General features: G+C 66.0%; 46 protein-coding genes and 1 pseudogene (1 of these 47 cut by a window edge). 13 read left to right on the top strand and 34 right to left on the bottom strand.

The features are described from left to right. Positions 1 to 761: the 3' portion of a homocysteine S-methyltransferase gene (gene mmuM, locus XarjCFBP7645_RS14785; protein ID WP_104538135.1), read on the top strand. 202 nt of this gene lie to the left of the window's left edge; only the last 761 of its 963 coding nucleotides appear in the window; its start codon lies beyond the left edge, outside the window; its stop codon occupies positions 759 to 761. Between the two features lie 6 nt (positions 762 to 767). Here the strand turns inward: mmuM and XarjCFBP7645_RS14780 are convergent, their stop codons facing one another. After that, the gene (locus XarjCFBP7645_RS14780) at positions 768 to 2,708 is read right to left on the bottom strand and encodes a DUF885 domain-containing protein (protein ID WP_104538134.1); all 1,941 of its coding nucleotides are present in this window, start codon (positions 2,706 to 2,708) and stop codon (positions 768 to 770) included. Between the two features lie 190 nt (positions 2,709 to 2,898). Between XarjCFBP7645_RS14780 and XarjCFBP7645_RS14775 the strand changes: the two genes are divergently transcribed. After that, the gene (locus tag XarjCFBP7645_RS14775; protein ID WP_166775554.1) at positions 2,899 to 3,732 is read left to right on the top strand and encodes an AraC family transcriptional regulator; all 834 of its coding nucleotides are present in this window, start codon (positions 2,899 to 2,901) and stop codon (positions 3,730 to 3,732) included. Here XarjCFBP7645_RS14775 and XarjCFBP7645_RS14770 read toward each other — a convergent pair. The 3 genes from XarjCFBP7645_RS14770 to XarjCFBP7645_RS14760 form a co-directional block, all read right to left on the bottom strand. Continuing rightward, positions 3,696 to 4,298, bottom strand: coding sequence for a LysE family translocator (locus XarjCFBP7645_RS14770; protein WP_104538132.1), 603 nt, complete (start codon positions 4,296 to 4,298; stop codon positions 3,696 to 3,698). The genes XarjCFBP7645_RS14775 and XarjCFBP7645_RS14770 overlap by 37 nt on opposite strands. Before the next feature lie 214 nt (positions 4,299 to 4,512). After that, complete coding sequence (locus XarjCFBP7645_RS14765) at positions 4,513 to 5,289, bottom strand: queuosine precursor transporter (protein WP_047125687.1); 777 nt, start codon at positions 5,287 to 5,289, stop codon at positions 4,513 to 4,515. Positions 5,290 to 5,293: 4 nt separating this feature from the next. Continuing rightward, positions 5,294 to 5,968, bottom strand: a complete 675-nt coding sequence (locus XarjCFBP7645_RS14760; RefSeq protein ID WP_104538809.1) for a DUF502 domain-containing protein — start codon at positions 5,966 to 5,968, stop codon at positions 5,294 to 5,296. A 154-nt stretch (positions 5,969 to 6,122) separates the two neighbouring features. On the opposite strand from XarjCFBP7645_RS14760, the pseudogene XarjCFBP7645_RS14755 reads away from it, so the two are divergent. Beyond that, positions 6,123 to 7,481, top strand: a pseudogene (locus XarjCFBP7645_RS14755) (hypothetical protein). A gap of 128 nt (positions 7,482 to 7,609) precedes the next feature. Here XarjCFBP7645_RS14755 and XarjCFBP7645_RS14750 read toward each other — a convergent pair. The 3 genes from XarjCFBP7645_RS14750 to XarjCFBP7645_RS14740 form a co-directional block, all read right to left on the bottom strand. Beyond that, entirely contained in the window at positions 7,610 to 9,169 is a 1,560-nt protein-coding gene (locus XarjCFBP7645_RS14750) for an alginate export family protein (protein WP_104538808.1), read from the bottom strand. Between the two features lie 476 nt (positions 9,170 to 9,645). Continuing rightward, entirely contained in the window at positions 9,646 to 10,953 is a 1,308-nt protein-coding gene (locus tag XarjCFBP7645_RS14745) for a polyhydroxyalkanoate depolymerase (protein WP_166775558.1), read from the bottom strand. A gap of 488 nt (positions 10,954 to 11,441) precedes the next feature. Next, positions 11,442 to 12,044: a class I SAM-dependent methyltransferase gene (locus tag XarjCFBP7645_RS14740; protein WP_104538130.1), complete on the bottom strand. Its 603-nt coding sequence runs from the start codon at positions 12,042 to 12,044 to the stop codon at positions 11,442 to 11,444. A gap of 74 nt (positions 12,045 to 12,118) precedes the next feature. On the opposite strand from XarjCFBP7645_RS14740, the gene XarjCFBP7645_RS14735 reads away from it, so the two are divergent. After that, positions 12,119 to 12,565 carry a CopD family protein gene (locus XarjCFBP7645_RS14735; protein ID WP_104538129.1) on the top strand — a complete coding sequence of 149 codons (447 nt, stop codon included), beginning with the start codon at positions 12,119 to 12,121 and terminating at the stop codon, positions 12,563 to 12,565. Positions 12,566 to 12,713: 148 nt separating this feature from the next. On the opposite strand, the gene XarjCFBP7645_RS14730 is transcribed toward XarjCFBP7645_RS14735, so the two are convergent. From XarjCFBP7645_RS14730 to lpxD, 8 genes are all read right to left on the bottom strand, one after another. Beyond that, a complete protein-coding gene (locus XarjCFBP7645_RS14730; protein ID WP_104538128.1) occupies positions 12,714 to 13,673 on the bottom strand; it encodes an acetyl-CoA carboxylase carboxyltransferase subunit alpha in 960 nt (319 codons plus the stop codon). Between the two features lie 81 nt (positions 13,674 to 13,754). Next, positions 13,755 to 14,618, bottom strand: a complete 864-nt coding sequence (locus XarjCFBP7645_RS14725) for a hypothetical protein (RefSeq protein WP_104538127.1) — start codon at positions 14,616 to 14,618, stop codon at positions 13,755 to 13,757. 56 nt (positions 14,619 to 14,674) lie between these two features. After that, positions 14,675 to 18,262 carry a DNA polymerase III subunit alpha gene (gene dnaE / locus XarjCFBP7645_RS14720; protein ID WP_104538126.1) on the bottom strand — a complete coding sequence of 1,196 codons (3,588 nt, stop codon included), beginning with the start codon at positions 18,260 to 18,262 and terminating at the stop codon, positions 14,675 to 14,677. Between the two features lie 282 nt (positions 18,263 to 18,544). Then, entirely contained in the window at positions 18,545 to 19,240 is a 696-nt protein-coding gene (locus tag XarjCFBP7645_RS14715; RefSeq protein WP_104538125.1) for a ribonuclease HII, read from the bottom strand. A gap of 26 nt (positions 19,241 to 19,266) precedes the next feature. Beyond that, complete coding sequence (gene lpxB / locus XarjCFBP7645_RS14710) at positions 19,267 to 20,586, bottom strand: lipid-A-disaccharide synthase (protein ID WP_104538124.1); 1,320 nt, start codon at positions 20,584 to 20,586, stop codon at positions 19,267 to 19,269. Beyond that, a complete protein-coding gene (gene lpxA, locus XarjCFBP7645_RS14705; protein ID WP_104538123.1) occupies positions 20,583 to 21,374 on the bottom strand; it encodes an acyl-ACP--UDP-N-acetylglucosamine O-acyltransferase in 792 nt (263 codons plus the stop codon). Before lpxA ends, lpxB begins: the two co-directional genes overlap by 4 nt. Positions 21,375 to 21,397: 23 nt before the next feature. Next, entirely contained in the window at positions 21,398 to 21,859 is a 462-nt protein-coding gene (fabZ, locus tag XarjCFBP7645_RS14700) for a 3-hydroxyacyl-ACP dehydratase FabZ (protein ID WP_104538122.1), read from the bottom strand. Beyond that, positions 21,856 to 22,869: a UDP-3-O-(3-hydroxymyristoyl)glucosamine N-acyltransferase gene (gene lpxD / locus XarjCFBP7645_RS14695; RefSeq protein WP_104538121.1), complete on the bottom strand. Its 1,014-nt coding sequence runs from the start codon at positions 22,867 to 22,869 to the stop codon at positions 21,856 to 21,858. The genes fabZ and lpxD overlap by 4 nt, the downstream gene beginning before the upstream one ends. A gap of 128 nt (positions 22,870 to 22,997) precedes the next feature. On the opposite strand from lpxD, the gene XarjCFBP7645_RS14690 reads away from it, so the two are divergent. After that, positions 22,998 to 23,192, top strand: coding sequence for a hypothetical protein (locus tag XarjCFBP7645_RS14690; protein WP_104538120.1), 195 nt, complete (start codon positions 22,998 to 23,000; stop codon positions 23,190 to 23,192). A 72-nt stretch (positions 23,193 to 23,264) separates the two neighbouring features. Here the strand turns inward: XarjCFBP7645_RS14690 and bamA are convergent, their stop codons facing one another. From bamA to XarjCFBP7645_RS14610, 16 genes are all read right to left on the bottom strand, one after another. Next, positions 23,265 to 25,670, bottom strand: a complete 2,406-nt coding sequence (bamA, locus tag XarjCFBP7645_RS14685; RefSeq protein ID WP_166775563.1) for an outer membrane protein assembly factor BamA — start codon at positions 25,668 to 25,670, stop codon at positions 23,265 to 23,267. An 83-nt stretch (positions 25,671 to 25,753) separates the two neighbouring features. Continuing rightward, positions 25,754 to 27,100, bottom strand: a complete 1,347-nt coding sequence (gene rseP / locus XarjCFBP7645_RS14680) for an RIP metalloprotease RseP (RefSeq protein WP_104538118.1) — start codon at positions 27,098 to 27,100, stop codon at positions 25,754 to 25,756. 26 nt (positions 27,101 to 27,126) lie between these two features. Next, positions 27,127 to 28,317: a 1-deoxy-D-xylulose-5-phosphate reductoisomerase gene (locus XarjCFBP7645_RS14675; protein WP_104538117.1), complete on the bottom strand. Its 1,191-nt coding sequence runs from the start codon at positions 28,315 to 28,317 to the stop codon at positions 27,127 to 27,129. Positions 28,318 to 28,319: 2 nt separating this feature from the next. Next, entirely contained in the window at positions 28,320 to 29,147 is an 828-nt protein-coding gene (locus tag XarjCFBP7645_RS14670; RefSeq protein ID WP_104538116.1) for a phosphatidate cytidylyltransferase, read from the bottom strand. After that, the gene (gene uppS, locus XarjCFBP7645_RS14665) at positions 29,144 to 29,905 is read right to left on the bottom strand and encodes a polyprenyl diphosphate synthase (RefSeq protein ID WP_166775567.1); all 762 of its coding nucleotides are present in this window, start codon (positions 29,903 to 29,905) and stop codon (positions 29,144 to 29,146) included. The genes XarjCFBP7645_RS14670 and uppS overlap by 4 nt, the downstream gene beginning before the upstream one ends. Positions 29,906 to 29,922: 17 nt before the next feature. Beyond that, a complete protein-coding gene (frr, locus tag XarjCFBP7645_RS14660) occupies positions 29,923 to 30,480 on the bottom strand; it encodes a ribosome recycling factor (protein ID WP_104538114.1) in 558 nt (185 codons plus the stop codon). 210 nt (positions 30,481 to 30,690) lie between these two features. Then, entirely contained in the window at positions 30,691 to 31,413 is a 723-nt protein-coding gene (gene pyrH / locus XarjCFBP7645_RS14655; protein WP_024940374.1) for a UMP kinase, read from the bottom strand. A 105-nt stretch (positions 31,414 to 31,518) separates the two neighbouring features. Next, positions 31,519 to 33,042, bottom strand: coding sequence for a sensor domain-containing diguanylate cyclase (locus tag XarjCFBP7645_RS14650; protein ID WP_104538113.1), 1,524 nt, complete (start codon positions 33,040 to 33,042; stop codon positions 31,519 to 31,521). 273 nt (positions 33,043 to 33,315) lie between these two features. After that, entirely contained in the window at positions 33,316 to 34,194 is an 879-nt protein-coding gene (tsf, locus tag XarjCFBP7645_RS14645) for a translation elongation factor Ts (protein ID WP_104538112.1), read from the bottom strand. 169 nt (positions 34,195 to 34,363) lie between these two features. After that, a complete protein-coding gene (gene rpsB, locus XarjCFBP7645_RS14640; protein ID WP_104538111.1) occupies positions 34,364 to 35,185 on the bottom strand; it encodes a 30S ribosomal protein S2 in 822 nt (273 codons plus the stop codon). Between the two features lie 382 nt (positions 35,186 to 35,567). Further along, positions 35,568 to 36,275, bottom strand: a complete 708-nt coding sequence (locus XarjCFBP7645_RS14635; RefSeq protein ID WP_104538110.1) for a fimbrial biogenesis chaperone — start codon at positions 36,273 to 36,275, stop codon at positions 35,568 to 35,570. Between the two features lie 2 nt (positions 36,276 to 36,277). Continuing rightward, positions 36,278 to 36,610, bottom strand: coding sequence for a hypothetical protein (locus XarjCFBP7645_RS14630; protein WP_104538109.1), 333 nt, complete (start codon positions 36,608 to 36,610; stop codon positions 36,278 to 36,280). Between the two features lie 48 nt (positions 36,611 to 36,658). Then, on the bottom strand, positions 36,659 to 37,693 hold the full coding sequence (locus XarjCFBP7645_RS14625) for a Csu type fimbrial protein (protein WP_104538108.1): 1,035 nt from the start codon (positions 37,691 to 37,693) through the stop codon (positions 36,659 to 36,661). After that, positions 37,690 to 40,041, bottom strand: coding sequence for a fimbria/pilus outer membrane usher protein (locus tag XarjCFBP7645_RS14620; RefSeq protein ID WP_104538107.1), 2,352 nt, complete (start codon positions 40,039 to 40,041; stop codon positions 37,690 to 37,692). The genes XarjCFBP7645_RS14625 and XarjCFBP7645_RS14620 overlap by 4 nt, the downstream gene beginning before the upstream one ends. A 16-nt stretch (positions 40,042 to 40,057) precedes the next feature. Beyond that, the gene (locus XarjCFBP7645_RS14615) at positions 40,058 to 40,828 is read right to left on the bottom strand and encodes a fimbrial biogenesis chaperone (RefSeq protein ID WP_047130792.1); all 771 of its coding nucleotides are present in this window, start codon (positions 40,826 to 40,828) and stop codon (positions 40,058 to 40,060) included. Between the two features lie 8 nt (positions 40,829 to 40,836). Beyond that, positions 40,837 to 41,361, bottom strand: coding sequence for a Csu type fimbrial protein (locus XarjCFBP7645_RS14610; protein ID WP_104538807.1), 525 nt, complete (start codon positions 41,359 to 41,361; stop codon positions 40,837 to 40,839). 318 nt (positions 41,362 to 41,679) lie between these two features. Between XarjCFBP7645_RS14610 and map the strand changes: the two genes are divergently transcribed. The 7 genes from map to asnB all read left to right on the top strand — a co-directional run bounded on the left by map (position 41,680) and on the right by asnB (position 50,296). Next, positions 41,680 to 42,456 (top strand): type I methionyl aminopeptidase, encoded by a 777-nt coding sequence (gene map, locus XarjCFBP7645_RS14605; protein WP_016902381.1) that lies wholly within the window; start codon positions 41,680 to 41,682, stop codon positions 42,454 to 42,456. After that, positions 42,453 to 45,062, top strand: a complete 2,610-nt coding sequence (locus tag XarjCFBP7645_RS14600) for a [protein-PII] uridylyltransferase (protein WP_047130772.1) — start codon at positions 42,453 to 42,455, stop codon at positions 45,060 to 45,062. Before map ends, XarjCFBP7645_RS14600 begins: the two co-directional genes overlap by 4 nt. Before the next feature lie 21 nt (positions 45,063 to 45,083). Then, the gene (dapD, locus tag XarjCFBP7645_RS14595; protein ID WP_104538106.1) at positions 45,084 to 46,238 is read left to right on the top strand and encodes a 2,3,4,5-tetrahydropyridine-2,6-dicarboxylate N-succinyltransferase; all 1,155 of its coding nucleotides are present in this window, start codon (positions 45,084 to 45,086) and stop codon (positions 46,236 to 46,238) included. Continuing rightward, positions 46,235 to 46,708 (top strand): hypothetical protein, encoded by a 474-nt coding sequence (locus tag XarjCFBP7645_RS14590; RefSeq protein WP_104538105.1) that lies wholly within the window; start codon positions 46,235 to 46,237, stop codon positions 46,706 to 46,708. The genes dapD and XarjCFBP7645_RS14590 overlap by 4 nt, the downstream gene beginning before the upstream one ends. Continuing rightward, positions 46,705 to 47,061, top strand: coding sequence for an arsenate reductase (locus tag XarjCFBP7645_RS14585; protein WP_104538104.1), 357 nt, complete (start codon positions 46,705 to 46,707; stop codon positions 47,059 to 47,061). Before XarjCFBP7645_RS14590 ends, XarjCFBP7645_RS14585 begins: the two co-directional genes overlap by 4 nt. Before the next feature lie 111 nt (positions 47,062 to 47,172). Beyond that, on the top strand, positions 47,173 to 48,306 hold the full coding sequence (dapE, locus tag XarjCFBP7645_RS14580; protein WP_104538103.1) for a succinyl-diaminopimelate desuccinylase: 1,134 nt from the start codon (positions 47,173 to 47,175) through the stop codon (positions 48,304 to 48,306). Positions 48,307 to 48,601: 295 nt separating this feature from the next. Next, positions 48,602 to 50,296 (top strand): asparagine synthase B, encoded by a 1,695-nt coding sequence (gene asnB, locus XarjCFBP7645_RS14575; RefSeq protein ID WP_104538102.1) that lies wholly within the window; start codon positions 48,602 to 48,604, stop codon positions 50,294 to 50,296. Between the two features lie 68 nt (positions 50,297 to 50,364). Here the strand turns inward: asnB and hpaM are convergent, their stop codons facing one another. From hpaM to XarjCFBP7645_RS14560, 3 genes are all read right to left on the bottom strand, one after another. After that, the gene (gene hpaM, locus XarjCFBP7645_RS14570; protein ID WP_104538101.1) at positions 50,365 to 51,414 is read right to left on the bottom strand and encodes a type III secretion-associated outer membrane-bound protein HpaM; all 1,050 of its coding nucleotides are present in this window, start codon (positions 51,412 to 51,414) and stop codon (positions 50,365 to 50,367) included. A gap of 240 nt (positions 51,415 to 51,654) precedes the next feature. Further along, positions 51,655 to 53,799, bottom strand: coding sequence for a TonB-dependent siderophore receptor (locus tag XarjCFBP7645_RS14565; protein ID WP_104538100.1), 2,145 nt, complete (start codon positions 53,797 to 53,799; stop codon positions 51,655 to 51,657). A 172-nt stretch (positions 53,800 to 53,971) separates the two neighbouring features. Then, positions 53,972 to 56,374, bottom strand: a complete 2,403-nt coding sequence (locus XarjCFBP7645_RS14560) for a penicillin acylase family protein (protein ID WP_181126402.1) — start codon at positions 56,372 to 56,374, stop codon at positions 53,972 to 53,974. A 146-nt stretch (positions 56,375 to 56,520) separates the two neighbouring features. On the opposite strand from XarjCFBP7645_RS14560, the gene bfr reads away from it, so the two are divergent. After that, entirely contained in the window at positions 56,521 to 57,006 is a 486-nt protein-coding gene (gene bfr / locus XarjCFBP7645_RS14555) for a bacterioferritin (RefSeq protein ID WP_146096346.1), read from the top strand. The last annotated feature ends 224 nt before the right edge of the window (positions 57,007 to 57,230 follow it).

Here is a 57,230-nt window from a genome sequence, read left to right as displayed (position 1 = left end):
CCGGCGCGCAGTGCGCCATCACCGCCAGCTACCAGGCCACGCCGCTGGGCTTTGCCGCGCGCGGGCTGGACCTGGCGCAATCGCAGGCGCTGATCGCACGCAGCGTGGCCCTGGCCGCGCAGGCGCGTGCCGATCATTTGCAGACGCGACCGCAGGACGCGCCGTTATGGGTGGCCGGGTCGGTCGGGCCGTATGGCGCGTACCTGGCCGATGGCTCGGAATACCGCGGCGATTACGCCCTGCCGCTGGCGCAACTGTTGGACTTCCATCGCCCGCGCATCGCCGCGTTGGCCGAGGCGGGGGTGGATGTGCTGGCCTGCGAGACGCTGCCGTCGGCCAACGAGATCGCCGCGCTGCGCCTGCTGCTGGAGGAATTTCCGCACCTGCATGCGTGGTTTTCGTTCACCTTGTGCGATGCGGCGCACTTGAGCGATGGCACCGCGCTGACGCAAGTCGTGCCTGCGCTGGATGCCTGCGCGCAGGTGATCGCGGTGGGTGTCAACTGCATCGCGCTGGATCAGGTCACCGCCGCGTTGCAGACGCTGTCAGCGCTGACGGCACTGCCGCTGGTGGTGTATCCCAATTCTGGCGAGCACTACGATGCCGACGCGAAACAGTGGCACGCCGGCAGCACGGTCGCATGCACCCTGGCCGATCAGCATGCGCAGTGGCTGGCGGCCGGCGCGCGGCTGATCGGCGGTTGCTGCCGCACCACACCGCGCGATATCGCCGCGCTGGCGCGCGCGCGGGAGGCAGGCTGAGCGGGGTCAGCCCTTCTGCGTGGCGATCCAGCGCTGGATCTTGTCCTGCAGGATATCCAACGGCACCGAGCCGTCCTTGAGCACTTCGGTGTGGAAGGCGCGCACATCGAAGCGCGGGCCCAGTTCGCGTTGCGCCTGCTCGCGCAACTGCGCGATCTTCATCTCGCCGACCTTGTAAGACAGCGCCTGGCCGGGGATGGCCATGTAGCGGTCCACCTCGGCCTCGGCATCGGTCCGGGTCATGGCCGAGTTGTCGAGCATGTAGTCGATCGCCTGCGTGCGGGTCCAGCCCTTGCTGTGCAGGCCGGTGTCGGTGACCAGGCGAATCGAGCGCCACAACGCATTCTGCAGATAGCCGTAGTAGTTGTACGGGTCCTGATACAGGCCCAGGTCGCGGCCCAGCGATTCGGCATACAGCCCCCAGCCCTCGATATACGCGGTCTCCCCGCCCAGGCGGCGGAACTTGGGCAGGTCGGTCAGCCGCTGCTGCAGCCCGAGCTGGAAGTGATGGCCGGGGATGGCCTCGTGCAGATACAGGCTCTCGGTCTCCCAGGTCTTGCGCGCGTCCAGGTCGGAGGTGTTGACGTAGAACACGCCCGGTGTGCTGCCGTCGCCGCTGGGGCGCATGTACGAGCCGCTGGCGGCCGACTGCGCACGCTGCGGTTCCACCACGCGTACTTCCAGGGCCGGCATGCCCTGGACATCGAACAGGCGCGGCACCGCAGTTTGCACGCGTCCCTGCAGGCCACGGTAATAGCCCAGCAATTCGGTCTCGCTGCGGAACGCGAAGCGCCTGTCGGTCTGCATGAACTTGTAGAACTTGGGCAGGTTGCCGCGGAACCTGACCTGCTTGGCCAGCGCGGTGATCTCTGCCTGCAGGCGCGCGACCTCGCTCAGACCGATCTGATGGATCTGCTCCGGAGTCAGGTCGGAGGTAGTACTCTGGCGCACGTCGTAGGCGTACCAGGCCGCGCCATTGGGCAGCGCGGTCAGGCCGTCGGTGTCACGGCAGGCCGGCAGGTACTCGGTGGCGATGAAGCCGCGCAAGGCCCGGTACGCCGGCATGATCCGCACTTCGATCAGCCGCTTGTACTCGGCGGTGATGCGCTGCTTGTCGGCCTCGGGCATGTCTGCCGGCAGATTGCGTACCGGGCCCCAGAACAGGCTGTCTTCGGCATTGCGCGCGATGATCGCGTCCAGCTGCGGCAGCACCTTATGCATCAGCACCTTCGGCTGCACCACGCCGGCCTGCATGCCGGCCCGCATGTTGGTGATGGCCTGGTCGAACAGGTCCGGGATGCCCACAGCGCGCCGCGACCAGTTGTCGTAGTCCTTGACCGTCTTGAACGGCTGCGCGCCGGTGCCCGAGCCCAGCACCACCGCGATGCTGGCGATGTTGTAGAACTGGTTGATCGGCAGCATCCAGCTGGGGAACTGCTCGGCCGCCAGTGCGCTGCGCGCATCGCGCACGAAGATCTGGTAGCTCAGCAGGTCCTGCCCGCTCAGGCCGTCCGGCCCCAGCGCTTCGGCCTTGCCCAGCCACAGCACGGTGAAGTCGTGCGACTGCTGCCGGAACGCCGGCGACAGGAAGTTGGGCAACTGGTCGTTGTAACGGGTCTCGCCCTGGAAGGTGGCCTGCAGCGGGTTGAGCTTGAGCGAGGCATCCCAGTACTGGTCGTAGAGCAGGTTGAGCTGCTGCGCCTTGGTCAGCACCACCGGTGCGGCCACTGCACGCGGCCTGGGCTTGGCGGCCTTGCCACCCTTGGCGGCCTTGGTGGTCTTGGCCGCCGGCTTGGCGGTCTTCTTGCCCTTGCTCGCCTTGGCGCGCGTTTGCGTGGTCTGTGCCTTGCCGGTTTTCTTCTTGGCCGCATCGGCGGGCGCTGCCACTGACAGGCTCAGCACGGCGGCCAGGGCCAGGGACAGCAGGCGGGAAAAGCTGAGGGGCATTACCGGCTCCGGGAACAAGCGAGCGGGGAGCTTGCCCGATCCGCACCGTTCCGGCCACCCATCCGGCGCACGGGGGGCGCCTGGAATTCATGAAGTCCGCTGCGCACGCCTGCAGCACGCAGGCATGTTGCAGTGCGATAGGCTTGCGCATATGCCAAGGGATGAATCGACATGCGGGACGCAGCTGCCCGTGCAGGGTGGGCAGGGTTTCTGGCGCGATCCGGCGTTGCCCTTCGTCGAACTGCGCCAGGTGGTCAACAGCCGCAGCCTGTGTTACGCCGCGCATACGCACGAGCAATGGTCGGTGGGCGCGGTCGACCGCGGGCTTGCGCGTTATCGCAATGGACGCATGAAGGCGCAGGTGGGGGCGCGGTCGCTGACCCTGATCAACCCGGGCGATGTGCATGCCTGCAATCCGGATCAGCAGCAGGACTGGTCGTTCCGCATGCTGTATCTGGACGTGGCGTGGCTGCGCGAACAACAGCGCGCACTCGGCCTGGCCGCCAATGCGGATGTGCACATGCTGGCAGCGCCGTTGTGCCAGACCCCGGCGGCCTATGCCGCTTTCGAGCGCATGCATGCCGTGTTGACCGATGGCCATGCCGATGCGCTTGCGCGCGAGAGCGCGTTGATCGCGTTCGTGGCGCGGCTGCATCTGCATGTGGAGCCGCTCAGTCGTGCGCTTGCGGTCGATATCGGGCCGATGCAGCGGGTGGCCGAGTATCTGCAGACCCATCATGCACGTGCGGTATCGCTGCGCGAGCTGTGCACGCTGGCGGGGATGCCTGCGCCGCGATTGATTCGCGGCTTTCGTCAGGCGCACGGACTGACCCCGCATGCGTATCTGCTGGATTGCCGTTTCCAGCGTGCACGCGAGGCCTTGCGGCGCGGCGGTGACATTGCCGAGGTCGCCTATGCGCATGGCTACGCCGACCAGGCGCACCTGCAGCGCAGCTTCAAACGTGCCTGGGCGGTGACGCCAGGGCGTTACCGCAATGCCGTACCCCATTCCAGCAACAGATAGGCCGCGCTCAGCACCAGCAGCGCGGCCAGCACCCGGTTCAACCGCCGCAGCTGCCTTGGCACCTGCACGTGCCGCCGCAGCACGGCGCCGGCCAGCAACCAGCACCCCAGCGAGGGATAGCAGATCAGCGCATACAACGCCGCAAACCCCGCCAGTTGCGTGGTGCCTGCCGTCGCATACAGGGCAACGCCGGAGGTCGCCGCCAACCAGGCCTTGGGGTTGAGCCATTGCATCACCGCACCGGTCCAGAACGAGGCAGCCGGGCGCGCCCCGCCCGTCTTGATGACGCCATCGTCGCGCAGCAGGCGCCAGGCCATGTAGAGCAGAAACGCCACCCCTGCCAGATGCAGTGCACGGCCGAGCAGCGGCCAGCGCAGCAGCACCTGCTGCAGTCCCATGCCCACCAACAGCAGCAGCGCGACGAAGCCGATGGTGGCGCCGATCACGTGGCCGTGCCCGGCACGCACGCCGGCGCTGGCGCCGGTGCTCAGCGCGACCAGGTTGACCGGCCCGGGCGAAATCGAGCACACCAGCGCGAAGCTGGCCATTGCGACAAGATGGTCCATAACGCGGAATCCGTAGCGGGGCGCCACAGCATGGCCAGCGACCGCAGCGACGGATTGAACAAAATTTCGATGGGCGGTCGCTGCGGGCGTTGCGTGATCGGCAAACGCAGTGAGCGGTCGTCAGGCAGGCGACATGCACGACCGATGAGGCCGAGTGGAAGCCACGGGCGCCGGCCCTCGTCTGGCAGCGCTGCGGCCGGCAGGTTTTGCGTTGTCAGCCGGCGGCGGCTTCTTCGCGCAGTTGCTCGGCGCGCTCGGCGCCCAGATACGCGCCGATGGCGCGGCGCGCCAGATACAGCAGCGGGATCAGCGCGATCGCAAATCCCATCTTGTAGACGTAGTTGAGCGTGCTCACCGCCAGAAACTGGTCGATGGACCAGTGCTGCGGGCCGAGCACGAAGGCGATGTAGATCACCACGAAGCTGTCTACCAATTGCGACACCGCCGTGGAGCCGGTGGCGCGCAGCCATACGTGCTTTTCGCCGGTGGCGCGGCGGATGCGGTGGAACACCGACACATCGATCAACTGGCCGAACAGGAAGGCCACCAGCGAACCGCCGATCGTCCACAGCCCCTGGCCGAACACCGCTGCAAAGGCGGCCTGGTAGTCCGGCACGCCCTGGCTCTGCGCCGCAGTGACCCACCAACCTGCCGGCGCCAATGCGATGGCGGCGAACGCAAACACGAAGCCGTAGCCGATCAGCGCCACCGCCACCCACGAGATGAAACGCACCCCGCGGCTGCCGAAGAACTCGTTGATGGTGTCGGTCATGATGAACACCACAGGCCACAACAAGGTGCCGGCGGTGAAGCTGAGCGAGCCGGTCTGGCCGAACAGGTTCCAGTTCAACGGCGCAATGCCGAGGGTGTCTTCCAGCGCGAAGATCTTGACCCCGATGAACTCGGCCAATGCCGCGTTGACGCAGAAGAACGCGGCCAGCGCAATGAACAGGCGAACCGCACGATCGTCGAGGGTGCGCACCTGTGTCATGGCTTTAGCGATCCGCGGTACGGGTAAAGGGAACCGATTCGGGCGCCACTGCGCCGCCGGAGATGATGAAGCTCATGGCCTGGTCCACGCTCCAGTCGGTGGGCGTGAGCAGTTCCACCGGCACGATCTCCAGATAGCCGGAGGTCGGGTTGGGCGTGGTCGGCACATACACCGCCGCCAGCTCGCGGCCGGTGCCCTGTTCCTTGATTACCCGCGTGACCAGGCCGACCGACTTCATGTCCCGATGCGGGAAGTCGATCAGCACCACGCGCTGGGTGCTGCCGGGCTGGGTCTGCAGGATGTCGAGCAATTTGCGCGCGCTGTCGTACACCACGCTGGCCAGCGGGATGCGCCGCATGATCGCCTCGAACCAGCGCAGCAGGCGCTGACCGATCACGCGCCGGCTCAGGATGCCGACGAACAGGATCGCGCCCACGGTGGCGATCAGCGCGATGGTGTTCTGCACCCACAGCGCCTTGATCCAGCCCAGATAGTCGGGGAACGAGGCGGCGATGCGCTCGGACAACGGCACCACCCACGGGCTGCTGATACCCGACAACAGCGAGAATACGAACTTCACCACCACCCAGGTCAACCAGACCGGCAGCAGGGTGAGCAAACCGGTCAGAAAGACGCGTTGCAGGGAAGGGCGAGTGGATGGAGTGGGGGATTCGGACATACGCGCATTGTAGGCTTCGGCCGCGTCCGGTGCAGGCGCGCGGCGCGCCTTGTTCGCCGGGGAGGCGGCAAGTGCGCATCGGCGCCATGCCACTCGCGGCTCTGTCCGGGCCGCTCTAAGATGGCGCAGCTCATCCACGGACGGTTGCCCCCGCATGCTCGCCAAATTCCTCAAGTCGGCCCTGCTGGGCCTATGCATCCTGATCGCCCTGCTGGCGGCCCTGTACGCGATCTCCGCGCGCTGGCCGATTCCCGATGCGCAGCGCCAGGCGTTGGCGCAGATCGATCAACCACCAGTTGCACCGCCGGCAGGCTCGAATCTATTTGCTGCACTCTGGTTGCTGCCGTATGCCGTGCCGGCTACCGAACAGGACGTCGTGATGGCACGCGATCTGCAGCGGTTTGCGAACGTCACGACTGCGGCCGGTTTTGTCAGCGACGCAGCGCGCTATCCGCGCACGCCGCGGTGGCCAGCCGCCGCGCCACCCAAGTGCAACTGGTCCACCCCAGACTGCCTGGACAAGGTGCGCGCTCAACCTCAAGCCTATGCCGATGCGCTGATGTCACAGGCACCGCTGCTGCAGCGCGCCGCTACGCTGTCATCGCATGCTTACTACCGCAATCTGTTTCCGACCCGTGCCGACACACCGCTGCCGGAGTTGCAGGGGTTGAGTTTGCCGATGACTTAGCACGCGCTGGACATCGTCCAGGGCCGCCAGCAGGCTGCGTTGTCCGGCGTGTGTGCGGACGCACAGGTGGCGCGCGTGCTGCTGCGCGGTCAGGACACACTGGTTGCGACGATGATCGGGGCAGCCATGTTGCGCGGTAACGCCGAGTTGTTCACCGGCATGCTGAGCGAGCTGCCGTCCACCCAGCCGTTACCTGCGCATTGCCAAGCGGCATTTGCGCCGTTGACGATAGATGAGACCAGCCTGTGTGGGGGGCTACGCGGCGAAGCACGCTTGGTCAGCGCCAATTACCGCGCGGTCGTCGAAGCCGGCGGCGAGCAGCTGCGCTGGTACGACAGGTTGGTACCGCCGCTGCTGGACGTTGAACGAACCCGTGCACTGACCGCGCCGTATTACACCTGGGCCTGTCACACCGACGTGCGCACGCAGCTGGCGCAGGACCGCAAGGTGCCCACCAGTGCCATACCTGACGCGCCAACAGTGACCTTCGCCTGCGTCGCAAACGCAATAGGCTGCGTGTTCGCCGACGTGGAGCATATGGATAGCGCGCAGTATCAATGGCAGTTGCAGGATCTGGCCGCGACAACGCGGCTGACCTCCGCAGTGCTGTGGCTACGTGCGCATCCCGCCGAGCAACAGACGCTGGCGCAGCGCTTGGATCAACTGCCCGCCACGCTGATCCGACCAGGGCGCGACATCACCGCGGGCGAAGATGGAAAGACGCTAGAGCTGCCGCGTTACGCGCGCAGCGATCACGCCAACCTGCAGATGCCATTGGCGGCAAGCCAGGTGGCACAGACAGCGGCGATGCAGGGCAAGCCGTGACACCTGCGGCTGCAGAAGTGGACACCAGTGCAGGCAAGCACGCGTCGCTGATTGCATAACGGACAACGCCACCCAGGAACGGATTCCGGGTGGCGTTGTCAGTCACCACGTCAGCGTGATGCCCCTGCTTAGAACCGGAAGTTCAACCAGCCCATCACGAAGGTCGAATCGCCGTAACCGGCCTTTTCGAGCGCAGGCCCGGCCATCAGGTGTTCGGCGCGGAAGGTCACCGACCAGTTCGGGTCGATGTTCCAGGTGGCATTGATGCGCGGCATGGTGCCGATGCGGCGCTCGCCGGTGCTCTGCGTGCGGGCGTAGGCGCGTGCCTGGTTGTTGTAGATCGCATCGCTGGTGGTCTGGCGCCACAAGGTTTCCCATTCCAGGTTCACGGTGATCTTGGAGGTGGGCGAGAAGGTGAACGTGGGCGCAGCAGTGACCAGGTTGACCGGGCCGAAGAACGTCGCCCAGCTGAAGTAGATCGTATTGCCGTACAGGAAGTTGTTGTTGCGCAGCGTGCCGGTGCCGGAGGTGCCACCGCCGCCGGAAGCGATTTCGCTGTGGAAGCCCAGGCGCGGTTTCCAGCCCGATTCGCTCAGCGACCAGGCGTTGGAGGTGCTGGCCATGTAGGCACGCAGATCGCGCCCGCCGTAGCTGCCGCGCTGCACGGTCACGAACGAGTCGGTACGCAGCTTGCCCACATTGCCCCACAGGCGCAGGCCGTAATAGTTGCGGTTTTCTTCGGCGGTCTGCCGGCCCCAGACCTGATTGTCGTTGCGGAACTGGTAGAAGAACGGCTCCAGATACATCGGCTTGGCGGTCGGCATGCGATAGCCGCCGACCACGCCGCGGAAATGCCGCGAGCGGTCGATGCGATCGTCGCCCAGGCCTTCGGTGCCATCCAGGTTGAAGTTGAAATCGAACACGTCCACACGGGTCTTTTCGCCGATCGCCCAGGCGCGTACGCCGTTGAAAGTCACGAAGATATCGGTGTTGTCGCGCAATGCCATCAGCGTGGTGGGGCCATCGACAAACACCTGACGGCCGACACGCAGGCCCAGATCGGTATCTTTGATCCGTCCTTTCACATCGAAGAACACCTGCTGCAGGATTGCGTTGTTTTCCTGCGTGCCGGTCTTGGCACCTTCGTTGCGTCCATCCAGGCTGCCGTGCGCCAGTTCCGTGTACAGGCGGAAGTGCTCGCCGACATGGAAGTCGGCGCCGAAGAACGCGCGCAACAGATACTGCTGCTGCGAATGGCTGCCCGGAATCAAACCGGGGTTGGTGATGGTGTTGCTGCGCACGCGTAATTCGTTGCTGAGCGAGACATACACATCGCCCGACTCATTGAACGGAATGTACTTGAGCGGATCGAACGGGCTCTTGCGCTTGGACGGGTCCCTCAGATACGACCAGTCCTCGGCCCAACGCACCTGCCACATGTTGCCGCCCTGCTTGGCTCCCCAGCCCTGCGCCTCCAGCGGATAACCCTTCGCGGCGGCGGGCGCTGCAGGAACGGCAGGCGCAGCTTTCACCGGCTCCGGCTGGGCCCGCTCGGCAGTGACCGGCGCGGTCTGCACCTGCGCAAACGCCAGTCCCGGCAGTGATAACCCGATCGCCAAGCACAGGCGCCGGGTGGCACCAGAGGAAGTTACAGCCATGGCCGGCTGTGCCAAGCGTGCAAGTCGCATCATGTCGCCCTATCGAAAAAAGTGAGTCGTCTGGGCGAGTGGTATCGGCCCAGTGGGCAATGACTGTAGTGGAGCGCTGCGGCAAAGGGAGTAACCCAATGGTTCTAAGCACATGAGCGCGTTGATGGAGCCGGGAGTGGGGAATCGAGAATGGACGATCGGTAGAGCACGCTTGCTCGGCAGTGGGCCACTCTCAAGAAATGATTCGGCACACCGGCAATAAGGCCATCGGCGAACACATAAGGCTCTTACGCGGCATCCCTGCCGCGTAAGGTCCCGCGAGGGGGGCGGGCAAGGGCCAGTCGAGATGGTCGGTGTGAGTGGTGGCAAGCAGTTTCAATAACGCGACCGGCAAACTGTCTGGTGCGGGCGCCGTGCACGTTGCCACGCAGTGCGCTGTCTTTACTCGAACCAAAATCTGCGCATAAAAAACGCCCCTTGATCGATCTCGATCAAGGGGCGTTTTTGTCGGCCGATCAGGCGCGTTTGCCGCGCCTGCGGATCGGGGTGACGGTGGCGGGGTCGCGGCTGCCCACCGGGTCGGCATCGTAGCGAGCGATGAATTCGCGCACCTGCGGGTACACCACTTCGCGCCAGCGACGGCCGCTGAAGATGCCGTAGTGACCGGCACCTTCCACCACCAGATGACGACGATGCGCCGCATCGATCCCGGTGCACAGATCGTGCACCGCTTCGGTCTGGCCAAGGCCGGCGATGTCGTCCAGTTCGCCTTCGATACTGAGCAGTGCGGTATTGCGGATCGCCGACGGCTTGACCAGCTGGCCGTCCACTTTCCACTTGCCCTGCGGCAGCAGGAAGTCCTGGAACACCACGCGAATGGTATCCAGGTAATACTCGGCCGGCATGTCGAGCACGGCGTTGTATTCGTCGTAGAACTGCCGGTGCGCTTGCGCGTCCTGCAGGTCGCCCTTGACCAAATCAGTATAGAAATCCCAATGCGACATCACGTGCCGGTTGGGGTTCATCGACAGGAAGCCGGCATGCTGCAAAAAGCCCGGATACACCTGCCGCCCATGGCCCGGATACGGGAACGGCACGGTGTGGATCAGGTTGTTCTGGAACCACTCGATGCCATTCTCGGTGGCCAGGTTGTTGACCTGGGTCGGGCTGCGGCGCGCATCGATCGGCCCGCCCATCATCACCAGCGAGCGCGGTGTGGGCTCATCGTTGGTGGCCATCAACGACACCGCCGCAAGCACCGGCACGGTGGGCTGACACACGCTCACCACATGCAGGCGCTCGGCGCCGATGTGACGGATGAACTCCTGGATGTAGCCGATGTAGTCCTCGAGCCGGAAGGCACCGGCTTCCAGCGGCACCATGCGCGCGTCAACCCAGTCGGTGACATAGACCTTGTGGTTGCGCAGCAGGGTGCGCACGGTGTCGCGCAGCAGCGTGGCGTGGTGGCCGGACAACGGCGCCACCACCAGCACGGCAGGCTGCTGCTTCATCGTGCCGATCAGCTCGACATGGTCGCTGAAACGCTTGAAGCGCAGCAGACGGCAGAATGGCTTGCTCAGCACCTCGCGTTCGATGATCGGCAGCGAGTGACCGTCGACCTCGACATCGTCGAGCGCCCAGGCCGGCTTTTCGTATTCCTTGCCCAGGCGATGGAACAGTTCGTTGCTGGCCGCCATGCGTTCGGCACCGGGGAGTGAGGCCCATAGGCTGTCGGGGTCGGAGAACATCTTGGCGTTCGCCTGGGCCTGATGCACCCAAGGGGCTAGCAGATTGCGGGTCAGCTCGTGCAATTGATAAAGCATTCCACCCATCCGTGCGGCTCTTTGCTGCCGCGCAGCATACCCCCTTTGGCGCATTTGCACCTTAATGGGGCTGCGGACGGTAGAGGCTGTCATACAACCTATGGCAGGCGTGAGCGCCTTGATTCGCCGCGATCTGGTTGCGGCTCTGGCGATCATCCGGATGGCTGCGCGAGCCGAAAGCGCGTATTCGTCGCAGAACCATACGGCTTGCTGGACGAGCCCCTCTCCTGGAGGGGAGGAATAAGTGAAGTACGGGGCGCAGTCCAGTGCACTCAGCCTTCATCAGCGCTCAATCTCCACCAGGCTTCGCGCCTACCCTCATCCGCCCCTGCGGCGTACCTTCTCCCGGCGGGAGAAGGGAGTGAGTCCCTCTGCCCGCGGGGCGAGGGATGCGTGAAACAAAGCCCCTCTCCTGCGGGAGAGGGGTTGGAGTGAGGGTACGCGGCGAAGCCACTCGCCATGCGCGCCTCAACCCGGCCGCGTCCTGCTCAACCGCGCTCCAGCGCAGACGCGTCATCGGCCAACTGCGGCGACAACCAGCAGTGCGAACCGAGTGCGGCAAACCCCACGCTGGCGAAGCGGCGCCGATACCAGCGCGCCGGCCGCGCCTGAAAACCATCGTGGTCGCCCTCGAAGGCGTCTTCCTCGGCGAAGGTCTCCAGAAATGCCACGCCCGCGCACATCTCGGCCAACCCCGGCAGGCCTTGGTTGAACTCGCGCGTGGGCACGTAATGCAGTACGTCCGAACAGATCAACAGATCCACCGGCGCGCACGGGCGCAGCCAGGCGAAATCGCCGAAGCGGGCAGGGTGGATCTGCCGGTTGCGTCCGTAACGCTGCACTGCATAGGCGCTGCTGTCGAAGCCCAGATAGCTGAGCTTGGGGCGTAGCGCCAACAACGGCGCGCGCCAGGCCGCCTCGCCGCAACCGATATCCAGCACGCTGCGGATCGGGCGCTCCAGGTAGTACTCGGCCTGGCTTACCGCCAGTGCGACCTTGCGTCGCAGGCGCGCAGGGTCGGCCAGTCCGGCATCCCGGTACCAGCGGCGGAAATAGTGGGCGTCGTACTGTTTGTTGTCGGGTTCGGACATGGACGTCAGGTGCTTTCACGTGAGCGGATAGGTGAAAATGCGGGCCATCCTACGCCAGCCAGCGAAGCCAGCACATGAGCCTGTATCTGTGGATCAAGACCTTCCATCTGTTGTTCGTCATTGCCTGGATGGCGGCGGTGTTCTACCTGCCACGCATCCTGGTCAATATCGCCGAAGCCGGTGCCGAGCCGGCGGTGCGTACGCGGCTGGTGCTGATGGGGCGCCGCCTCTACACATTCGGCCACAGCATACTGGGGCTGGCGCTGCTGCTGGGCGCGGTGCTGTGGCAGGGCTATCGGGTGATTCCGGATTTCCCGACGATGGTGGCCGGTGGCTGGCTGCACGCAAAACTGTTTGCGGTGGCCTTGATCCTGGCGCATTACATCGTGGCCGGGCGCTGGCTGAAGGGCGTGGATCAGGGCCGCAGCCTGCCCAGCGGCCGCGCCTTGCGGCTGTTCAACGAAGTGCCGGTGGTGTTGCTGGTCGGGGTGATCTGGCTGGTGCTGGCCAAGCCGTTCTGAGGCTGGGATGTAGGGGTTGGTCGGGGCGGAGTACGGCAGGCGCCGCTTCGCATGCTGCCAGCGTAGCGCGGTGTGTCACCGGGGCCGTCGCTTTCGACGAATCCCCAATCCCAGCATCCGCAATCCAGGTGCGCCTACAGCGCGCCGATCAATTGCCTTCGTAAGCGCCGTAGCTGCGCAGGCGCTCGTAACGACGCTGCAGCAGGCCCTCGACCGGCAGCTTTTCCAGCGCTTCCAGCTCGTTGAGCAGTACGGCCTTCAGGCGCTTGCCCATCTGCGCGGGGTTGCGGTGCGCGCCGCCGGTGGGTTCGCGGATCACCTTGTCGACCAGACCAAGACCCTTCAGGCGCGTGGCGGTGATGCCGAGCTGCTCTGCGGCGTCCTTGGCCTTGTCGGCAGTTTTCCACAGGATCGAGGCGCACCCTTCCGGGGTAATGACCGAATAGGTGCCGTACTCCAGCATCAGGGTGCGGTCGCCCACGCCGATCGCCAGTGCGCCGCCGGAGCCGCCTTCGCCGATCACCGTGCAGATCACCGGCACCTTGAGCTCGGCCATCTCGATGAGGTTGCGGGCAATGGCCTCGGACTGACCGCGCGACTCGGCATCGATCCCGGGCCAGGCGCCGGCGGTATCGATGAAGGTCAGCAGCGGCAGGCGAAAGCGCTCGGCCAGCTTCATCAGCCGCAGCGCCTTGCGGTAGCCCTCCGGGCGCGGCATGCCGAAGTTGCGCTTGATCTTCTCTTTCGTGTCGCGACCCTTCTGGTGCCCGATGATCACCACCGGGCGGCCGTCGATGCGGCCCAGGCCACCGACGATCGCCTTGTCGTCGGCGAAGGCGCGGTCGCCGGCCAGCTCCTGGAATTCGTCGCAGATGGTGGCGATGTAGTCCAGCGTGTACGGGCGCTGCGGGTGGCGCGCCAGCTGCGAGATCTGCCACGAAGACAGGTCGCGGAAGATCTGTGCGGTGCGCACGCGCAGCTTGTCGCGCAGCGCACGCACCTCGGTGTCCACGTTGACTGCTGGACCGGTGCTGGCCTTGCGCAGTTCCTGGATCTTTGCTTCCAAATCGGCGATGGGTTGCTCGAAGTCGAGGTAGTTAGGATTCATGCAGTGGTGTCGTCAACGTAAGGCGGGGAGTGTAGCCGAATGCCGGGGTGCGGCCCGTACGCGTCCGTCCGGTCGAAGCGCTCAGCGCGACGGCACCAGCGCGGCGCTGCTCATGATCCGGCTGACGCCACCGACGAAGTCGTTCAGGCGTTTGTTCTCGATCACCGGCAGGCGCGATCCCAGGCTGGCGGTGGCATGGGTGAAATCTATCTGGGTACGCACGTACAGCTTGCGCAGGCGGCGCTGTTCGGCTGGGTCGGTCGCGTGCAGGTAGTCGTCCACCAGCTTGCGCAGCGGCCCGGCGTGCGCCTCGAACACCGGCGCCAGCGGCGGCAGCCGGGCGGCGTCCGGCGTCGGCGTGCGCGCCGGGGCGTGCCAGTCGGCCGGCCGCCGCGCGGCGACGTAGCCGGGCTCGCCCCGGGTGCTCTCGAAGTACGCCACGAACGCGTCTTCAGCGAAGATCTTGCGGAAGCGGCGGCCGCCGCTGCCGTCGACCTGGCCGCTGGCGGTCTCCGGGAACGGCGTGTGCACATCGAAATCCCAGTCCTTGGCGATGAACAGGTCATCGACCTGGCCGTAGCGGCCGGTCAGCTCCACGCCCTGCACCTGGACCTTGGCGTCGCCTTTGAATTCGACCGCCTGGGCGCGGTCGGTCCAGTAGACCTCGTCGACCAGGTAGTAGTCGGACAGGGTCGGGTTGACCAGTGCGCCGTCGTGGTCGGCGTAGACGATGAAGGGCACGCGCCCGAGCTGCGCGCTCTGCAGCGTATGCGCGCCCGGCGCCAGCTCCAGCGCCAGCTCCGCGTGCGCCGGGATGCGGTGGGCCTTTCCGTCCACCTGCAGCGCCAGCGGCTGCCCAGTCGGGTTGTCGAAGTGGAAGGTCTGCGGGCTCTTGCCGCAGGCGGCCAGCAGCAGCATGCACGAGAGCAGGAACGGAAAACGCATGGGACAGGACTCGATCGTTGCGGTGAAAACGGAGCGGGGCGGCGGCGGGTGGCGCGTCAGTTCGCCCACGGCGGGTTGTACTTGACCTTGAGCGTGCGCACCGCCGGGTCGGCGCGCAGGCCGTCGAGCAGTTGCTGGTCCAGGCGCACCGAGTGGCTGCCGTTGAGGTCGAGCATGCCGGCCACGCCGCCGGTGGAGGCGCGCAGCAGCAGGTCCAGGCGCAGGGGGGTCTTGCCGGGGCGGTGCTTGGCCAGCAAGGCGTCGATGCGTTTCCAGGCCTGCTTTTCGCGCAGATCCAGGCGCAGCGACAGGCGCTGCGCGTGGTCGGCGCAGATCTGTTCGTAGTCCCAGCATTGGCGGATGCGCAGGCTGTAGCCGCCGTTGAATTCGTCCTCGCGTAGGCCGCCCTTGACGATCAGGATGCGGTCGCGGGTGAGCAGATGCCCAAACTCGGCCATCGCGTCGGAGAACGCGCTACATTCGACCCGACCACGGCCGTCTTCGAGCTGCACGAACACCTGGCTGTCGCCCTTGCGCCGCACCCCGATCACCTGGCCGGCCAGGATCGCGCTGACTTCCGGGCGCCAGGCGCGTTTTTCGCCATCGCCGCCACCGCCGCCACGTTGTTGCGAGGCGAGGATCTTCTCCAGCGAGCCCAGGTCGCAGCCGACCAGTTCGCGCACTTCGTCGCGGTGCGGGTCGAACGGGTGACCGCTGAGATAGAAGCCCAGCGTTTCGCGCTCGCCGGTGAGCAACTGGCCCAGCGGCCACTCCTTGCCTTCGGGCAGGTCCAGACGCAACGCCGGCGCACTCGGGTCCGGGCCGCCGAACAGCGAGTTCTGGCCCGAGGCGCGCTCGCGTGCCAACTGCTCGGTGGCCTTGACCACTTCCGGCAGCTGCAGCATCAGCGAGGCGCGGTTCTTGCCCAGCCCGTCCATCGCCCCCGCGTTGATCATCGCTTCCAGCGTGCGCCGGTTGAGCTTGGCGGTGCCCACGCGCGTGCAGAAATCCAGCAACGTGGTGTAGGGGCCGCCGCGCTGGCGTTCTTCGACGATCGCCTCGCAGGCGCCCTGGCCGACGCCCTTGATCGCGCCCAGGCCGTACTGAATCGTGTCCGGGCTGGCGGCCTCGAACATGTAGGCCGACTCGTTGACGCGCGGCGGTTTGACGGTCAGGCCGAGATTGCGCACCTCATCGAGAAAGCCCACCACCTTGTCGGTGTTGTCCATGTCCGAGGACAGCGTCGCGGCCATGAATTCGGCCGGGTAATGCCGTTTCAGCCATGCGGTCTGGTAGCTGACCAGTGCGTAGGCGGCGGCGTGCGACTTGTTGAAGCCGTAGCCGGCGAACTTCTCCATCAGGTCGAAGATCTCGTCGGCCTTGGCCGCGCTCACCCCGCCCTTGGCCGCGCCCTCGCGGAAGATCTCGCGGTGCTTGGCCATCTCGGCCGGCACCTTCTTGCCCATCGCGCGGCGCAGCAGGTCGGCGCCGCCCAGCGAGTAGTCGCCGACGATCTGCGCCATCTGCATGACCTGCTCCTGGTACACCATGATGCCGTAGGTGTCCTTCAGGATGGCCTCGGTGCGCGGATCCGGGTAGACGATCTCCTGCTGGCCGTGTTTACGGGCGTTGAAGTCCGGGATCAGGTCCATCGGGCCGGGGCGGTACAGCGATACCAGCGCGATCAGGTCTTCGAAGCGGTCCGGGCGGGCGTCCTTGAGCAGGCGGCGCATGCCCGAGGATTCGAACTGGAACACCGCGCCGGTATTGCCCGAGGCGAACACGCCCTTATAGGTGGGCACGTCGTCGAGCGGAATGGCGGTGATGTCGACCGGGTCGATGCCGGCGCGCGCATGGCGCACGTTGATCGCCTTGACCGCCCAGTCGATGATGGTCAGCGTGCGCAGGCCGAGGAAGTCGAACTTCACCAGGCCGACCGCTTCAACATCGTCCTTGTCGAACTGGGTGACCTGATTCTTGCCGCGCCCGTCTTCGTCGTGTTCGGCGAACAGCGGGCAGAACTCGGAGAGCGGCTCCGGCGCGATCACCACGCCGCCGGCGTGCTTGCCGGCGTTGCGGGTGAGGTCTTCGAGCTGACGGGCCAGATCCATCAGGTCGCGCACGTCGTCTTCGACCTGATAGCGCTGGATCAGGTCTGGCGAGGCCATCTCCGAGTCCTTGCCTTCGCCCATCGCATCCTTGAGCGTGATGCCCAGGATGTTGGGAATCAGCTTGGCGACGCTGTCGACAAGACCGTAGCTGAAGCCGAGCACACGCCCTGCGTCGCGCACCACCGCCTTGGCCGCCATTGTGCCGTAGGTGATGATCTGGCTGACCCGTTCGCGCCCGTACTTGCGCGCCACATAGTCGATCACCTCGTCGCGGCGATCCATGCAGAAGTCGATGTCGAAGTCGGGCATCGACACGCGTTCGGGATTGAGGAAGCGCTCGAACAGCAGGTTGTACGGCAGCGGATCCAGGTCGGTGATCTGCAGTGCCCACGCCACCAGCGAGCCGGCACCGGAACCGCGGCCCGGGCCGATCGGAATGCCCTGGTGCTTGCCCCACTGGATGAAGTCGGCCACGATCAGGAAGTAGCCGGGGAAGCCCATCTTGATGATGGTGTCCAGCTCGAATTCCAGCCGGTCGACATAGTCCTGGCGGGTCTTGCCGGGCGCGATCGGGTTCTTTTCCAGGCGCGCGGCCAGACCATCGCGCGACTGGCTGCGGATCCAGCTGTCCAGCGTCTCGTCTTCGGGCACCGGGTAGGCGGGCAGGAAGTAGGTGCCCAGGCGCATCTCGATGTTGCAGCGCTGCGCCAGCGCCAGCGTGTTGTCGATCGCATCGGGCACGTCGGCGAACAGCGCGGCCATTTCGTCGCCGGACTTCAGGTACTGCTGGTCGCTGTACTCGCGCGGGCGTTTGGGATCGTCGAGCACGCGGCCCGAGGAAATGCATACACGCGCCTCGTGCGCATCGAAGTCGCTGGCGTACAGGAAGCGCACATCGTTGCTGGCCACCACCGGCAGGCCGCGCACACCCGCCGCATGCAGCGCGAACTGGTTGAAGCGTTCTTCGCCCTCGCGCCCGGTGCGGGTCAGTTCCAGGTGCAGGCCGTCGCCGAACACGCGCTGCCAGTCGGCCAGCTGCTGCTCGGCCAGATCGGCGCGGCCTTCGCCGAACAGGCGTCCGGCCAGGCTGTCGCGCCCGGCCAGGGCGAACAGGTTGGCGTGGCCGCTCTGCAGCCACTCCGGGTGGATCGCCACGCCGCCTTCGGGGCGGTGGCCTTCCATCCAGGCGCGGGTCAGCAGGCGCGACAGGCTCAGGTAACCTTCGCGGTCGCGGCACAGCAGGGTCATGCGCCAGGGCGGCATGTCCGGGGTGGCGATCATCACGTCGGCGCCGGCGATCGGCTTGATGCCCACGCCTTCGGCGGCCTTGTAGAACTTGACCAGCGCGAACAGGTTGTTGAGGTCGGTGACTGCCAGTGCGGGCATGTCGAGCTCGACCGCCCGGCTCAGCAGGTTGGCCTGCTTGGCCTTTTTCGGGTCAGCCTGATCCGGTTTCTCGGGCACGCGGATGGTGGAATCCGCCAGCGAGAACTCGGTGTGGACGTGCAGATGGACGAAGCGGGAAGTGGACATGCGAGACCGGAATAATGCGTGGTCAGGGTAGCGAGCGTGGTCGGGTCGAACAAGGCTTGACAGCATCGGCGCAGGGCCGCGGCCAGCTGCCACGGGGGCTGGGCGGTGCGGCCGATTCAGGCTTCGGCTAGCTGCGTGCAGTGCGGCGGGGGCGATTGCGCGGATCGGGGCCACCTGGGGCTGCGCGTGCGGACTCGCTCGACGCCGTGGCCGAGCCGGTCGCATCCGCGCGCATGGATGCTTGCGCCATTACCGGGCTAGCTCGGCCTGAATTGCGGTCGCTCAGTCGGCCAGCAGCAGGTCATCGGCCGGCGCCGCGCAGGGCACGTCCCACTGCGACTGCGACGCCTCCATTCCCAGCGCACGCCGCACCGGGGCGAAGCTGCGGCGGTGCTGCGGGCACGGCCCGTGGCTGCGCAGCGCGGCCAGATGCACCGGCGTGGCGTAGCCCTTGTGCTGGTCGAAGCGGTATTCGGGGTGTCGGGCGTGCAGCTCGTGCATCAGGCGGTCGCGGGTGACCTTGGCCACGATCGAGGCGGCCATGATGGCGCGATCGAGCGCGTCGCCGCCGATCAAGGCCTCGGCCGGGCAGGGCAGGCCCTTGGGCACCCGGTTGCCGTCGATGCGCGCGAACCCGGCCACATGCGCCACGCCTTCCACCGCACGCCGCATGCCCAGCATGGTCGCCTGGTAGATGTTGATGCGGTCGATCTCCTCGCTGTCGATCAGTACCACCGACCACGCCAGCGCCCGCTCGACGATGCGCGCGTACAACTGCTCGCGCCGCTGCGCGCTCAGCTGCTTGGAATCGTCCAGCCCGTTGATGCGCGGCTTGCTCGGGTCGAACACCACCGCCGCCACCGCCACCGGCCCGGCGAGCGGGCCGCGGCCGGCCTCGTCGACACCGGCGATCAACCGCGAATCGGGAATCGGGAATCGGGAATCGTGAAAAAGCGTGTCCTGCCTGGTCGGAGCCATAACGGTACCGTGGGAAGTCAAGCGCTTCACGACCCAGCTCCTGCCGATTCCCCACTCCCGATTCCCGATTCCAGCTGCGTCAGCAGCTCAGCCACCGCGTCGGCCGCGCGCGCCGACGCGTCGCGGCGCAGTTGCGCGTGCAGGGCGAGATAGCGCGGCTGCAGGGCGGCGACTTTTTCCGGTTGCTTGAACCAGTCCAGCAGGGCCACGCACAGGCGTTCCGGCGTGCAGTCGTCCTGCATCAGCTCGGGGGCGAGGTCGTCGTTGGCCAGGATGTTGGGCAATGCGTAGCGGTTGACCTTGAGCAGGCCCAGCGTCTTGACGATGCGGTAGGTGAGCGGGGCGACCTTGTAGCCGACCACCATCGGGCGCTTGACCAGCATCGCCTCCAGCGTCGCGGTGCCCGACGCCAGCAGCACCACGTCGGCGGCCAGCATCGCGGTGCGCGCCTGGCCCTCGAGCAGGTGCGAACGCAGCACCGGCAGCGACGAACGCGACAACTGCTCGGCCAGCAGCTGCTTGCAGCCAGGATTGGCTGCCGGTACCAGCACGTGCAGGTTGGACAGGTGCTCGGACACCAGCCAGGCAGCCTGGAAGAACGTATCGCCGAGCTTGCTGATTTCGCCGTGCCGGCTGCCGGGCAACACCGCCAGCACGGTGCTGGAGGCGGACAGGCCCAGTTTGGCGCGCGCGGCGTCGCGATCGGCCTGGTAGGCGATGTCGTCGGCCATCGGGTGGCCGACAAACCGCGCATCGATGCCGTGCCTGGCGTAGATTGGCGGTTCCATCGGAAACAGGCACAGCACCAGGTCGGCGCTGGCGCCGATCTTCTCCGCACGCTTCTCGCGCCATGCCCACACCGACGGGCTGACGTAATGCACGGTGCGCACGCCACGCTGCTTGAGCCAGCGTTCGACCGACAGATTGAAATCGGGCGCGTCGATGCCGATGAACACGTCCGGCTTCCACGCCAGCACCCGCTCGCGGAAGGCGCGGCGCAGCTTCAGCAGCCGCGGCAGATGCTGCAGTACTTCGGTCAGCCCCATCACCGCCAGCTCGCTGGCATCGAACCAGGTCTGGCAGCCGGCACCACGCATCGCATCGCCACCGATGCCGACGAACTCGGCAGCCGGATAGCGGCGACGCAGCTGGTCGATCAACCCTGCACCCAGGATGTCGCCGGAGGCTTCGCCAGCGATCAGCGCGATGCGTGGGGCGCGCGTTTGCGCGCTGGGAATCGGCAATGGAGAATGGGGAATCGGAAGTGCTGGCGATGGGCCGGCGGCAGGCGCGTCAGCGTGCGCGCCTGCATCGATTCCCGATTCCCGATTCCCAATTTCCCTCATCGCAACAACGGCCTTTCCGCCGCCTCAATGAACGCGAGCAGCCCGCGCACGTCCTCGCTGCTCTTGGCCTGTTCGGCCAGCTGCAGCTTGGCTTCGGCCAGCGGCAGGCCGGCGACGTACAGCGTGCGGTAGGCGCGCTTGATCGCGGTGATGCGCTCGGCATCGAAGCCGCGCCGCTTGAGCCCTTCGCTGTTGATGCCGCGCGGGCGGCCCAGCGATTCGCTGCCGACCATGGTGAACGGTGGGACGTCGCCGTTGGTCAGCGCACCCATGCCCAGGAAGGCATGCGCGCCGATCCGGCAGAACTGATGCGCACCGGCAAAGCCGCTGATGATCACGTAGTCGCCCACGCTGACATGGCCGGCCAGCGTGGTGTTGTTGGAAAACACGCAGTGGTTGCCGACATGGCAGTCGTGCGCCACGTGGGTGTAGGCCAGCATCCAGTTGTCGTCGCCGACCACGGTGATGCCGCCACCGCCGCCGGTGCCGCGATTGATGGTGACGAATTCGCGGATCACGTTGCCGTTGCCGATCACCAGCTCGGTGCGCTCGCCGGCGTATTTCTTGTCCTGCGGTTCGCCGCCGATCGCGGCGTGGCCGATGAAGCGGTTGTTGCGGCCGATGCGGGTCGGGCCGTGGATCGAGCAATGCGGCCCCACCTCGGTGCCCGCATCGATCTGCACATCGGCGCCGATCAACGAAAACGCGCCCACGCGCACATCGCTGGCCAGTTGCGCCGCCGGATCGATGACGGCGGTGGGATGAATCAAGGGTGCTTGATCACGCATCGTGTCTCACCTCCAAAAACGGATTATTCCTTGGCGCCGGCGCACATGACTTCGGCACTGGCCACGACTTCGCCGTTGACCTTGGCCTCGCCGTAATAGCATCCCATGTTGCGGATCAAGCGCTTCATCTGCACTTCCAGCATGAGCACGTCGCCCGGCACCACCTGCTTGTTGAAGCGGGCGTTGTCGACCTTGACCATGTAGAACAGCTTGGACAGCGCGTCGCGTCCCAGTCCGAGCTGGGTCATCACGCCACCGGCCTGCGCCAATGCCTCGATGATCAGCACGCCGGGCATCACCGGGCGGGTGGGGAAATGGCCCTGAAAAAATGGCTCGTTGATGCTGACGTTCTTCTGCCCGACGATGCGCTTGGCATCCAGGTCAAGCTCGACAACCCTGTCGATCAGCAGAAACGGATAGCGGTGCGGAATCAGCGTCTGGATCTGGTTGACGTCGATCGGCAGCTCGTAGGTGGGGTGACTCATTCTTTCTCCTTGCCCACAGCCAGGATGCGCCTTGCCAGCACATCGAGTTGTTTGAAGCGCGCGGCATTCTTGCGCCACGTGCGATTGTCGGTGAGAGGGGTCCCGGACGAATACTCGCCCGGCGCATGGATGGAATTGCGCACCACCGACTTGCCGGTGATCACCACCTTGTCGCAGATCTCCAGATGCCCGACCACGCCGACATGCCCGCCGAGCAGGCAGTAACGGCCGATCCTGGCGCTGCCGGCAATCCCGGTGCAGCCGGCGATGGCGCTGTGTGCGCCGATGTGGCAGTTATGCGCGATCTGCACCAGGTTATCCACGCGCACGTCCTCTTCCAGCACGGTGTCTTCCAGGGCGCCGCGGTCGATGCAGGTGTTGGCGCCAATCTCGCAATCGTCGCCGATCACCACGCCGCCCAGTTGCGGGACCTTGATCCAGTGGCCGGCATCCATCGCCAGGCCGAAGCCGTCGGCGCCGATCACCGCACCTGGATGAATGCGTACGCGCTTGCCCAGGCGCACCCGGGTCACCAGGGTGACGCGGGCGAGCAGCTCGCTGCCGTCATCGACCACGCAGTCCTCGCCGATGATGCTGCCGGTGCCGATCACGCAGCCATCGCCCACGCGGCTGCGCGCACCGATGCTGACGAACGGGCCGACGTGTGCGTTTGGCGATACCTGTGCGCTGGGGTCGATCGCCGCGGACGGGTGGATGCCCGGCTCGCGCACCGGCGCCACGTCGAACAGGGCGGCGATCTTGGCGAAGGCGGTATAGGGATCCTTGGCGACCAGCGCGGTGCCGCGTGCGTCCTGCGCGTCGTCGGCGCGCAGGACCACCACTGCGGCCTGCGTCTGGCCCAGCTGCGGACGGTAGCGTGGATTGGACAGGAAGCTCAGTTGTCCGGCGCCGGCATGCGCCAGGGTGGCGACGCCACTGACTTCGATGGCGCCATCACCGACGAGGGTCAGACCAAATTGTTCGGCAATCGCACTGGCGGTCAAGCGCATCAGGGTGAACCTCTTGTAAATGCGGGAGAGCGGCTTTAACGGGGAAAAAACACCATTAAGCAGTTCCCAACAAAGCCTGCGTATCTAGGGTGCTGTCGCGATCAAGCGGCGAATCCAGGAGCAAGCATATGAAAACCGTTCCTTCCATCCTTGGTGGTCTGGTCATGATGGGCGCGGTCGCAAGTGCATCGGCCCAATCCTTCGATGTCGAGCAGGGCAGGGCGACCGGTGAGCAGCAGCTGCAGTGTCTCAGCCTGCCTGCCGGCGACATCGCCAGCTGCCTGTCCAACACTGTTTCCACATGGTTCGACAGCTGGTTCTGACCGGCCGACATCCCCACCGGCGATACACGGGCGGCTCGCACAAGCGAGCCGCCTTTTTGTTGCCGTTGGCGGTTAGAACTGACCGCCGAAGGTGAACTGCAGACGTTCGATCTCGTCGTTGTCTTCCTTCTTCAACGGAAACGCGTAGCTGATCGAGATGGGGCCGACCGGTGCGCGCCACAACAGCGCCACGCCGGTGGACGCACGCAGCTCATTGGCCTTGAAGTTGTCCACGCCATCGTAGACATTACCGAAGTCGAAGAACGCTGACACGCGTGCCGACGGGCTGTCGAACAGCTTCGGGAAATACATTTCCACCGAACCGACGGTCTTGAACGAACCACCCAGCGGCTGGCCGCGCGTGTAGTTCAGGGTACTTTCCGAGCGTGGACCCAGCGTGTTGTCTTCGAAGCCGCGCACCGAGTTGGTACCGCCAGCGTAGAAGTTCTCGTAGAACGGCAGGCCGGTGGCCGTCACGGATCGGAGCAGGTTGCTGCCATTGCAGGCTTGTTCGGTAAATGTCGTACTGCTCTCTATTCCGCAAATCTCACGCGAGCTGTCTTTGCCATAGCTGTCGCCATAGCCCAGCTCGAAGCGCGTGTTCAACACGATCGCCGGGATGATCGGCCAGTAGTTGGAGATCTGGTAGTTGAACTTGTAGTACTCGACCGTGGAGCCGGGCAGGGTGGTCTCCAGGCCGACGCGCTGATACATGCCGCGGGTCGGCATGAAGAAGTCGTTGCGGGTATCGCGTGCCCAGCCCAGTTCGGTGCGCCAGGCATGGAAGGTGCTTGTGCCGATCGCATCGATATAATTGATGATGGCTTGCGGGGTCTGGCCCTGGAACGTGTTGATCTGGTTGCTGTCGACGCCGACCATCGCCGAGACGGTATCGTTTTCGGTGATCGGCACGCCGAACACCACCTGCGCCGAACCGTTCTTGCTGTTGTACTGCGCGGTGTTGAAGTCCGAGTAGTCCAGCGAGCGCCACGACAGGTTGTAGCCCAGCGACACGCCGTCGTCGGTAAAGAACGGGTTGGTGTAGGAGAACGCATAGCGCTGCTGGTAGCTGCTGCGCGAGGCTTCCACCGCCACCCGGTTGCCGCCGCCCAGGAAATTGTTCTGCGACAGCTGCACCGAGGTGGTCACACCGAAGCTCTGCGAGTAACCCAGGCCGAACACGAAGCTGCCGGAGGTGGTTTCCTTGACGTTGTAGACCACATCAACCTGGTCGTTGCTGCCCGGCACGGCCGGCGTTTCCACGTCCACGCTCTCGAAATAGCCCAGGCGCTGCAGGCGGATCTTGGAACGGTCGATTGCCGCCTGCGAGTACCAGGTGTTTTCGAACTGGCGCATTTCGCGGCGCAGCACCTCATCGGAGGTACGGCTGTTGCCCTTGTACAGGATGCGGCGCACGGTCACGCGCGGGCCCGGCACCACCTGCAGGTTCACCGCAACGGTGCGGTCCTCGCGGTTCGGGGTCGGCAGCGGGTTGACCTTGGCAAACGCGTAACCGACGTTGCTGAGCGTGTTGGTGATCGCATCGGAGGTGTACTCCAGCAGCGCACGCGAGAAGATGTCGCCGGCCTTGGGGATGACCAGGCGCTCGATGTCGGCCTGCGGCAGCACGGTGTCGCCGGTGACCTTGATCTCGGAAATCTTGTACTGCTCGCCCTCGGTGACGCCGGCGCTGACGAACATGTCGCGCTTGTCGGGGCTGATCGACACCTGGGTGGAGTCGATGCTGAAGTCCACGTAGCCGCGGTCCAGGTACCAGGAGTTGAGCTTCTCCAGGTCGCCGGACATCTTCTCCTTGGAGTACTGGTCGTCGCGGCGGTACCACGAGGCCCAGTTGTGCTCCTTGGATTCCCAGTTCTCCAGAATGTCCTCGTTGGCGAACTTTTCGGTGCCGATCAGGTTGACGTGGCGGATCTTGGCGGCCTTGCCTTCCTTGATCGCGATCGCCACGTCCACGCGGTTACGGTCCAGCGGGCTGACCGTCGGGGTGATCTCGACGTTGTACTTGCCGCGGTTGTTGTACTGGCGGGTCAGTTCCTGGGTCACGCGGTCCAGGCTCAGGCGATCAAAGGTGCCGCCCTCGGTCAGGCCGATGTCGCCCAGACCCTTGAGCAGCTCCTCGGACTTGATGTCCTTGTTGCCGGTCACGGTGAGCTTGTTGATCGCCGGACGTTCTTTCACGGTGATCACCAGGATGTTGCCCTGACGATCCAGCTGCACGTCTTCAAAGAAGCCGGTGCGGTACAGCGCACGGATCGAGTCGGCGACCTTGCCATCGTCCACGGTGTCGCCGCGGTTCACCGGCAGATAGGTGAACACGGTGCCGGAGGCAATGCGCTGCAGGCCGTCGACGCGGATGTCGCTGGCAACGAACGGCTCTGCGGCCAGGGCAACGACTGGCAGGCTGAGGCCGGCGGCAAGAGCGAGGGCAAGCAGGCGGCGAGTGGGAAGACGCGTCATGTCACATCCGGTTGGAGTCGATTTCGGGTGTTGCTGGATGCCGACGTATGACGACGACAACAGGCGGAAAGAGGGGAGCAGCTTCATCGTGGAACCAGGCCGAGGATGTCGTTGTAGAACGCCAGTCCCATCAGCCCGGCCAGGACCGCCAAGCCGACATATTGTCCGGCAATCATGGCCCGTTCGCTGATCGGGCTGCCCTTGACCAACTCGATAAGGTAATACAGCAGATGCCCACCGTCCAAGATCGGGATCGGCATCAGGTTGATGATCGCCAGGCTGAGCGACAGCAATCCCAGGAAATACAGGAACCAGTCGAGCCCGCGTTCGGCCGAGGCATTGGCCGCGCGCGCAATCGTGACCGGCCCGGAAATGTTCTTGACCGAGGCCTGGCCGGTCAGCATGCGCTTCATCATGCCCAGCGAATCGGCGGTCATCCGGCCGGTTTCACGGATTGCCGCCGGCACCGCGGCGAACACCCCATACTGCTGGCGGCTGTCGTATGCAGGTGCCTGTGCCGCCGCAAACCCCACGCCCAGCAGCCACTGGCCCTGCGGCGATCGACGTGGGGCGATCTCCAGCGCCAGCCGGTCTCCGCCGCGCGCGACTTCGATCATGCCGGTGCCGCCCTGCGCGCCCAGTGCCTGCAGTTGGACAGGAATCTCGTCGGCCGAACGGATCGGCTGGCCGTCGATGGCCACGATGCGGTCGCCCGGCTGCAGCAGCCCCTGCGCCGCAGAGCCGGCGACCACCTGGCCCACGACCGGCGGCTGCAGCATGAACTGCCAGCCGATGCCGGCCAGCGACGCCACGCGGCGCTCGTCAAAGCCGGCCGGCAGCTGCGACAGCCGCAGGGTGTGCTCGCGGTTGCCGGCGCCGTCGGTGGCGGTCAGCACGCGGATATCGCGCTTGTCCATCGCCGCCGTGGTGAGCTGCATGCTGGCATCGCTCCAACTGCTGACGGTGCGTCCGTCGATGCGCACGATGCGCTCGCCCGGGGTCAGGCCGGCTTCGGCGGCCAGGCCATCGGCACGGCCGACAGTGGGCGAGTAATCCTGCTTGCCGACCACGAACATCGCCCACAGCATCGCCATGCACAGCAACAGATTGGCGATCGGGCCGGCGGCCACGATGGCGATGCGCTGCCATACCGTCTTGCGGTTGAAGGCCTGGTCCTGCTCGGACGGATGGACGTCGCCTTCGCGCTCGTCGAGCATCCTGACATAGCCGCCCAGCGGGATGGCCGCCACCACGAACTCGGTGCCGTGACGGTCGAGACGCATCCACAAGGGCTTACCGAAGCCCACCGAGAAGCGCAGCACCTTGACGCCGCAGCGGCGCGCGACCCAGAAGTGCCCGAACTCGTGAAAGCTCACCAACACGCCCAGGCTGACGATCATCCACCAGACCGAACCGATGAAATCACCCATGGATGCAACTCGTCTGCGTAAATCGATCAGGCATGAAGGCGGTGATGGGCGAGGGCGCGTTCGGTGATCTGTCGCGCTTGCGCATCGGCAGAAAGCAGGGTGTCGAGGGAGTCGGCATTGTGCCGTGGGAGCGTTGTCAGTGTGTGTTCGACCAACGCGGGAATCGCTAGGAAACCCACCTGGCCCTGAAGAAACGCTGAAACAGCCACTTCATTGGCCGCGTTCAGGACCGCAGGCGCGGTTCCACCGGCCTCCAGCGCCTCCCAGGCCAGGCGCAGGCACGGGAATGCGGCCATGTCCGGAGCCTCGAAATCCAGTCGTCCCTGAGTCAACAGATCCAGCCCGCCAACGCCGGACTCGACCCGGTCCGGCCACGCCAGGCCGACTGCCAGCGTGGTGCGCATGTCCGGCAGGCCAAGCTGTGCCAGGGTGGAGCCGTCGACAAATTCCACCAGCGAGTGCACCAGGCTCTGCGGATGCACCAGTACATCGATCTGCGCACCGGGCAGGCCGAACAGGTGATGCGCTTCGATCACCTCCAGGCCCTTGTTCATCAAGGTCGCCGAATCCACCGAGATCTTCGGCCCCATCGACCATTTGGGGTGGGCGACCGCCTGCGCGGGCGTGACGGCGCCTAGCGCAACACGGTCCCAGCCCCGGAACGGCCCGCCGGAGGCGGTCAGGATCACCCGGCGCACGCCGCGACTGGCATCGGAGGAACGCAGGCACTGGAAGATGGCGCTGTGTTCGCTGTCGATCGGGATGATCTCGGCGCCGGCGGCAGTTGCGGTGCGGGTCAGCAGCTCGCCGGCCAGCACCAGCGATTCCTTGTTGGCCAGCAACAGGCGCTTGCCAGCGCGGGCCGCAGCCAGCGTGGAGGGCAGGCCGGCCGCTCCCACGATCGCCGCGACCACGGTGTCGCAGGCATCGCTGGCGGCCAGCGCGTCCAGGGCGTCGGCACCGGCATGCGCCTGGGTGGCCAATCCGGCCGCACGCAGACCGTCGCGTAGCGCCGGATACAGGGATGGGTCGGCAATCACCGCATGCGCAGGGCGGTGGGTGACGCATAGCGCCAGCAGGGCGTCGAGCTTGCTGCCGGCCGACAACACGCTGGCGCGCAGCCGCTGCGGATGACGGGCAATCACATCCAGTGCCGACGCACCGATCGAGCCGGTGGCGCCGAGCACGGCGACCTGACGGAGAGGGGAGCCAGCCATGCCTAAAATCCGAGAATTTCCTTGCCGAGTGCGAACACCGGCAGGGCGGCGAGTACGCCGTCGATACGATCCAGCACACCACCGTGGCCCGGAATCACCGCACCCGAGTCCTTGGCGCCGGCGTGGCGCTTGAGCAGGCTCTCGAACAGATCGCCCAGCACCGAGGCCAGCACCGCCACTGCCGAGACCAGGACCAGTTGCGGCACATGCGCCAGGGTGAGTCCGGCCAGCCAGCCGAAGGCGCAGGCGACCACGATGCCGGCGAACAGGCCGCCGAGCAGGCCTTCGATGGTCTTGTTGGGGCTGACCCGCGGCGCCAGCTTGTGCTTGCCGAACGCGCGGCCGGCGAAATAGGCGCCCGAATCGGCCGCCCACACCATGGTCAGCGCGGTCAGCAGCCACAGATTGCCCTTGTCCGGGTTGGCATGCAGCAGCACCAGCGCGGCCCAGGCCGGCAGGACCGCCAGCGTGCCTGCGGCGAGCTTGAGCGCGCGCGCCTGGCCGTTGCCGTGATCGGCACCGAAGGTGAAAAAGCGCAGCCACAGCAGCGCCAGCAGCCACCAGACCACACCCACCAAGGCGGCGATCTGGAACAGCACCATTGAGCCGGCCGAGGCCCAGACCATCAGCACCATCAGCAGCAGATTGAGCATCAGCAGCACGGTGCGCGGCAGGCTGTCGTCGATGCCGGAGAGCTTGAGCCACTCCCACAGGCCGGTCAGGAACAGGATCGCTGCCAGCGCCGCCAGCCACTGCGTGGGCAGCAGCACGATCGCGCAGATGGCGAGCGGCGCCATGATCAGCGCGGCAATCACGCGGGTCTTGGTCATGCGGACGAGCTCTCCGTCGCCTTGTCGGCGATCTGGGCGCTGGTCAGACCGAAGCGACGTTCGCGCCCGGCATAGTCGTCCAGTGCCTGCTGCAGCACGCCGGCGTCGAACTCCGGCCACAGGGTTTCGGTGAACCACAGTTCGGTATAAGCCAGCTGCCACAGCAGGAAATTGCTGATGCGGGTGTCGCCACCGGTGCGGATGAACAGGTCCGGCGCCGGCAGATCGGCCAGCGCGACGCGGCTGGCCAGCAGCGCTTCGTCGATCTGCTGCGGTTGCAGGCGACCGGCGGCCACCTCTTCGGCCAATGCCCGCGCGGCCAGCGCAATGTCCTGACGGCCGCCGTAGCTGGCGGCGATGCTCAGCACCAGCCGCGCATTGGCGGCAGTGATGCGTTCGGCACCGAGCATGCGCTCGCGCAGCGGCGCCGCAAAGCGGCTGCGATCGCCGATGAAGCGCACTTGCACGCCACGGCGCTGCAGCTCGTCGACCTCGCGATCGAGCGCATGCAGGAACAGCTTCATCAGCGCATCGACTTCTTCCTGCGGGCGCCCCCAGTTTTCACTGGAAAACGCGAACAGGGTGAGCGCCGAGACGCCTTTTTCCAGGCAGAAATCGATGGTGCGATTGACCGCGCGCGCGCCGGCGCGATGGCCGATCATGCGCGGACGCCGCCGACGCTGCGCCCAACGCCCGTTGCCATCCATGATGATGGCGATATGGCGCGGCACGGCGGCAGCGGAAGGTGCTGGATGCATGGCAGGCGTCGCCACGATCAGACCGTCATCAGTTCCTGTTCCTTGGCCTTGACGACCTCATCCACATCCTTGATGGCCTTGTCGGTGAGCTTCTGGATGTCGTCTTCGGCGCCGCGCGCTTCGTCTTCGGTGGCCGCCTTGTCCTTGAGCAGATCCTTGACCTGCTGGTTGGCATCGCGACGGATGTTGCGGATGGCCACCTTGCTGTCTTCGCCCTCGCCATGCACGGCCTTGCTGAGCTCTTTGCGGCGCTCTTCGGTCAGCGGCGGCAGGTTCAGACGGATCACGGTGCCGACCACGGTCGGGGTCAGGCCCAGATCCGAGGCATAGATCGCTTTCTCGACGTCCTTGATCATGCCCTTGTCGAACAGGCTGATGACCAACGAGCGGCCTTCGGAGACGCTGATGCTGGCAACCTGATTTAGGGGGGTGTCGGTGCCGTAGGCCTTGACCTTGATGCCGTCCAGCAGCGCCGGCGAGGCGCGCCCGGTGCGCACGGTGGTCAGGGAATGGCGCAGAGCATCGATGCTCTTGGTCATGCGCGTCTGCGCGTCTTGTTTGATCTGGGTGAGCATCGCCGGAATCCGTGTGGAGCTGAATCCGGAGATTATAGCCGGGACTGGGGTTTCACGACTCGCGGGTCGTCAGGACCCGCGTAAGCCGGTTCACTTGCCGGTGCCGGTGCCGGCGCCGCTTCCGCTGGAGCCGCTCCACCGGCAGGCATCAACGCAGGCGCCAGCACTGCGCTTTAACGAATCCCCAATCCCGATTCCCGATTCCCGCCCTCAGCTCCGGCCCTGCACCAACGTGCCGATCTGCTCGCCATGCAGGATGCGCAGCAACACGCCGGGCTCGCTCATGCCGAAGATGCGCAGCGGCAGGTCGCTGTCGCGCGCCAGGGCGAAGGCGGCGGTGTCCATCACTTCCAGGCCCTGCAGGATGACCTGGTCGTAGGTCAGGCTGTCGTAACGCACTGCGTCAGAATGCTTCTTCGGGTCCTTGTCGTACACGCCGTCGACCTTGGTTGCCTTGAGCAGCAGGTCGGCGCCGATCTCGATCGCGCGCAGCGCCGCACCCGAGTCGGTGGTGAAGAACGGATTGCCGGTGCCGGCGGCGAAGATCGCGATGCGGCCCTTCTCCAGATGGCGGATGGCGCGACGGCGGATGAAGTCCTCGCAGACATCGTTGATCTTGATCGCGCTCATCACGCGGACCTTGGCGCCAAGCTTTTCCAGCGCGTCCTGCATCGCCAGCGCATTGATCACGGTGGCCAGCATGCCCATGTGGTCGCCGGTGACGCGGTCCATGCCGCTGGCGGCCAGGCCGGCGCCGCGGAAGATGTTGCCGCCGCCGATCACCAGCGCGACCTGCGCGCCGGCCTGTTGGGCCTCGATCACTTCGTGGGCCAGGCGATTGATGACCTTGGGATCGATGCCGTAATCCCCGTCTCCCATCAGCGCCTCCCCGGAAAGTTTGAGAAGAATGCGGCGATAGGCAAGTTCGGACATGGGAAAAACCTCGGTGTGGGGGATCGGCAAACGCCGGCAAGTCTAGCGGAAGCCTGTCACCGGGCGTGGTAAAAATTCGGTATCGGGGACGACGTGACGCGTTGCTCAGTGCGCGCGCGGAGGTTGCAGCGTCGGCACATCGGTCGCATCGTAGGCGGTGACGCGGTTGCGGCCGCGATGTTTGGAACGATACAGCGTGCTGTCGGCGGCCTGCAGTAGATGCTCGATGCTGTCGAACTGCCGGTCGCCACCGCCGTGGGTGGCCAGTCCTGCCGAGAAGGTGATGTGCAACGGGCCGCCCTGCAGTTGCGCCATCGGCGTGCGCGCGGTTTCGGCCAGGATGCGCTCGACCACCATCAATGCCGCCTCTGCCGCGGTATTGGGCAGGATCACCAGGAATTCCTCGCCGCCATAGCGGGCGACCAGGTCGCTGGTGCGCACCATGCGTTGCAGCGTCTGCGCAAAATTGCGTAGCACCTCGTCGCCGACCAGATGGCCATACGCATCGTTGACGCGCTTGAAGTCGTCCAGGTCGATGAAGGCGATCGACAGTGGCCAGTTCTGCCGCGATGCCAGCTCGAACTCATGCGCGAGCGCAGTGCCCAGCTGATGGCGATTGAACACGCCGGTCAACGCATCGCGGCTGGCCTGTTCGGCCAGGTGGCGCATGCGGTTTTCCGATTCGTCGGCATGCCTGCGCGCTTCGGCCACATCCTGCAATTCGCGCAGGCTGCGCAGCATCGCCAATTCGCGCGCCTGCTCGAAGATCATCTGGATGTGCTCGGGTTGCGGCACGCGGATGTCGAACAGGGCCTCCAGTTCGGGCAGCGACTCGGCGATGCGTTCGATCACTTTTTCGAAGCGTTCGGCATCCAGTTCCAGCACGTCCTGCGCCTGTCGCTGCGCGCGTTCGGTAGCGGCCACGGCGCTGGCCGACAGCCAGATGTCTGCTAGGCGTCCGGACAGCGCGACACAGGCCATGAAGGGCTCCAGGCTGGTCAGCTCCTCCTCGCTTTGCGCGATGGCGTTCTGCAGGTACGGCGGCAACTGCCAGTGATGCGCGAGCCATGCGCCGACCTCGGCATGGGTGGCGCCCAGATGCGCGCGTTCGGCATCCAGCAGCGCGGTGTTGTCGGGCGCTTGTTCCAGGAGCGACGCATACAGTTGGGGCACGCCCTGCAGCAGGGCAAGCTTGCCGATGTCCTGCAACAGGCCGGCCAGCATGAGTTCTTCGGGTTTGCGGATGCCGTAGGCCTGCCCGAGGATGCGACTGGCCAGCGCACACAGGCCGGCCCGGCGCCAGATGCGCTCATGCAGCGGATGTGCGGTGAACGTGCTGCGCACGCCGTGTACCATCGAAAACCCCAGCGCCAGACTCAGGGTCGCATTGAGGCCGAGCATGGCCAGCGCCTGGCCAAGGTTGTCGATGCGGCGGCGGCTGGCGTACAACGGCGAATTGGCAACGCGCAGCATGCGCGCGCTCAATGCCATGTCCATGCCGATGACGTTGGCCGTGGTGGTCATGTCCACGTCGGGGTCCTGCGCCAGCTCGATGACGCGCAGCGCGACGCCGGGAGGCGAGGGCAGGTTGCGGCAGTAATGCAGGGCGGCCTGTAGATCTGGTTGCATGGGTCATCGCCGGCGGTGAGCGCAAGCATACCGCCGCGCTCGTTAATGGGGCACGCCATGCTCCGCCATCGCCGCGCTGCAGCGCGTGCGTGATGGACGCGAAAGCTTGGTCGGCATCAAGGTTTAGCGGCAGCGGCAACGACATCTGTAGAGTTGAGGCCGGTTGTGTGCCCGGCGGATGCGTTCGCTTCAGTTTCGGGAGCGGAAAGGGGGGCAGCTGCGGGCAAAAAAAAGCCGCGGCAGGCCGCGGCTTCTTCTGTGCAGTAGCGAGGATCAGGCCAGTCCGGCCTGCTTCATCACTTCGGCGGCGTAGTCTTCCACCACCTTCTCGATGCCTTCGCCAACGGCCAGGCGCTGGAAACCGACCACGTCCGCACCGGCAGCCTTGACGGCCTGCTCGACGGTCTGGTCGGTGTTCAGCACGTACGGCTGGCCGTACAGCGTCACTTCGTTGACGATCTTGCTGATCTTGCCGCTGATGATCTTTTCCAGGATATCGGCCGGCTTGGCCTTGTCCTTCTCAGACATCTTGGCCAGTTCGATTTCCTTTTCCTTGGCGACGAACTCGGCCGGAACATCGGAGGCCTTGACGTGCGGCGGGTTCATCGCAGCAATGTGCATGGCGATGCCACGGGCCAGTTCGATGTCGCCACCCTTCAGCTCGACCAGCACGCCGATGCGACCGCCGTGCACGTAGGCCGCAACGTTGTTGGCGCTGTCGATGCGAACCAGGCGACGCACCTGCAGGTTCTCGCCGACCTTGGCGATAACCGCTGCGCGACGCTCTTCAATGGTTTCGCCGCTGTCGAGCTTGACGCTCTTGAGCGCTTCGGCATCGGCTGCGTCCGAGTTCAGTGCGGCGGTGGCCACGGTCTCGGTGAAGGCCAGGAAGTTCTCGTCCTTGGCGACGAAGTCGGTTTCGGAGTTGACTTCGACCAGCACGGCCTTGCCGCCGGCCTGTGCGGTGGCGATGCGGCCTTCGGCGGCAACGCGGTCAGCCTTCTTGTCGGCCTTGGCCAGGCCCGACTTGCGCAGCCATTCGGCAGCGGCGTCGATGTCGCCTGCGTTTTCGACGAGTGCCTTCTTGCACTCCATCATGCCGGCGCCGGTGCGCTCGCGCAGTTCCTTGACCAGGGAAGCAGTGATTTCCATGGAATTACCTCATATGGACGAATGCGTGCGGCGGAGTGTTCCGCCAGTAGGAGACGGCGCAGCCATGCCGGCCGCCCCCGTAGAAATGTTCAGTGGCCTCGGCGACGGGGCGCAGTGGACCCGTCGGGGCTGCGGCCGCACAGCATGGTGCGGCCGCATTGCAGGCCGATTACTCGGCAGCCGGAGCGGCGGCGTCGGCCGGTGCGTCAACCTTCTTGTCGCCCTTCTTGGCCGGAGCGCGACGGCCCTTGCCTTCGTCGGCGGACTCGGCGGAGAACTCTTCTTCGCGAACCGAAGCGGAGTTCGGCGCAGCAGCCTTGCCTTCCAGCACGGCGTCGGCAGCGGCGCGTGCATACAGCTGCACGGCACGGATGGCGTCGTCGTTGCCCGGGATGGCGTAGTCGACCAGGGCCGGGTCGTAGTTGGTGTCGACCACCGCGATCACCGGAATGCCGAGCTTCTTGGCTTCCTTGATGGCAATGTCTTCATGGCCGATGTCGATCACGAAGATCGCGTCGGGCAGACGGTTCATTTCCTTGATGCCGCCCAGCGAGGCGTCCAGCTTCTCGCGCTCGCGACGCAGGCCCAGCACTTCGTGCTTGACCAGCTTGTCGAAGGTGCCATCGGTCTCGGCCGACTCCAGTTCCTTCAGGCGGGCAACCGACTGCTTGACGGTACGGAAGTTGGTCAGCGTGCCGCCCAGCCAGCGCTGGGTCATGAACGGCATGCCGCAACGCTCGGCTTCTTCCTTGATGGACTCGCGCGCGCTGCGCTTGGTGCCCAGGAACAGCACGGTGCCGCGCTTCTGCGCGATCGAGGAGAGGAAGTTCATCGCGTCATTGAAGAGCGGAACGGTCTTCTCGAGGTTGATGATGTGGATCTTGCCGCGCGCGCCGAAGATGTACGGCGCCATCTTGGGGTTCCAGTAGCGGGTCTGGTGACCGAAATGGACGCCGGCTTCCAGCATCTGACGCATGGTGACTTGGGGCATTGAAGTAACTCCTGATAGCGGAATCGCCGTGCGCGGGCTTGACTTTAAAGAGTCCGCACATGGATGTGCGGGCCCTTGCGAAAGGGTGCGCACGTAATTCCGGGGTTGGGCTTCCCTGTCGCCTCCGTGACGAACCCCTTGTGGGGGCACCCCGGCACGGATGGCGGCGGCAGGTGTGAATTCGTCGATGACGTCCGACGTGAACGACGCAATGCGTGGGATACGCAAAACAGCCGGCGGAGTATAGCCGGCGGAGCGAGTGCATGCAATCGGGAACCGGGAACCGGGAATCGCACGAGCTTAGGTGCGCGGGCGTCCAAAAGCCCACGAACGATCAGCTGCCGCCATGCGCCTTACCGATTCCCCATTCCCCATTCCCCATTCACGGCTGCAGAGCCAGCGTGCTTTCGATGTCGCTGTTGATGCGTGCCACGAAGCGGCCATTGCCTGCGGGCAAGTCGGTGGGCAGCGGCCATTGGCGGGTCTGGCCGGGCAGCACGTAACCGGCGAGGTCGTCGCGGATGCTACGGCGGGTGCCGCCGGCATCGATGTAGGCCAGGTCGGCCAGCCTGGCGTGGCTGAGCCCGGCGTTGTGGACTTTCAGTGAGCGGCCGTTGCCGTGGCCGGACAGGCTGGCCTGCAACAGCGGGTGCGGGTCGCCGGGCTGGCTGGGCAGGGCGAACACCGGCGTGGAATACCGCAGCAGTTCGGTGTCGCTACCGGCGGCATGCTGGGTTACCACCAACCGGTAGCTGTCTTCGGTCTGCGCCGGGCTGGGAGTTAGGCGGATCACCCGCAGCAGTTGCCGGCCTTGCGCGGGAATTTCGAAATGCGCCGGGCTGACGGTGGCCGCGGTAGCGGGTTCGAGCAGCTCGCGGTCGCCGTCCTGGCGCCAGCGGTAGAGTCTGGCTTCGGCGCGCCACGGCAATGCAGCATGGTTGTAAAGCCAGACGGTCGCTTGGTCGCTGTCGGCGGGAATGCGTGCGGTGGTCGGAGCGATGGCGATCTCGGCGCCAACGGCGCTGCCGGTGAGGGCCAGGCTGGCCAGTGCCAGCGCCAGCAGGCAGCAACGGGGGCTGGGCGCAGTCATGGTCAGAACGCGATCGTGGTCATGCGCGTGCTGCCGGCAGGCGCTGGCCCGGCGAGTGCGCTGGCATCCTGCCCGGTACTGGTGAGGGCGGGGGCCTCGGCGCTGCTGTCTGCCGTAGCGATCGCCATCGGCGTACCCCTGGAACAGCTGGCGCGCGGCGGCGCAGTGCGCAGCTCGCAGCCGCTGAGCAGGCGCAGGCCGATGTGCAGGGTGAAGTTCTCCGGGCCACGGGCAGTGGCCGCACCGGCTGTAGTAGAGGTCGCGGTGAAGACGAGGGCGACCAGCGTCAGGCGCTTCAGTAAGGTGACCAGCGTCATAAAGGCAATCGTTTGCATAGGAGACGTAACGAATAGCGACGTTCCAGATGCGAACTTTATTAACTGTCAGTAAGTGATCGAGACGGTCACCGTGTCGTTGTAGGCGCCCGCAATGGGCTGCTGCGGTGCCGGTGCGCGGCCATAGACGGTCACCGTCTGAGTGACTCCGTTGCCGGTGCCGTTGAGCGTATCGACGCCGATGCTGGTGCCCCAGCGATTGCCGCGGCCAGCGTCCCGATACAACTCGTAGGCAATGTAGTTGGCACTGCTGGCATGGCGCATGCGCCGGATGCTGCCGGTGGCATTGACGCCGTCGCCTAGCCCGATATTCCAGGCGGTGCGGTTGGTGCACGACAGGCTGATGGTGGAGGTACGGTCGATGGCGGTATCGATGGAGCCGGCGATGCTGCCGAAATCCAGGTCGGTGGTGACGTAGGTATTGCAGCGTGCCGGCACGTTGGCCGAGGCAGTGAACGGGAAGGCGTTGCTGGCGGTCTTGGCGCCGCTGCCGCCGGCCGTGCAGCTGCTCGGCGCCGGCGGGACACCGGTGATGCTCTCGTTGTAGGAGTAGCGCAGCACGGTATCGGCACCGCCGAAACTGCTGGTGTGGTTGCCAACCGACAGGATCTGATTGGCCGGAATGCGCCCGTAGAGGGTGATGGTGGTCGTCTGCGAGCCGCCGGTGATCACCGGAACGCCGTAGGACAGCGTCAGCACGCGCGGCGAAGGCGTCGTCGACCCGGTGGCGCCCCAGACCTGGGTACGCGTGGCCTCGCTGTAGATCTGGAAGTCCAGGCTGTCGCCGGTGGGGTTGAGCATGCGGCGCGGCGCGTACAGTCCGTTGCTGGCGCTGCCCGGCCCGAGGTCCAGGCAAAGACTCACCTGCGCATAGCCCAGCACGCTGAGCGCAGCGGTCGCGCAGGAGACGTTGAGCGTCGCCACTGCATCGGTGGTGCCGTTGGCCGCCACGTTGCCGAATGCCAGCGGGGTGCCGAGGGTGACGCTGCAGGTGGTGTCCGCGCGCGCATTCTGGCTGGGTGCAAGCCACAACGCGGCGATCGCCAGCGCAAGCACGAAGCGGCAGGCTGCAAGCGGATTCATGGGGTCTGCTGCTCGAGGACGCAGGGCAGCGGGCCGACCCGCGGAATGCCGCTGCGGATGGCCGGGTAGGTGAATCGCACGCTGCAGCGGCCAGTAGGCAGCTCCACCAGGATGCGGTTGTCGACCTGCAGGTTGTCCAGATAGGTCTCGCCGTCATAGCCGACCACCACGCGTTCGGCATTGCCCTCGCGCTGCACCACACTGCCGACCGGCAACGGCATGCCCTGGGCGTCGTGCAGCACGATCATGGCCGCGCGTACCCGGGTGATGCCGAAGCGCACCGTCACCCCGGACTGCTGGCGCGGTGTCACCGCGGTATCGACGCGATCCACCCGCAGGTCCGCCGGCAGGTTCAGGGTGTCGATGGATAGCTGATTGCGCTGCCACGACTGCAACGGGGTGACCAGCAGCATCCCGCGCGCGTCGGTGACGCCGATCAGGCGATTCTCCAGCCGCACCGGAATGCCGGGCTGGCCGTCGGTGGAGACCACCGCAAAGGCATCCTGGATGTCGCGTGCGGCAAAGCCGCTGCCGTCCATCCACACCAGACTGCCGCTGGCGCTGGCATAGCCGAAGTTGTCGCCGTCCTGGTTGGCGACGCCGAAGTTGTAGCGGCCGATACGGTTCAGCCATCCCAGTTCGGCCAGGCCTCCGCTGGCATCGTCGCCGGCGCGCCCCTGCAGGCGCCAACCGATCCCGCCCAGATCGCCGTCGCCGGGCAGCGGCTGGCTGAGATCGGCCACAAATCCGGTGCGGTCACCATTGCGCTGCACCGATGCGCTGGCCTGGCGTAACTCGCCGAACGTGGTCGACAGCGACAGATACAGGCTGCGGTCGCTGCGCACATCCAGATTCTGGTTGCCCGACAGATTGGCCGCCCAGGTGCGCCCGAAACTGCGCGACCAGAACAGGCTCGCGTAGCGCGAGGTGTCGCCTTGCGGGTAGCTCAGCCGCACATAGCTGGTGCCGAGCGAGCCGATCGGATCGACGTTGATGCCGAACACCGCGCGGTCGCTGACGCGCGCCGGCAATGCGCCCTGCAGCGCGCCCAGATCGCGATAGTCGCCGTGGGTGCGCTGGGTGCCGACAGTGAAGTTGAAGCGACGATTGTTCCAGGCATACCCCAGCACGTACTGGCCGCCGCGCAGCGCATCCATCCGGCTATGCGCGTAGGCCGCGTTGACCACCCCGCCCACACCGAGCAGCCACACGCCGCCGGCGCCGCCATTGACCACGCCGCCGCCGGCCTCGGCATGCGCTTCGATGGTGACGTCCTCGCGCAGGCCTTTGCGCAGCGTGGCGCTGGCGACCGTGCGCGAGTCATAGGAAAACGAGCGCACGCCGTAGTCCTGGCGCAGATGGCCGATGCCGGCAGACCACTCGGAAACGCCGCGCGCCAACAGCTGCGGCGTGCCATAGAACGCGAAGTCGAGCCGGCGCACTTGGCCGAAGGCATCGGTCACCACGATCTGCGCCTGCCCGGTACCGCTGATGCCTGGTTGCGCAGCCAGCTGGAACGGGCCGGCCGGCACTTGGCCGCTGTACTGGCGCAGGCCATCGACGTAGAGCTCCACGGTCGATGGCACCACCGCCTCGCCCAGGAAGCTTGGCGTGGGAGTGAGCACGCGGTACGGCTGCAAGGCATAGTTGCGGCCGACCTGTACCCCGCCCAGGCGGATCGAGCGGCTCCAGTCGACAAAGCCGCTGTAGAAATCTCCGGCCGTCAGGCTGGTGGCGCTGTCGGGGAAATCCATTTGCCAGGCGCTGTCCAGGCGCACCGCTTCGCTGCGCCAGCGCTGGTCCTGCGGGCGGTCGTAGGCCAGGAACACCGCGGTGGTGTCGACCATGCCGCGGCCGATGCCGAAACCGCGCAACTCGGTCGCCAGCGACACGCTGCTGGCGCCGGCATTGCGTGTGGCATAGAAGTCGTAGTTGAGCAGGATGCCCGGCGAGGCGGTGGCGCTGGGCGGTGCGACCTGTTCGGCCTTGAGCACCGTGGTGGAGAGCGACAGCTGCGCCAGCGGCACCTGCAGTGCCAGTCGCTGCAGTGCGGCGTCGTAGCGCACTTCCACGTCAGGCAGGCGATCCAGGTCGACCAGCTCGCTGGCGGCGCGGTCGGCCAGGATGAAGCCGAGCTTGCGCAGCGTGTCGACCGAGCCGCGCAGGTGGCCGTCCACCAGTTCGAACGGTGCCAGACCGCGGTCGGCCTGATTGAGGGTGACATCCAGGTACAGCGTCTGCGCCAGGGACGCCACGCTCTGCGGAGCCTGATCGGGGAGCGCTGCCATGTCGGCCAGATCGCCGGACGCAGCGTGTGCCAGGCAGGTGGCCGTCGCAAGCAGCGTCATCGCCAGCCGGCCCGCATCACGGCGCCGCTGGCGCGGCCAACAAGGTGCGTTCGTCTGCCTCACCATTGATCCTTGCGATGATGGCGCCGCGGCCGAACTGGGCCAGCGGTGCACCCAGCGACCAGCGCATGGTCTGGCCGGGCAGGACATAGCCCACCAGTCCGTTCAATACGCTCTTGGTCGTGCCGTCGACCCGATGCTGCAGGTCGGCGACTTGGGCGTGTCCGTTGCCGGTGTTGCTGATCTGGATCTGCGCATTGCCGTCGCTGCCGGCAATTACCTGCGTGCTCAGGGTCGGCGTGGATTCGGTCTTGCCCGGTGGCAGCAAAAAGATCGGCACCGAATAGCGCAACACGAATTGCATGCCCTTGAGATCCGCATCGGTGCTGGGCAATTCGTCGACGATGATGCGGTAGCAGACTTCCTCGCTGGCGGGCGCAGGCCCGGCGCGAATCACGCGAATCAGCTGGCGCTCGCCGGCGGCAAGCGTGCGCATCGGCGGGCTGACCAGCAGTTCCTGGGTCGGGTCGAGCTGATCCTTGCCGTCACGCTGGGTCCAGCGATAGGCACGGGTCTGCACCTGCACCGGCGCGCTGCCGCTGTTGCTCAGCCAGAGCCCGTCGGCGGACTGCTGCGCGCTCAGTGTCAGCGAGGTCGGTGCCAGCTGCAGGCTGGCCGCCTGTGCAGACCGCAGCGGCAAGCCGCTGCCAAGCGCCAGCGTGAGCGCCAATCCGGCCGTCACCAGCCAGACTGGCATCCGGTACCACGGGCGGTGGTGCGATGGCATGCGCGCGCTCAATAGACGATCGTGGCGGTGATGGTGTCTTGGTAGGCACCGATCGCGGGATTGTTGGCCGATGGGTTGGTCACGCGGCCATAGACCGGATAGATCTGGTTGATGCCGGTGGCGGTGCGGCTCAGCGTATTGGTGCCGGTGGTGCTGCCCCACACCGTGCTGCGGCCCAGATCCTGGTACAGCTGATAGGCGATGAAGTTGTTGGTGGTGACCAGCGCATCGGTGTTCTTCATGCGGCGGGTGGTGACATCGTTGGCGGTGCCGGCATTGCTGCCCGCGCTCAATGCGATGTTGTACGGGGTCAGCGCGGTGCACTGCGCGGTCACGCTGCCGTTGGCGTCCGCATTTGTGGTCGAGGTGGACAATACCGAGCCGAAGTCGACGTCCGTCGCCGAGGCGGCGGTGATGGTGCAGGCCTTGGTGACGGCGATCTTGACGTTGAACGTTGTGGTGTCTGCTGCAGTGGCGGCGCCAATGGTCGAGAGCAGGCCGAGGGACAGCAGGACAGGACGGACAGTACGCATGGACATTTCCTTGACCAGTCTGGTCATTAGTGACGCGACGGCTTGTCGCCTTCCCTGCAATGCATCAGCTGTGCCAAAGATTACCCTGAATAATTCGTCTATCTCACTGTTTAACCTAAAAGTTTTCGTGAAATTGCGATGTCTTCCGGATGACTCCGATTGCGTATTTTTTGACGCGCGCGGTAGTGCGTCACACATGAATACGCGGTGCTGCCAGTTTTCTGCTGCCCCGTCCGTTTCCACCGGTCTACCGCCTTCAGCATGAAAATGCCCATGCGGGTCGTTCAGATTCAGCCCGAATCGGCGATAATCGCTGCCATGAGCGTCAATCTGAAAACCAAAGAAGAAATCGAACTGATGCGCGTCGCCGGCCGTCTGGCTGCCGAGGTGCTCGATGTCGTGGCGCCGTATGTGCAGGCGGGCGTCACCACGGCCGAGCTGGACCGCATCTGCCACGACCACATCGTCAACGTGCAGGGCACCATTCCTGCCAACGTCGGCTACCGCGGCTTTCCCAAAAGCGTGTGCACCTCGGTCAACAACGTGATCTGTCACGGCATCCCGAGCGCGGCCAAGGTGCTGAAGGACGGCGACATCGTCAATATCGATGTCACCGTCATCAAGGACGGCTGGCATGGCGATACCAGCCGCATGTATTACGTCGGCACGCCGTCGGTGATGGCCAAGCGGCTGGTGGAAACCACCTACGAGGCGATGTGGCGCGGCATCCGTGCGGTCAAGCCGGGCGCAACGCTGGGCGATGTCGGCCACGCGATCCAGAAGTTCGCCGAAGCCGAGCGTTTCAGCGTGGTGCGCGACTACTGCGGCCACGGCATCGGCAAGGTCTACCACGACGAGCCGCAGGTGATGCATTACGGCCGTCCCGGCGAAGGCCTGGTGCTCAAGCCCGGCATGACCTTCACCATCGAGCCGATGATCAACGAAGGCACCTACCACCATAAGACTCTGCCGGACGGCTGGACCGTGGTGACCAAGGACCGCAAGTTGTCCGCGCAGTGGGAACATATGGTCGCGGTGACCGAAGACGGCGTGGATGTGCTGACGCTGTCGCCGAACGTTCCCGCTCCGGTATGACGGCCACAACGGCGGACCGACCCGACCCGGGTGTCGCCGGCGATGCCGAGTGGGCCGCGCAAGCGCGCCCGCTGCTGGTGCATGCCGACATGCGGCTGTGCAAGCGCTTCGACCAGGGCGAGCCGATCGAACGCCTGGTGGCCTTGCGCGCCCGCGCGGTCGATCAACTGATGCGCAATGCGTGGACGCGCTGCATCCCGGCCGACGCCGGGCTGTCGTTGCATGCCGTCGGCGGTTACGGGCGCGGCGAACTGTTCCCGCGCTCGGATGTGGATGTGCTGGTGCTGGGCGAGACCGGCGTGCAGCAACAGCACGAGCAGGCCCTGGCACGGCTGTTCGCCCTGCTGTGGGATGTGGGCCTGCCGATCAGCCACGCGGTGCGCTCGCCGGCGCAGTGCACCGCCGCGGTCGCCGATCAGACGGTGCTGACCGCCTTGATCGAAGCGCGCCCGCTGGTGGCCGGCAGCCAGGCGCGTGCCGCGCTGGCGGCAGCGATTTCGCCGCAACAGGTGTGGCCGGCGCGCGAGTTCTTCCAGGCCAAGCGCGAAGAGCTGCTGGCGCGGCACCAGCGCTTCGGCGATACCGCCGACAACCTGGAGCCGGACATCAAGGACGGCCCCGGCGGTCTGCGCGACCTGCAGACGCTGGGCTGGATGGCGCTGCGCGCGTTCGGGGTCAAGGATCTGGAGGCGCTGGTCGGGCTCGGCCATGTCGGTTTCGACGAGGCCGTAGCGCTGCGGCGCGAACGCGAGGAACTGGCGCGCTTGCGCTTCGGCCTGCATCTGGTCGCCAAACGGCCGGAAGAGCGGCTGGGGTTCGATTACCAGAAGACCCTGGCCGAGCGGCTGGGCTTTGCCGACGACCCGGAAAGCCTGGGCGTGGAAAAGATGATGCAGCGCTTCTACCGCAGCGCTGCGTTGATTCGCCGTATCAGCGACCGCTTGCTGCAGCGCTTCGAAGAACAGTTCGACGGCGAGGCGGTGCCGGAGCCGCTCGGCGAGGGCTTCAGTCTGCGCCGCGGTTATCTGGCTGCGGATGCAGAGGACTGGCCGGCCGGCGATGTGCTGCAGGTCTTTGCGCTGTTTGCGCAGTGGGCGGCGCACCGCGAGGTACGCGGGCTGCATTCGCTGACCGCGCGCGCGCTGGCCGAGGTGCTGCGCGAGTTGCCGGCCTACGACGTGGCCGATGCGACCGCGCGCGACCGCTTCATGGCGCTGCTGCGCGGCCCGCGGGCGGTGGAGTCGCTCAACCGCATGGCGCGTCTGGGCGTTCTGGGCCAGTGGATTCCGGCATTCGCCAGCGTGTCCGGTCGCATGCAGTTCGATCTGTTCCATGTCTACACGGTGGACCAGCACACCTTGATGGTGCTGCGGAATATCTCGCTGTTTGCCGCCGGCCGCGCCGACGAGCGTTTTTCGATCACCCATGAAGTCTGGCCGCGCCTGCGCAAGCCGGAATTGCTGCTGCTGGCCGGCCTGTTTCACGACATCGCCAAGGGCCGCGGCGGCGATCACTCCGAGCTGGGCGCGGTGGATGCGCGCGCGTTCTGCCAGGCGCACCGGCTCAGCGAAGGCGATACCGCGCTGGTGGCCTGGCTGGTCGAACAGCATCTGCGCATGTCGGTCACCGCGCAGAAGCAGGACATCTCCGACCCGGAAGTGATCCACCGTTTCGCCACCCTGGTCGGCACGCGCGAGCGCCTGGATTACCTGTATCTGCTGACCTGCGCCGACATTGCCGGCACCAGCCCCAAGCTGTGGAACGCGTGGAAGGACCGGCTGCTGGCCGACCTGTATTTCGCCGCGCGGCGCGCACTGCGCGAGGGCCTGGAACATCCGCCGCCGCGCGAAGAGCGCCTGTGCGAAGCGCGCGAGTCCGCCCGGGCGCTGATGCAGGCGCAAGGCCACGACGATGCCACCATCGACCGCCAGTTCGCCGGCATGCCGGATGAAAACTTCCTGCGCTTCCGTCCCGAGCAGCTGGCCTGGCAGGCGGTGTCGCTGATCGAGGTGCAGATCGGCCAGACCATGGTCAAGGCGCGGCGCGCGGTGCCGGACAACGACGCGCTGGAAGTGTTCGTGTATTCGCCCGATCGCGATGGGTTGTTCTCCGCGATCGTCGCCACGCTGGATCGCAAGGGGTATGGCATCCATCGCGCCCGCGTGCTGGATGCGCCGCACGATGCGATCTTCGACGTGTTCGAGGTGCTGCCGCAGGACAGTTCCGCCGATGGCGATCCGCAGCGCCTGGCCGCGGCCTTGCGCCAGGTGCTGGCCGGCGACCTGCACAAGGTGCGGCCCTCGCGGCGTGCGGTGCCGCGCCAGCTGCGCCACTTCCGCTTTGCGCCGCGCGTGGAATTCAGCGAGAGCGCCGGTGGCCGCCGCACCCGCATCAGTCTGGTTGCGCCCGATCGTCCCGGCTTGCTGGCCGATGTGGCCAATGTGCTGCGCCTGCAACACCTGCGTGTGCACGATGCGCGCATCGCCACCTTCGGCGAGCGCGCCGAAGACCAGTTCCAGATCACCGACGAGCACGACCGCCCGTTGCCCGAATCCGCCCGGCAGGCGCTGCGCGACGCGCTGTGCGCCTGCCTCGATCCCACCTAAGTAGTCCGTTCGGAGACCCCCATGGCCACCAGCAAGAAGACCGCGCGCAAGCAGGGCGCGACCCCCACCGGCGCAGCGCCGAGCAAGAGCGGCAAGGCGCCTCAGGCACCGGCCGTCGACAAGCGCAAGGCCACCGCGGTGGCTGCTAAGCCTGTGGCCGCCAGCAAAAGCGTTACCAAGCAGGTGACCAGGAAAAGCGCGACCAAGTCGGCGACCAGTGCGGCCCCGCGCGTGGCCAAGCAGCCGACCAGCGTGGTGTCCGCACCGGCCGCCAAGAAGGCTGCAGCTGCGAAGAAACTGCCGATCGCCGAAAAGGCCGTCGGCGGCGCTGCAACGCCGGTGGGTACTGACGAACTCAAGTTCGGCATCGAAAGCGCATTCGAGCGCCGCGCCAGCTTGACCGTCGACGAGATCGACGGCTCCACCCGCGCCATCGTCACCCGCGTCATCGACGGCCTGGAGAGCGGCGAGTTCCGCGTCGCCGAGCCGGACGGACAGGGTGGCTGGAGCGTCAACGAGTGGTTGAAGAAGGCCGTGCTGCTGTATTTCCGCGTCAACGAAATGGCCGTGATCGACGCGCAGCCGGCACCGTTCTGGGACAAGGTGGAGTCGCGTTTTGCCGGCTTCGGCGAGGCCGAGTTCCGCAAGGCCGGCGTGCGTGTGGTGCCGGGTGCGGTGGCGCGGCGCGGCAGCTATTTCGGCAAGGACGTGGTGCTGATGCCGAGCTTCACCAATATCGGCGCGTATGTGGGCGAAGGCACCATGGTCGATACCTGGGCCACGGTGGGGTCGTGCGCGCAGATCGGCGCACATTGCCACCTGTCCGGTGGTGCCGGCATCGGCGGCGTGCTCGAACCGCTGCAGGCCAGCCCGACCATCATCGAGGATCATTGCTTCATCGGTGCGCGTTCGGAAGTGGTCGAAGGCGTGGTCATCGGCCACCACAGCGTGATCGGCATGGGCGTGTTCATCAGCCAGAGCACGCGCATCTACAATCGCGCCACCGGCGAGATTTCCTACGGCTACGTGCCGCCTTACAGCGTGGTGGTGTCCGGCCAGCTGCCGTCGAAAGATGGCTCGCATTCGCTGTATTGCGCGGTGATCGTCAAACAGGTGGATGCCAGGACCCGCAGCAAGACCAGCGTCAACGAGCTGCTGCGCGGTCTGGCCGATTGAGCACAGTGCAGCCTGCGCAGGGTGCCATGCTGTCGCGTCCGCTCAGTGGCTGGGTCCGCTGGGGCATTCCGGCCATGTGGTTGGGATGGGTGGCGCTCTACGTGGCCGGCTCGCTGCTGCGCGACGGCGTGCCGCAGCAGCTGGATGCCCTGCGTTGGCTGGCGCCTGTGCTGGTGGTGCTGATGACCTTGCGTCTGGCATGGGCGTCCAGCCGGTGGGCGCAGGTCCGCGATGCGGGCGATGCGCTGGAGATCGTGCAACAAGGACGATCGCAGCGGGTGGATCTTGCCGAGCTGCGCTCGGTCGATGCGGCATGGCTGATTCCGCCACGGCGGATGGCGCTGAAATTCCACGGCACACGCGCCGATGTGGTGTTCCTGCCCGCACACGGGCAGGAACACGATCAACTGGTAACCACCCTGTTGGCGCGTGCAAGCGCGCGCCGCGGAGTCGAGAAGGCGACGACATGACCACGCTCTATGGATTGAAGAACTGCGACACCTGCAAGAAGGCGACCAAGTGGCTGGACCGCTTCGGCGTGGCCTACAGCTTCGTCGATTACCGCGAGCACACGCCCGCGCCGGAGACGTTGGTGGATTGGGCCGGCAAGGCCGGCGGATTCGAGGCCCTGATCAACAAGTCCTCGACCACCTGGCGCCAGCTGCCCGACAACAAGAAGACGCCCGGTTCGCACGCCGAATGGAAGTTGCTGCTGCGCGAGTACCCGCAATTGATTCGCCGCCCGGTGGTGGTGACAGAGGACGGTACGCTCAGCCAGGGCTTCTCCGACAACGGGTTCAAGGCACGCTTCAACATTGCCTGATGGCGCCACCGCGCCGTCGGCTCGCACACGCCTGTGCGGGGCGGCCGCGGGGAAGGCAGGCGACCTGCTGATGCCGGCGACCCAGATGCATCTTTTATCGGAAGGACGAACATGACCGGCGACGTACTGCAACTGACCTGCGAGCTGATCGCACGCGCCTCGGTGACACCGGACGATGCCGGCTGCCAGGCGCTGCTTGCGCAACGCCTGGAGGCTGCCGGATTCGCTTGCGAGCACCTGCGCCTGGGCCAGGTCGACAATCTGTGGGCCACCCACGGCAGCGGTGCGCCGGTGCTGGTGCTGCTCGGCCACACCGATGTGGTGCCGCCGGGACCGCGCGAGGCCTGGACCAGCGATCCGTTCGATCCGCAGATCCGCGATGGTGTGCTGTACGGGCGCGGCACGGCCGACATGAAGGGCAGCGTGGCGGCCTTCGCGATCGCCGCCGAACAGTTCGTCGCCGCCCATCCGCAGCATGCCGGCACGCTGGCGGTGTTGCTGACTTCCGATGAAGAAGGCGACGCCATCGATGGCGTGCGCCGCGTGGCCGAGCTGTTTCGCGCGCGCGGGCAGGCGATCGACTGGTGCATCACCGGCGAACCGTCGTCCACCGAACGGCTGGGCGACCTGCTGCGCGTGGGCCGCCGCGGCAGTCTGTCCGGCACGCTGATCGTCAGGGGCGTGCAGGGACACGTGGCGTATCCGCACAAGGCGCGTAATCCGATCCATCTGGCCGCGCCGGCACTGACCGAGCTGGTGGCGCGGCAGTGGGACGAGGGCTTCGAGAGTTTTCCGCCGACCAGCCTGCAGGTGTCGAACATCCATGCCGGCACCGGCGCCAATAACGTGATTCCGGGCGAGCTGCAGGTGGCCTTCAACCTGCGCTACACCCCGCTGTGGGATGCGCCGCGGCTGGAAGCGGAAATCACCGCATTGCTGGATCGCCATGGGCTGGACTATGCGCTGCGCTGGCATCGCAGCGGCGAGCCGTTCTACACCCCGGAAGGGCGCCTGCGCAGCGTCGCACGCGAGGTGCTGGGCCAGTTCGCCGGCGCGCCGCCGGAGGAAAGCACTGGCGGCGGCACCTCCGATGCGCGCTTCATCGCGCCGCTGGGTGCGCAATGCATCGAAGTCGGCCCGGTCAACGCCAGCATCCACCAGGTCGACGAGCATGTGCGCGTGGCCGATCTGCAAGCCTTGCCGGCGCTGTATCGCGGCCTGATCGAGCGGCTGCTGGTGGATTGACGGACCATGCGTCGCCGTCGTTGCCGCTGAAACAGTTGCGCCATCGAAAACGAACGGTTAGCGTCGCTCACATGGTCTTCCAGCTCGCCAACCGCAATAACGCCAACCGCAACAATCTGCGCGCGAACAATCGTGCGCGGCCGATGCGGGTCTGCGACTAGGCGAAGTAACACCAAACGCCCAGGAATCAGAGAACCCGCATCGGCCGATGCGGGTTTTTTTTATGGGTGTCATTCTCGTGCAGCACGCTTGCCACCGGCCGCCAACCCCCGCAGTTTCATCCAGGAGTGTTTCCATGTGTTCCATCTTCGGTATTTTCGGCCTGCAACCCGGTGACGATCTGCAGGCATTGCGCCGGCAGGCGCTGGAATGTTCGCAGCGGCAGCGTCATCGCGGCCCGGACTGGAGCGGTGTGCATATCGATACCGGTGCGATCCTGGTGCACGAGCGCCTGGCCATCGTCGACCCGGCTGGCGGCTCGCAGCCGTTGTTGTCCGAAGATGGCGAACTTGCGCTCGCAGTGAATGGCGAGATCTACAACCATCGCGAGCTCAAGCAGGAGCTGATGCAGCCGTACGCCTTCCAGACCGGCTCCGATTGCGAGGTGATCAACGCGCTGTATCGCGAGGATGCGCCGGCCTCCTACCTCAACCGCCTCAACGGCATCTTCGCGTTCGCGCTATGGGACAAGGCCGCCGGGCGGGTGATCATCGCGCGCGACCCGATCGGCGTGGTGCCGCTGTACTGGGGCCACGATCGCGAAGGCCGGCTGCGGGTGGCCTCGGAACTGAAGTCGCTGGTGGATGATTGCGCCGATGCGGCGCAGTTCCCGCCTGGCCATTGGTACGACAGCGCCACCGGTGCACTGAGTCGCTATTACGAGCGTGCCTGGCGCGAATACGCCGAAGTGGAAGGCGTGCAGGTGCAGCTGCAGGAATTGCGCGAGGCGTTCGAGCGCGCGGTGCACCGTCAGCTGATGACCGACGTGCCGTATGGCGTGCTGCTGTCCGGCGGGCTGGATTCGTCGCTGGTCGCCGCGGTGGCCGCACGCTACGCACGCCATCGCATCGAAGAGAACGACACCACCGAAGCGTGGTGGCCGCGCCTGCATTCGTTCGCGATCGGTTTGAAAGGCTCGCCGGATCTGGCCGCGGCCGAAGTCGCTGCCGCCGCGCTGGGCACCGTGCATCATGGTTTCGAGTACAGCTTCGACGAAGGCCTGGATGCGCTGCCCGAGGTCATCCGTCATATCGAGACCTACGACGTCACCACCATCCGCGCCTCTACGCCGATGTTCCTGCTGGCACGACGCATCAAGGCGATGGGCGTAAAAATGGTGTTGTCGGGTGAAGGCAGCGACGAAATCTTCGGCGGCTATCTGTATTTCCACAAGGCACCGAACGCACGCGAATTCCACGAAGAACTGGTACGCAAACTGGATGCGCTCAACAACTACGATTGCCTGCGCGCCAACAAGTCGATGATGGCCTGGGGCGTGGAGCCGCGCGTGCCGTTCCTGGACCGCGAATTCCTGGACGTGGCCATGCGCATGGACGCCAGCTTCAAGATGATCGACAAGACCAGCAGCGGCGCCACGCGGATGGAAAAGGGCGTGTTGCGCGAAGCGTTTGCCGGGTATCTGCCCGAATCGATCCTGTGGCGGCAGAAAGAGCAGTTCAGCGATGGCGTGGGCTATGGCTGGATCGATGGACTCAAGGCGCATGCCGCCGCACATGTGAGCGACCGCGAGCTGGCTGCCGCCTCCAAACGCTTTCCGGTCAATCCGCCGCAGACCAAGGAAGCGTATTTCTATCGCACGCTGTTCGAGCAGTTCTTCCCCAGCCAGGCGGCGGCGGAGACGGTGCCGGGCGGCAAGTCGATCGCGTGTTCGTCGCCGACCGCGATCGCCTGGGATGCCAGCTTCGCCGCGATGGCCGACCCGTCCGGCCGTGCGATTGCCGGCGTGCACGAACAGGCGTTGGCGTCGTAACGCTGCTGCATCGAAGTTGAAACTCCAGCGGCCGGCATGCGCTCACGCGCTGCCGGCCGCTGCTGCGATCACTCGTGGCGCACGCAGTATCCGTAGCGTTGCGGCTCGATATCCACGCCGGCCACATCTGCCTGGTTGTTGCGCCACAGGTTTGGCTTGAAGTCGGCCGCAGTGCAGTTAGCAGCGCGGTCCACACCGATGGTGTAGGTGAACGGTGTATTGGAGAAGCGGTTGTTCTCGAACACGTTGTCCTGGCTCATGCTGTTGTCCCAGCACAGGATTTCCGGCGTGCGGTAGCGGATGGCGCAAGCCAGGAAGACACCGGCGACCTTGTTGCCGTCGAACTGATTGTTGCTGAAGCGGTTGCGGCGCGCGTCGGAAAGATAGATGCCCTGGCTGCCGTTGCGCTCGAAGCGGTTGTTGCGGATCTCGCTGTCTTCCAGATGCTCGGTGGTCAGCCCTGCGGCCACGTTGTCGTGGATGTAGTTGTTGACCATGGTGACCTTGGCGGTGCGATTGAACGATACGCCGTCCCAGATCGCGCCCGAAACATCATTGTTTTCGATGGTGATCTCGCGCGTGTCGTACTCGCTCAGCAGGCAGGCGCTGCGGCACTTGTTGACCTGCAGGCCGGCGAGCCGGATGCCCTGGCCGGAACGCACGACCACCGCGCTGTTGCTCAGGTACGGACGCTCGGGCATGAATTCCTTGTCGCCGGTGCTGGCGACGATCTGCATGTCTTCGATGCTGACATTGCGGATCACGCCGGTCGGCTGCTGATTTTCGTAGTCGCCGACCACCAGTGCCGGTTGCTGCACACCATCGGCCATGCGCAGCACCGTGGTCGGGCCTTTGCCGCGAAGAGTGAGATTGCCGCGGTGGATCGAGACCAGGCCATTGAGCGGGAATTCACCCTTTTCCAGGCACAACACCGCAGGCGTATCGCTTTGCGGAAGCTTGTCGATGGTTTTCTGCAGATCCTGCCCAGGGCGCACTTTGGCGGTGCATGCCGCGACCGGCGCATCCGGTGGGCCGGATTTGGCGGGCGGCGCTGCCGAGCAGGCAGTGGCAACGAGCAGGGGCAACAGGGCGGAAACGGAGCGGGCAAGCTGAGGCATGCGGATTCCGGTCAGTGGGGGGAGGAGGGCGATCGTGTAAAAACACGTTACAGATCGCGACGGCCTCTAGTGTGTCCCAATGGACGTTAACGTCTGGCGGATTCCGGCCGGCCTGATTCGGCGCAGGTTCATTGCACCGCCGTGGTCGAGGCCACAACTGTGCGTGCGGCGGCCGCTGCGGCCGATCAACGTCACAGTTGGAGCAGTGCTCGCGGCCTGGGCAGGCGCCCGTTCGCCACGCTAGAAACTGTAGGCCAGCTGCGCGTAGACGCGGCGCGGTTCGCCAGGAAAGTGACCGGTGCGCTCGGTGAACCCGCTGACGGCATAGACCCGGTCGAACAGGTTCTTGACGTTGACCTGCAGCTTCCAGGCGTCCCACTGCGTCTGCCAGCTGATGTCGAAGATGGCGTACGGCTTGACGCGCTGACCTTCCAGGCTGAGCCGCTCGCCTACGTAGTCCGCACCGAAGGCAATCGCCGAGTTCCAGGCCGGCAGGTCGTAACGTGTCCACAGACCGAAAGTGTTGCGCGGTGCATTGGCGAAGCGGTCGCCGGACGCATTGGTGATGCCGTTGGTGCCCGCATCGAGCACGCGTGCATCGTTGTAGGCGTAGGTCAGGTTGAGCACCCAGCGTTCGGTGAGGTCGGCCAGCAGATCCACTTCCAGGCCTTCGCTGCGTACCAGACCGAGCGCGGAGAGCTGGTTGACGCCATCGACGACACGGCCGTTGGCCTGCACGATGTTGCTGCGTTCGATGCGATACAGCGCGGTGTTGAGCGTCAGCCCGCCATCGCTGAGCGCGGTTTTCAGACCCACTTCCCACTGCGTGCTGCGCTCGGGATCGAACGGCCCGCCGACGCTGCTGTCCTGATTGGCCGCATCCTGCGGCAGAAAGCCGCTGGCATAACTTGCGTACGCGTTGATGCCATCGCGCAGCACGAACGTGCTGCCCACACGCCAGCTGAGATCGTTGCCGGTGACGCGCGAGCCGTCCAGACGGTTGTCGTCCTTGAAGCCGTCCCAACGCAGTCCGGCCATCGCAAACCAGCGCGGCGTCAGCGTGAGTTCGTCCTGAAGATACGCGCCGTAGCGCTGGCTGCGTGTGCTGGTGGCGCGCCAGGGCAGGCCGTCCAGACCGTAGTCGTAGAAGCCGCTGCGGCCATACACCGGGTTGAACAAATCAATGCCCGGCACCGGCCCGCGCACGCGGCCGGTGTCGGCGGTATTGGCGGTCTGCGCGCGGAAATCCGCGTCCAGCCGATAGTAGTCCGCGCCCATCAGCAGCTTGTGCTCGATCGCGCCGATGCGGGTGCGGAACACCGCGTTGACGTTGCCGGAGATCGCATCGTTATCGCGGAACTGATTGCGCAGCTGCCGCGTCATCCATTCGGCGGTGCCGTCGCCATCGCGGTCGATCAGGCCCATCGGCTCGTGATAGATCTGATGCTCGTCGTTCTTGAACCAGCGCATCGCCATGTCCACGTCCCACGCATCCGACGGTGCAAAGCGGTACTGCGCGAACGTCACCTTGGCGCGCATGTCGAGGAAATCGGTGGGCTCGTTGTGGTTCCAGCGACGGTCGGTGAGGAAGTTGCCGTCGTCGTCCACCGGCACGCCGCGCAGGCGATTGCCGCCAAGGTTCTGGGTGATGTCGGTGTATTGCAGCGTGAGCTCGCCTGTCTGGCCAATGTCGAACGCCACTGACGCATCGCCGATCTGGCTCTGGCTATCGGTGTTGCGGCGAAAGCCATCCTCGCCATCGGCGTAGGCGCCGATGCGGTAGCGAATGCGTCCGTCTTCGCGTGCCGGCCCGGTGGCTTCGAACGAGGCCGCACCGAAGGATTGATTGCCCACCTGCAGCTCCACCCGACGCGCGGTCTGATGGCCGGGTTTGCGGGTGACGTAATTGATCACACCGCCGGGTTCGCCGCCGCCATACAACGCACCGGCCGGGCCCTTGAGCACTTCCACGCGTTCGATATTGAACAGCTGCGGCACCGAGAAGCCGGCATACGGATCGCCACGCAATCCGTCATACAGCACGTTCTCCTGGCGGAAGCCGCGCAGGGTCACGCCGGCATAGCTGAAGAAGCTGATGCCGCTGATGCTGCGATACAGATCGGTGATCTGGCGCGCGGCCTGGTCGTCGATCAGTTCGCGCGGCAGCACCTGTACCGACTGCGGCACCAGCGACAACGGCGTATCGGTGCGTGTGGCCACCGCAGCATCGTCGGATTTGTACAACGTCTGCGCACGGCCGACGACGTCGACGCCATCCAGGTCGGTGACCGCTGTGGGGGTGCTGGCGTGTTGTTGAGCGAAGGCGCGGGGCGACGGTAAAGCCAGAGAAGCGGCAAGCGCGGTGACAAGGAGCGTGGGGCGCATCGGTCACTAATGGGAATGGTTATCAAATGCATCTTAGCATGCTGGGCTCGCTTCATTCGACAGGTCGGTGGGCGGGTGTGGTTGCGCGGATGAGATGAGCGAGGTGCGGGGGCGATCTGCAAAAGGCAGACGCAGAAACCTGCATCGACAGGCGAGACAGCAATGACCACGCCTATTTCGGCTGCAGGCGCAGCGTGTAGCGGGTAGCGGTCGGCAGAAATGGGGCCGGCCGGCCGTGCACCCAGTCGTCGTGCCCTGCACCCCAGAACGGCGACAACGGGTGTCCGCTCTGGCCGCCCGGCATGTGCACGATGCCGTCCTGTTCGTGGCCGGGCGACACCACCATGCGTTCGGAGGCACCGAAGGCCGGGCCTTGCACGCGTGGCATGTCGCGATCGCCTGGCAGTTGGTCGGGCGGCATGCACAGCCAGCGCTTTGCAAGCGCAGGCAATGCCCGCGCGATCGGGTGGCAGATGGCGGCGGTGTTGCGTTCGCCCCAGGTACGTTCGCTCAAGGCGCCGTCCTGCGCAGCGAGATCCGTCTGCGCATTGCGTGCAGCCTCGGCAAGCAGCTGATCCCAGCTCGCATAGGCGGGCGGCAGCAGATGCGCCGGGCGCTGCTGCAGCAACGGCCAGACGATGCCTTCCAGCTGGGCGCGACGCGGCGGCAGGAAGTCCTTGCCAAGCGCGGCTTTTGCCGGCGCCAGCAGGCCGGCTTCCACTGCGTCGATGGTCATGCCGCGAAAGCCGCGCACGATGCGATAGCTGGCCGAGCGGGTGGATGCGTGCCCGTCCCACTGCCGGGTGGCGGCTTCGATCTGCTGCAAGGCCGGGTCCTTGCTGTGCTCGACCACGCTGCGCAACAACTGCCACCACCGCGTGAGCAGCACGGCGCGATCGTCGAGCTGGATGGCGAGCAGGTCCAGCTCGTTGAAGCGCTGCCTGGCGAACAAGTCGTCGCGGATCTGCTGCGCACGCGCACCCAGGTCGTAGCCGGCATTGCCGAGCGTGGCCAACTGCTGCGCATCGACGACGCGGCTGTTGGCGGTCCAGAGCCGGTGCGACGGAGGATCGATCAGGGCGGGAGCAGCGTCGCTGCGCACCGGCCAGGGCAGGCAGCCGCCCGGCGCTGGCGCCGCCGTTGCCGTAGGCGAAGGCGATGCCGCGTCCGCACCCTGCGCCGAGCTTGCCAGTTCGGCGATGCCGCCCGGGCCACAGCCGGCATTGCGTACCGGGCGCGCACCGATCAACCGCCAGGCGATGCGCCCGCTGCGATCGGCCAGCAACAGGTTCTGTGCCGGAATGCCCGAGCGATCGGCCACTGCAAAGGCGGCCTGCACATCGGCCGCCGTACTCATCTGCGCAAAGTCCAGCCGGCTCGCGCCGGGCAGCTGCGCGGCCCAGCGCAGCGCGAGCAGGCTGCCATCGGGGTTGTCGTGCAGGATCGGTCCCCAGGCGCTCTCGCGCACCGCAAAACGCACCGGCGCGGCGCCGGCCACGCGAATGGTTTCGACATGGGTGGTGAGCGTTTGCGGATGACCCGGCGTAGACGGCGCAATCCGCGCAAAGTCGGCGGTGTCGATGTAGCTGTTGGTAAAGGCCCAGGCCACATGCCCGTTGCTGCCGACCACCACCGCCGGCAAGCCGGGCAGGGTGAAACCGGTGACATCCACCTTGCCGTCGGGCGCGCTGGTGTCCGGGTAACGCAGGCGTGCGCGGAACCAGATATTGGGCGCGCGCAGGCCCAGGTGCATGTCGTCGGCGACGATGGCGCGGCCGTCGCTGGTGAGGCTGCCGTCCACGGCGAAGTTGTTGCTGCCCGGCGTCGGCGGCTCGGTGCCCGGAGCGGTGGCTGGATGCGGCAGGCGGCGCAGATCCAGTGCGGTGGGGTCAGGCAGCACGGCATCGCCTTGGGCTGGGCCGAACAGCGGGGCATCCCAACTGGAACCTTGATGGTCGAGCAATGCCGCCAGTGCCGCCGGCACTACCGCGCGGATGCGTGCGGCCGCCAGTTCGGTCTGGTTGTCGTTGTCCTGCAGGTCGGCATACATCGCCATGCCGGTGAGGATGGAGTCGTCCAGCGTCCACGCGCGCGGTGTCTGCCGCAGCAACAGGTACGGCCACGGACGCACGCGCAGGGCGGCCAGCCCTGCATTGACGCCCTCGGTGTAGGCCTGCAGCGCCGCGCGCTGGCTGCCGGCGGCGACATCCAGGCTGGCATGCACGCGGGCGCGCAGGCGGTGCACGCGATTGCGTTTGTCCAGATCCAGCGCCGCAGCGCCGAACAGCTCGGACAATTCGCCGGCCGGTGCGCGGCGCATCAGGTCCATCTCGAAGTAGCGCTCCTGCGCGTGCACGTAGCCGAGTGCGCGCATGGCATCGACCTGGCTGGCCGCATCGATGGTGACCACGCCACGCCGGTCGCGTTGCACGCTGACCGGTGCCACCAGCCCATCAAGGGTACTGTTGCCGTCCAGCTGCGGCAGGCTGCCACGCATCGACAGATACACGGCCAACAGGGCCGCCACGACCAACACCACGGTTGCCAGCAGCAGCCGGCCCAGCCATTTGCGCATTGTCGAGTCCTTGAGTTCGGTCACGGTGTGGCGGCTGGCCATGACCGTGGCGGGTCTGGCCGCAAGCGCAACTGAAAGTGATTCCGATTAGATCATTGCTGCGCGGCTTAGGGCACCATGCGCAGATTGCGTCGCTGGAGCACATCATGAAAGGCCATCCCGAAGTCGTCGACTATCTCAAACAGCTGCTGCGCGGCGAACTGGCCGCACGCGACCAGTATTTCCTGCACTCGCGCCGCTACGAGGACCAGGGCCTGATGGCGCTGTACGAGCGCATCAACCACGAAATGGAAGAGGAGACCGAGCACGCCGACGCGCTGCTGCGGCGCATCCTGTTCCTGGAAGGCGACCCGGACATGCGGCCGGCCGAGTTCGATCCGGGCAAGACCGTGGTGGAAATGCTCGAGCGCGATCTGGTCGTGGAGTACGAAGTGCGCGCCAATCTCGCCGCCGGCATGAAGCTGTGCGAGGGGCATGGCGACTACGTCAGCCGCGACATCCTGCTCAAGCAACTGCAGGACACCGAAGAAGACCACGCCTGGTGGCTGGAGCAGCAGCTTGGCCTGATCAGGCGGATCGGTCTGGAGCTGTATCAGACCTCGAAGATCGACAAGGGCCATGTCGCCGGCTGAGCCCGGCGACTGGATGTTGCGCAGCCGCTGAGCGGGCGCAGCGCAGATTTGCCATCGGCAGATGCCGCGCGGGGCATCGTCGTTGCTGCGGGGCCTGCATCAGCGGCCGGCGGTTTGCGGCGGTGTTACTTGGCGCCTTGCGCTGTGGTGCGAACCATCGCGTGGCGCAACGCCGCGCGGTGCTGATCGGCGCGCGATGCGCTGCTTGTGCAACGCCTGCGGCG

This window comes from Xanthomonas arboricola, assembly GCF_002940665.1.
GTDB classification, from domain to species: domain Bacteria; phylum Pseudomonadota; class Gammaproteobacteria; order Xanthomonadales; family Xanthomonadaceae; genus Xanthomonas; species Xanthomonas arboricola_B.
This window is presented reverse-complemented; position numbering and strand designations above follow the sequence as displayed.

Excerpts from the sequence above, each read along its gene's own strand:
- XarjCFBP7645_RS14630 (WP_104538109.1), bottom strand. The coding sequence starts at position 36,610 with ATGCAAACGATTGCCTTTATGACGCTGGTCACCTTACTGAAGCGCCTG.
- XarjCFBP7645_RS14650 (WP_104538113.1), bottom strand. The coding sequence starts at position 33,042 with ATGCAACCAGATCTACAGGCCGCCCTGCATTACTGCCGCAACCTGCCC.
- fabZ (WP_104538122.1), bottom strand. The coding sequence starts at position 21,859 with ATGAGTCACCCCACCTACGAGCTGCCGATCGACGTCAACCAGATCCAG.
- lpxB (WP_104538124.1), bottom strand. The coding sequence starts at position 20,586 with ATGAGGGAAATTGGGAATCGGGAATCGGGAATCGATGCAGGCGCGCAC.
- XarjCFBP7645_RS14740 (WP_104538130.1), bottom strand. The coding sequence starts at position 12,044 with ATGTCCGAACCCGACAACAAACAGTACGACGCCCACTATTTCCGCCGC.
- XarjCFBP7645_RS14730 (WP_104538128.1), bottom strand. The coding sequence starts at position 13,673 with ATGAATCCTAACTACCTCGACTTCGAGCAACCCATCGCCGATTTGGAA.
- XarjCFBP7645_RS14615 (WP_047130792.1), bottom strand. The coding sequence starts at position 40,828 with ATGCCATCGCACCACCGCCCGTGGTACCGGATGCCAGTCTGGCTGGTG.
- XarjCFBP7645_RS14600 (WP_047130772.1), top strand. The coding sequence starts at position 42,453 with ATGACGGCCACAACGGCGGACCGACCCGACCCGGGTGTCGCCGGCGAT.
- XarjCFBP7645_RS14675 (WP_104538117.1), bottom strand. The coding sequence starts at position 28,317 with ATGGCTGGCTCCCCTCTCCGTCAGGTCGCCGTGCTCGGCGCCACCGGC.
- XarjCFBP7645_RS14765 (WP_047125687.1), bottom strand. The coding sequence starts at position 5,289 with ATGACACAGGTGCGCACCCTCGACGATCGTGCGGTTCGCCTGTTCATT.
- XarjCFBP7645_RS14625 (WP_104538108.1), bottom strand. The coding sequence starts at position 37,693 with ATGAATCCGCTTGCAGCCTGCCGCTTCGTGCTTGCGCTGGCGATCGCC.
- XarjCFBP7645_RS14780 (WP_104538134.1), bottom strand. The coding sequence starts at position 2,708 with ATGCCCCTCAGCTTTTCCCGCCTGCTGTCCCTGGCCCTGGCCGCCGTG.
- frr (WP_104538114.1), bottom strand. The coding sequence starts at position 30,480 with ATGCTCACCCAGATCAAACAAGACGCGCAGACGCGCATGACCAAGAGC.
- XarjCFBP7645_RS14745 (WP_166775558.1), bottom strand. The coding sequence starts at position 10,953 with ATGCTTTATCAATTGCACGAGCTGACCCGCAATCTGCTAGCCCCTTGG.
- XarjCFBP7645_RS14565 (WP_104538100.1), bottom strand. The coding sequence starts at position 53,799 with ATGCGCCCCACGCTCCTTGTCACCGCGCTTGCCGCTTCTCTGGCTTTA.
- uppS (WP_166775567.1), bottom strand. The coding sequence starts at position 29,905 with ATGCATCCAGCACCTTCCGCTGCCGCCGTGCCGCGCCATATCGCCATC.
- map (WP_016902381.1), top strand. The coding sequence starts at position 41,680 with ATGAGCGTCAATCTGAAAACCAAAGAAGAAATCGAACTGATGCGCGTC.
- XarjCFBP7645_RS14670 (WP_104538116.1), bottom strand. The coding sequence starts at position 29,147 with ATGACCAAGACCCGCGTGATTGCCGCGCTGATCATGGCGCCGCTCGCC.
- XarjCFBP7645_RS14560 (WP_181126402.1), bottom strand. The coding sequence starts at position 56,374 with ATGCGCAAATGGCTGGGCCGGCTGCTGCTGGCAACCGTGGTGTTGGTC.
- bamA (WP_166775563.1), bottom strand. The coding sequence starts at position 25,670 with ATGACGCGTCTTCCCACTCGCCGCCTGCTTGCCCTCGCTCTTGCCGCC.
- XarjCFBP7645_RS14760 (WP_104538809.1), bottom strand. The coding sequence starts at position 5,968 with ATGTCCGAATCCCCCACTCCATCCACTCGCCCTTCCCTGCAACGCGTC.
- XarjCFBP7645_RS14715 (WP_104538125.1), bottom strand. The coding sequence starts at position 19,240 with ATGGCTCCGACCAGGCAGGACACGCTTTTTCACGATTCCCGATTCCCG.
- lpxA (WP_104538123.1), bottom strand. The coding sequence starts at position 21,374 with ATGCGTGATCAAGCACCCTTGATTCATCCCACCGCCGTCATCGATCCG.
- lpxD (WP_104538121.1), bottom strand. The coding sequence starts at position 22,869 with ATGCGCTTGACCGCCAGTGCGATTGCCGAACAATTTGGTCTGACCCTC.
- XarjCFBP7645_RS14620 (WP_104538107.1), bottom strand. The coding sequence starts at position 40,041 with ATGACGCTGCTTGCGACGGCCACCTGCCTGGCACACGCTGCGTCCGGC.
- XarjCFBP7645_RS14585 (WP_104538104.1), top strand. The coding sequence starts at position 46,705 with ATGACCACGCTCTATGGATTGAAGAACTGCGACACCTGCAAGAAGGCG.
- tsf (WP_104538112.1), bottom strand. The coding sequence starts at position 34,194 with ATGGAAATCACTGCTTCCCTGGTCAAGGAACTGCGCGAGCGCACCGGC.
- XarjCFBP7645_RS14725 (WP_104538127.1), bottom strand. The coding sequence starts at position 14,618 with ATGCGTTTTCCGTTCCTGCTCTCGTGCATGCTGCTGCTGGCCGCCTGC.
- XarjCFBP7645_RS14690 (WP_104538120.1), top strand. The coding sequence starts at position 22,998 with ATGAAAACCGTTCCTTCCATCCTTGGTGGTCTGGTCATGATGGGCGCG.
- dapE (WP_104538103.1), top strand. The coding sequence starts at position 47,173 with ATGACCGGCGACGTACTGCAACTGACCTGCGAGCTGATCGCACGCGCC.
- XarjCFBP7645_RS14735 (WP_104538129.1), top strand. The coding sequence starts at position 12,119 with ATGAGCCTGTATCTGTGGATCAAGACCTTCCATCTGTTGTTCGTCATT.
- hpaM (WP_104538101.1), bottom strand. The coding sequence starts at position 51,414 with ATGCCTCAGCTTGCCCGCTCCGTTTCCGCCCTGTTGCCCCTGCTCGTT.
- dapD (WP_104538106.1), top strand. The coding sequence starts at position 45,084 with ATGGCCACCAGCAAGAAGACCGCGCGCAAGCAGGGCGCGACCCCCACC.
- asnB (WP_104538102.1), top strand. The coding sequence starts at position 48,602 with ATGTGTTCCATCTTCGGTATTTTCGGCCTGCAACCCGGTGACGATCTG.
- bfr (WP_146096346.1), top strand. The coding sequence starts at position 56,521 with ATGAAAGGCCATCCCGAAGTCGTCGACTATCTCAAACAGCTGCTGCGC.
- XarjCFBP7645_RS14770 (WP_104538132.1), bottom strand. The coding sequence starts at position 4,298 with ATGGACCATCTTGTCGCAATGGCCAGCTTCGCGCTGGTGTGCTCGATT.
- pyrH (WP_024940374.1), bottom strand. The coding sequence starts at position 31,413 with ATGTCCGAACTTGCCTATCGCCGCATTCTTCTCAAACTTTCCGGGGAG.
- rseP (WP_104538118.1), bottom strand. The coding sequence starts at position 27,100 with ATGGGTGATTTCATCGGTTCGGTCTGGTGGATGATCGTCAGCCTGGGC.
- XarjCFBP7645_RS14635 (WP_104538110.1), bottom strand. The coding sequence starts at position 36,275 with ATGACTGCGCCCAGCCCCCGTTGCTGCCTGCTGGCGCTGGCACTGGCC.
- XarjCFBP7645_RS14610 (WP_104538807.1), bottom strand. The coding sequence starts at position 41,361 with ATGCGTACTGTCCGTCCTGTCCTGCTGTCCCTCGGCCTGCTCTCGACC.
- dnaE (WP_104538126.1), bottom strand. The coding sequence starts at position 18,262 with ATGTCCACTTCCCGCTTCGTCCATCTGCACGTCCACACCGAGTTCTCG.
- rpsB (WP_104538111.1), bottom strand. The coding sequence starts at position 35,185 with ATGCCCCAAGTCACCATGCGTCAGATGCTGGAAGCCGGCGTCCATTTC.
- XarjCFBP7645_RS14750 (WP_104538808.1), bottom strand. The coding sequence starts at position 9,169 with ATGCGACTTGCACGCTTGGCACAGCCGGCCATGGCTGTAACTTCCTCT.